The 57,043-nt window shown below is 64.9% G+C and carries 52 protein-coding genes and 1 pseudogene (1 of these 53 only partly in view); 31 read left to right on the plus strand and 22 right to left on the minus strand.

What is annotated here, in order from left to right:
- The first annotated feature begins 174 nt into the window (after positions 1–174).
- Complete coding sequence (locus tag NLM33_RS11335; RefSeq protein WP_254096128.1) at positions 175–600, plus strand: cupin domain-containing protein; 426 nt, start codon at positions 175–177, stop codon at positions 598–600.
- 352 nt (positions 601–952) lie between these two features.
- Positions 953–1,765: a Crp/Fnr family transcriptional regulator gene (locus NLM33_RS11340; protein ID WP_254096129.1), complete on the plus strand. Its 813-nt coding sequence runs from the start codon at positions 953–955 to the stop codon at positions 1,763–1,765.
- A gap of 143 nt (positions 1,766–1,908) precedes the next feature.
- Here the strand turns inward: NLM33_RS11340 and mmsB are convergent, their stop codons facing one another.
- From mmsB to NLM33_RS11400, 12 genes are all read right to left on the minus strand, one after another.
- Positions 1,909–3,099: a multiple monosaccharide ABC transporter permease gene (gene mmsB / locus NLM33_RS11345; protein WP_254096130.1), complete on the minus strand. Its 1,191-nt coding sequence runs from the start codon at positions 3,097–3,099 to the stop codon at positions 1,909–1,911.
- The gene (mmsA, locus tag NLM33_RS11350; RefSeq protein WP_254096131.1) at positions 3,096–4,673 is read right to left on the minus strand and encodes a multiple monosaccharide ABC transporter ATP-binding protein; all 1,578 of its coding nucleotides are present in this window, start codon (positions 4,671–4,673) and stop codon (positions 3,096–3,098) included. Before mmsA ends, mmsB begins: the two co-directional genes overlap by 4 nt.
- A gap of 173 nt (positions 4,674–4,846) precedes the next feature.
- Positions 4,847–5,920 (minus strand): multiple monosaccharide ABC transporter substrate-binding protein, encoded by a 1,074-nt coding sequence (gene chvE / locus NLM33_RS11355; protein ID WP_305880485.1) that lies wholly within the window; start codon positions 5,918–5,920, stop codon positions 4,847–4,849.
- 85 nt (positions 5,921–6,005) lie between these two features.
- Complete coding sequence (locus NLM33_RS11360) at positions 6,006–6,887, minus strand: SMP-30/gluconolactonase/LRE family protein (protein WP_254096132.1); 882 nt, start codon at positions 6,885–6,887, stop codon at positions 6,006–6,008.
- Complete coding sequence (locus NLM33_RS11365; protein ID WP_254096133.1) at positions 6,884–7,960, minus strand: aldose epimerase family protein; 1,077 nt, start codon at positions 7,958–7,960, stop codon at positions 6,884–6,886. Before NLM33_RS11365 ends, NLM33_RS11360 begins: the two co-directional genes overlap by 4 nt.
- A 2-nt stretch (positions 7,961–7,962) precedes the next feature.
- Positions 7,963–8,889 (minus strand): Gfo/Idh/MocA family protein, encoded by a 927-nt coding sequence (locus NLM33_RS11370; protein ID WP_254096134.1) that lies wholly within the window; start codon positions 8,887–8,889, stop codon positions 7,963–7,965.
- A 2-nt stretch (positions 8,890–8,891) separates the two neighbouring features.
- On the minus strand, positions 8,892–9,662 hold the full coding sequence (locus NLM33_RS11375; RefSeq protein ID WP_254096135.1) for a FadR/GntR family transcriptional regulator: 771 nt from the start codon (positions 9,660–9,662) through the stop codon (positions 8,892–8,894).
- The gene (gene yjfF / locus NLM33_RS11380) at positions 9,659–10,639 is read right to left on the minus strand and encodes a galactofuranose ABC transporter, permease protein YjfF (protein ID WP_254096136.1); all 981 of its coding nucleotides are present in this window, start codon (positions 10,637–10,639) and stop codon (positions 9,659–9,661) included. Before yjfF ends, NLM33_RS11375 begins: the two co-directional genes overlap by 4 nt.
- Complete coding sequence (locus NLM33_RS11385; RefSeq protein WP_254096137.1) at positions 10,636–11,628, minus strand: ABC transporter permease; 993 nt, start codon at positions 11,626–11,628, stop codon at positions 10,636–10,638. The genes yjfF and NLM33_RS11385 overlap by 4 nt, the downstream gene beginning before the upstream one ends.
- A complete protein-coding gene (locus NLM33_RS11390) occupies positions 11,625–13,169 on the minus strand; it encodes a sugar ABC transporter ATP-binding protein (RefSeq protein ID WP_254096138.1) in 1,545 nt (514 codons plus the stop codon). Before NLM33_RS11390 ends, NLM33_RS11385 begins: the two co-directional genes overlap by 4 nt.
- Before the next feature lie 127 nt (positions 13,170–13,296).
- Positions 13,297–14,262: a galactofuranose ABC transporter, galactofuranose-binding protein YtfQ gene (gene ytfQ, locus NLM33_RS11395; protein WP_254096139.1), complete on the minus strand. Its 966-nt coding sequence runs from the start codon at positions 14,260–14,262 to the stop codon at positions 13,297–13,299.
- A 276-nt stretch (positions 14,263–14,538) separates the two neighbouring features.
- Positions 14,539–15,729, minus strand: a complete 1,191-nt coding sequence (locus tag NLM33_RS11400) for a fumarylacetoacetate hydrolase family protein (protein ID WP_371929934.1) — start codon at positions 15,727–15,729, stop codon at positions 14,539–14,541.
- A 318-nt stretch (positions 15,730–16,047) separates the two neighbouring features.
- On the opposite strand from NLM33_RS11400, the gene NLM33_RS11405 reads away from it, so the two are divergent.
- The 20 genes from NLM33_RS11405 to NLM33_RS11500 all read left to right on the plus strand — a co-directional run bounded on the left by NLM33_RS11405 (position 16,048) and on the right by NLM33_RS11500 (position 38,112).
- Complete coding sequence (locus NLM33_RS11405) at positions 16,048–17,298, plus strand: ABC transporter substrate-binding protein (protein WP_254096140.1); 1,251 nt, start codon at positions 16,048–16,050, stop codon at positions 17,296–17,298.
- Positions 17,299–17,424: 126 nt separating this feature from the next.
- Positions 17,425–18,252: an AraC family transcriptional regulator gene (locus tag NLM33_RS11410; RefSeq protein ID WP_254096141.1), complete on the plus strand. Its 828-nt coding sequence runs from the start codon at positions 17,425–17,427 to the stop codon at positions 18,250–18,252.
- A 195-nt stretch (positions 18,253–18,447) separates the two neighbouring features.
- Entirely contained in the window at positions 18,448–19,458 is a 1,011-nt protein-coding gene (locus tag NLM33_RS11415; RefSeq protein WP_254096142.1) for a branched-chain amino acid ABC transporter permease, read from the plus strand.
- A 1-nt stretch (position 19,459) separates the two neighbouring features.
- A complete protein-coding gene (locus tag NLM33_RS11420; protein WP_254096143.1) occupies positions 19,460–20,539 on the plus strand; it encodes a branched-chain amino acid ABC transporter permease in 1,080 nt (359 codons plus the stop codon).
- Entirely contained in the window at positions 20,532–21,314 is a 783-nt protein-coding gene (locus tag NLM33_RS11425; RefSeq protein ID WP_254096144.1) for an ABC transporter ATP-binding protein, read from the plus strand. The genes NLM33_RS11420 and NLM33_RS11425 overlap by 8 nt, the downstream gene beginning before the upstream one ends.
- Complete coding sequence (locus tag NLM33_RS11430; protein WP_254096145.1) at positions 21,307–23,523, plus strand: ABC transporter permease; 2,217 nt, start codon at positions 21,307–21,309, stop codon at positions 23,521–23,523. The genes NLM33_RS11425 and NLM33_RS11430 overlap by 8 nt, the downstream gene beginning before the upstream one ends.
- A gap of 3 nt (positions 23,524–23,526) precedes the next feature.
- Positions 23,527–24,360, plus strand: coding sequence for a phosphoenolpyruvate hydrolase family protein (locus NLM33_RS11435; RefSeq protein WP_254096146.1), 834 nt, complete (start codon positions 23,527–23,529; stop codon positions 24,358–24,360).
- Positions 24,361–24,386: 26 nt separating this feature from the next.
- Positions 24,387–27,287, plus strand: a complete 2,901-nt coding sequence (locus NLM33_RS11440) for a flotillin family protein (RefSeq protein WP_254096147.1) — start codon at positions 24,387–24,389, stop codon at positions 27,285–27,287.
- 9 nt (positions 27,288–27,296) lie between these two features.
- Positions 27,297–27,734 carry an SRPBCC family protein gene (locus NLM33_RS11445; RefSeq protein ID WP_254096148.1) on the plus strand — a complete coding sequence of 146 codons (438 nt, stop codon included), beginning with the start codon at positions 27,297–27,299 and terminating at the stop codon, positions 27,732–27,734.
- Between the two features lie 5 nt (positions 27,735–27,739).
- Positions 27,740–28,183, plus strand: a complete 444-nt coding sequence (locus tag NLM33_RS11450) for an SRPBCC family protein (protein WP_254096149.1) — start codon at positions 27,740–27,742, stop codon at positions 28,181–28,183.
- Positions 28,184–28,185: 2 nt separating this feature from the next.
- The gene (locus NLM33_RS11455) at positions 28,186–29,004 is read left to right on the plus strand and encodes a xanthine dehydrogenase family protein subunit M (protein WP_254096150.1); all 819 of its coding nucleotides are present in this window, start codon (positions 28,186–28,188) and stop codon (positions 29,002–29,004) included.
- A 6-nt stretch (positions 29,005–29,010) separates the two neighbouring features.
- Positions 29,011–29,487 (plus strand): (2Fe-2S)-binding protein, encoded by a 477-nt coding sequence (locus NLM33_RS11460; RefSeq protein ID WP_254096151.1) that lies wholly within the window; start codon positions 29,011–29,013, stop codon positions 29,485–29,487.
- A gap of 11 nt (positions 29,488–29,498) precedes the next feature.
- On the plus strand, positions 29,499–31,091 hold the full coding sequence (locus NLM33_RS11465; RefSeq protein WP_254096152.1) for a xanthine dehydrogenase family protein molybdopterin-binding subunit: 1,593 nt from the start codon (positions 29,499–29,501) through the stop codon (positions 31,089–31,091).
- Positions 31,092–32,114 (plus strand): xanthine dehydrogenase family protein molybdopterin-binding subunit, encoded by a 1,023-nt coding sequence (locus tag NLM33_RS11470; RefSeq protein WP_254096153.1) that lies wholly within the window; start codon positions 31,092–31,094, stop codon positions 32,112–32,114. It abuts the gene before it with no gap.
- Positions 32,115–32,123: 9 nt separating this feature from the next.
- Positions 32,124–33,005: a MoxR family ATPase gene (locus NLM33_RS11475; protein WP_254096154.1), complete on the plus strand. Its 882-nt coding sequence runs from the start codon at positions 32,124–32,126 to the stop codon at positions 33,003–33,005.
- Positions 33,002–34,123 (plus strand): VWA domain-containing protein, encoded by a 1,122-nt coding sequence (locus tag NLM33_RS11480; protein ID WP_254096155.1) that lies wholly within the window; start codon positions 33,002–33,004, stop codon positions 34,121–34,123. Before NLM33_RS11475 ends, NLM33_RS11480 begins: the two co-directional genes overlap by 4 nt.
- A complete protein-coding gene (locus tag NLM33_RS11485; RefSeq protein ID WP_254096156.1) occupies positions 34,120–35,004 on the plus strand; it encodes an amidohydrolase in 885 nt (294 codons plus the stop codon). The genes NLM33_RS11480 and NLM33_RS11485 overlap by 4 nt, the downstream gene beginning before the upstream one ends.
- A gap of 42 nt (positions 35,005–35,046) precedes the next feature.
- Entirely contained in the window at positions 35,047–35,895 is an 849-nt protein-coding gene (locus NLM33_RS11490; protein WP_254096157.1) for an MBL fold metallo-hydrolase, read from the plus strand.
- An 18-nt stretch (positions 35,896–35,913) separates the two neighbouring features.
- Entirely contained in the window at positions 35,914–37,482 is a 1,569-nt protein-coding gene (locus NLM33_RS11495) for an isochorismatase family protein (protein WP_254096158.1), read from the plus strand.
- Positions 37,483–37,485: 3 nt separating this feature from the next.
- Positions 37,486–38,112: an FMN-dependent NADH-azoreductase gene (locus NLM33_RS11500; RefSeq protein ID WP_254096159.1), complete on the plus strand. Its 627-nt coding sequence runs from the start codon at positions 37,486–37,488 to the stop codon at positions 38,110–38,112.
- Between the two features lie 2 nt (positions 38,113–38,114).
- Here the strand turns inward: NLM33_RS11500 and NLM33_RS11505 are convergent, their stop codons facing one another.
- The 4 genes from NLM33_RS11505 to NLM33_RS11520 form a co-directional block, all read right to left on the minus strand.
- The gene (locus NLM33_RS11505) at positions 38,115–39,092 is read right to left on the minus strand and encodes a HEAT repeat domain-containing protein (protein WP_254096160.1); all 978 of its coding nucleotides are present in this window, start codon (positions 39,090–39,092) and stop codon (positions 38,115–38,117) included.
- Positions 39,093–39,094: 2 nt separating this feature from the next.
- A complete protein-coding gene (locus NLM33_RS11510) occupies positions 39,095–39,328 on the minus strand; it encodes a ferredoxin family protein (RefSeq protein WP_008141081.1) in 234 nt (77 codons plus the stop codon).
- Positions 39,329–39,362: 34 nt separating this feature from the next.
- Positions 39,363–41,105 carry a fumarate reductase/succinate dehydrogenase flavoprotein subunit gene (locus tag NLM33_RS11515; RefSeq protein WP_254096161.1) on the minus strand — a complete coding sequence of 581 codons (1,743 nt, stop codon included), beginning with the start codon at positions 41,103–41,105 and terminating at the stop codon, positions 39,363–39,365.
- Positions 41,106–41,207: 102 nt separating this feature from the next.
- On the minus strand, positions 41,208–41,981 hold the full coding sequence (locus NLM33_RS11520; RefSeq protein WP_254096162.1) for a ferredoxin--NADP reductase: 774 nt from the start codon (positions 41,979–41,981) through the stop codon (positions 41,208–41,210).
- A gap of 225 nt (positions 41,982–42,206) precedes the next feature.
- On the opposite strand from NLM33_RS11520, the gene NLM33_RS11525 reads away from it, so the two are divergent.
- The 5 genes from NLM33_RS11525 (at position 42,207) to NLM33_RS11545 (ending at position 46,841) form a co-directional block, all read left to right on the plus strand.
- Positions 42,207–42,521, plus strand: coding sequence for a gamma-butyrobetaine hydroxylase-like domain-containing protein (locus NLM33_RS11525; protein ID WP_254096163.1), 315 nt, complete (start codon positions 42,207–42,209; stop codon positions 42,519–42,521).
- Positions 42,522–42,700: 179 nt separating this feature from the next.
- Positions 42,701–43,474 carry a Crp/Fnr family transcriptional regulator gene (locus NLM33_RS11530; RefSeq protein ID WP_254096164.1) on the plus strand — a complete coding sequence of 258 codons (774 nt, stop codon included), beginning with the start codon at positions 42,701–42,703 and terminating at the stop codon, positions 43,472–43,474.
- Positions 43,475–43,639: 165 nt separating this feature from the next.
- Entirely contained in the window at positions 43,640–45,061 is a 1,422-nt protein-coding gene (locus NLM33_RS11535; protein ID WP_254096165.1) for an ABC transporter substrate-binding protein, read from the plus strand.
- A gap of 38 nt (positions 45,062–45,099) precedes the next feature.
- On the plus strand, positions 45,100–45,972 hold the full coding sequence (locus NLM33_RS11540; protein WP_254105752.1) for an ABC transporter permease: 873 nt from the start codon (positions 45,100–45,102) through the stop codon (positions 45,970–45,972).
- A complete protein-coding gene (locus NLM33_RS11545) occupies positions 45,969–46,841 on the plus strand; it encodes an ABC transporter ATP-binding protein (RefSeq protein WP_254096166.1) in 873 nt (290 codons plus the stop codon). Before NLM33_RS11540 ends, NLM33_RS11545 begins: the two co-directional genes overlap by 4 nt.
- Before the next feature lie 198 nt (positions 46,842–47,039).
- Here the strand turns inward: NLM33_RS11545 and NLM33_RS11550 are convergent, their stop codons facing one another.
- The gene (locus tag NLM33_RS11550) at positions 47,040–48,098 is read right to left on the minus strand and encodes a YeiH family protein (RefSeq protein ID WP_254096167.1); all 1,059 of its coding nucleotides are present in this window, start codon (positions 48,096–48,098) and stop codon (positions 47,040–47,042) included.
- 186 nt (positions 48,099–48,284) lie between these two features.
- Positions 48,285–48,659: a hypothetical protein gene (locus NLM33_RS11555; RefSeq protein WP_254096168.1), complete on the minus strand. Its 375-nt coding sequence runs from the start codon at positions 48,657–48,659 to the stop codon at positions 48,285–48,287.
- A gap of 70 nt (positions 48,660–48,729) precedes the next feature.
- Between NLM33_RS11555 and NLM33_RS11560 the strand changes: the two genes are divergently transcribed.
- Positions 48,730–50,640, plus strand: a complete 1,911-nt coding sequence (locus tag NLM33_RS11560; RefSeq protein ID WP_254096169.1) for an NAD(P)/FAD-dependent oxidoreductase — start codon at positions 48,730–48,732, stop codon at positions 50,638–50,640.
- Here the strand turns inward: NLM33_RS11560 and NLM33_RS11565 are convergent.
- Both NLM33_RS11565 and ald read right to left on the minus strand, forming a co-directional pair.
- A complete protein-coding gene (locus NLM33_RS11565; protein ID WP_254096170.1) occupies positions 50,619–50,933 on the minus strand; it encodes a hypothetical protein in 315 nt (104 codons plus the stop codon). The two genes, NLM33_RS11560 and NLM33_RS11565, sit on opposite strands and share 22 nt — an antisense overlap.
- A 244-nt stretch (positions 50,934–51,177) precedes the next feature.
- Positions 51,178–52,304, minus strand: a pseudogene (gene ald, locus NLM33_RS11570) (alanine dehydrogenase).
- 144 nt (positions 52,305–52,448) lie between these two features.
- Between ald and NLM33_RS11575 the strand changes: the two are divergent.
- The 3 genes from NLM33_RS11575 (at position 52,449) to NLM33_RS11585 (ending at position 55,936) form a co-directional block, all read left to right on the plus strand.
- Entirely contained in the window at positions 52,449–52,928 is a 480-nt protein-coding gene (locus tag NLM33_RS11575; protein ID WP_254096171.1) for an Lrp/AsnC family transcriptional regulator, read from the plus strand.
- A gap of 65 nt (positions 52,929–52,993) precedes the next feature.
- Complete coding sequence (locus tag NLM33_RS11580; RefSeq protein WP_254096172.1) at positions 52,994–55,351, plus strand: Orn/Lys/Arg decarboxylase N-terminal domain-containing protein; 2,358 nt, start codon at positions 52,994–52,996, stop codon at positions 55,349–55,351.
- 6 nt (positions 55,352–55,357) lie between these two features.
- A complete protein-coding gene (locus NLM33_RS11585) occupies positions 55,358–55,936 on the plus strand; it encodes a GNAT family N-acetyltransferase (protein WP_254096173.1) in 579 nt (192 codons plus the stop codon).
- A gap of 18 nt (positions 55,937–55,954) precedes the next feature.
- On the opposite strand, the gene NLM33_RS11590 is transcribed toward NLM33_RS11585, so the two are convergent.
- Both NLM33_RS11590 and NLM33_RS11595 read right to left on the minus strand, forming a co-directional pair.
- Positions 55,955–56,167 carry a hypothetical protein gene (locus tag NLM33_RS11590; protein WP_254096174.1) on the minus strand — a complete coding sequence of 71 codons (213 nt, stop codon included), beginning with the start codon at positions 56,165–56,167 and terminating at the stop codon, positions 55,955–55,957.
- A gap of 124 nt (positions 56,168–56,291) precedes the next feature.
- Positions 56,292–57,043, minus strand: the 3' portion of a protein-coding gene (locus NLM33_RS11595; RefSeq protein ID WP_254096175.1) for a hydroxyacid dehydrogenase. Its footprint extends 298 nt past the window's final position; only the last 752 of its 1,050 coding nucleotides appear in the window; its start codon lies off the right edge, out of view; the stop codon is at positions 56,292–56,294.

Below are 57,043 nucleotides of genomic sequence, written 5' to 3' on the forward strand. Positions count from 1 at the left end.
TTCAGCAAATCGGCCATGAACGGCCGAAGGAGATCCTGCGACGCTTTCTTCGCGCCGTCGGACAACAACATCAAGAGTTCCACCGCCACCTGCCGGACGGCGCCACTCATCCTCCTTGGCTTATCGCCGTAGCGCGCTAATATTCGCAGTCGCTCGCTACCCGATGGGTCCGCCATGCCTCAGATCATCAATCTTGGCGCACTGCAGCTGACGTTTCTGCAGAGCAAGGACGATACCGGCGGCAGTCTCGATCTGTTCGAGATGACGCTGCAGCCCAACGCGCGCATGCCGATCCCTCATTATCACGATCGCTGGGACGAAACGATCTATGGCCTCAGCGGCATCTCGACCTGGCGGATCGATGGAAAAGACACCGACGTGGCGCCGGGCGAGACCGTGTTCATCAGGCGCGGCGTGGTGCACGGCTTCGTCAATCGTTCGGCCCGACCGGCGACCTGCCTGTGCATGCTCAGCCCAGGCGTGCTTGGTCCGCAATACTTCAAGGAAATGGCCGCCCTGCTCTCGGCCGGCACGCCTGATCCGGCAAGAATGAAGGAAACGATGCTGCGCTACGGGTTGGTTCCAGTGCTGCAGTCCTGAAGCAAGAGCGCCGGCACTCGCCGAGCCGACGGTTAACGGTGGTGCTCAAGCGCGCTTTTGCTCGGCGCGGACGAGACATGTCCCCGCAATCGTCCGTGCTTGATCTCCTGCAATGGCTCTGTTTGGATGGATTCCATTCGGCGCTTCATTTTCGAATAGTCTGATTTTTTGGAATCGAAATGCTGCTTGCTGCGTTGTCGATTGCCTTTGTGTCGACCACTCCGTGTGTTCCGCGTCGGGGCCGCCGCACCCGTGAAAACGCCCACGCCGGCGCGCGCTGCGTTGACTCGAACTCACTTTCATGGATGCTAGCCAGCGTCGTTCCTGGGTTGCTCGTTCACCAAGAGGCATCGTGACCGTTCACCGCACCGGCATTGGGAATCGGCTTCTGGCGGCGTTGCCGCCCGAGGATTTGGGCTTGCTCACGCCTCACTTCCAGAAGGTCTCTTTCGAACCCGACGCCGTCCTGGTGCGGTCGGGCGACGAGCTCGACCCGGTATATTTTCCCCACAGCGGCGCGATCGCCTTCATGCTCGATATGCCCGACGGGCAAACGGTCGCAACCACGTTGATGGGACGGGAAGGCGCTTTGGCCTCGTTCTCCGTGCTCGGTCCGTCGCTTTCATCGGTGACAGCGACTGCTCGCTTGGCCGGCACGGCATCGCTGATATCAGCTGCGAAGTTCCGGGCGGCCTACGCGCGGAGCGCAGCCATCAGGCATGTCGTGCAGGTCCACGCTCGCGCGCTGTTGCTACAGCTCCAGCACGTCGCCGCCTGCAACGCGCTCCATCGGGTGGATGGCCGTATGGCACGGTGGCTACTGCAACTGCACGACCGCGTTCCCGATGATCACCTTCCCGTGACGCAGGAGGCGCTTGCGCAATTGCTCGGAGTGCGGCGGACGACCGTGACCCTGACGATGAGCAAGCTTCGCGCGGCGGGCGCCATCCCGTCCGACCGGCGTGGCTTCGTAGAGATCCACCGGGCGCGGCTGGAGATGGTCGCATGCGAGTGCTACGCGCTCATGCAGCGCAACATCGATCGGATGTATTGCCAGGAATTGTCGGCGCCGCAACCTGCCTTTGCGCCATTCCAGGACAGCTCCCTTGTCGCCTTCGACGAAGCGGGCACCGAACCCAGAGCCGCTTCGCGCGAGCGAAAATGACGCCTGTCCTCGATCCGATCAGCCTGACATAGCAAACAGGCCGCGCGCGCCGTTGGCGTGCCGGCGGCGTTGCGCAAAATAGGGGAAGCGGGTGGGCACCGCGCTGACGCGCCCGTGCCCACCCTACGCGCCGATCGCGCCCCTCACCGCCGCTGATTGTACACGTCGATGCAGACCGCACCGAGCAGCACCAGGCCCTTGATGACCTGCTGGTAGTCGATGCCGATGCCGAGAATGGACATGCCGTTGTTCATCACGCCCATGATCATGGCGCCGACCACGGCACCACCGACGCGCCCCACGCCGCCATAGGCCGAGGCGCCGCCGATGAAGCAGGCGGCGATGACGTCGAGCTCGAAGCCGAGGCCCGCCTTCGGCGTTGCGGTGTTGAGCCGAGCGGCGAAGACGAGGCCGGCGAGTGCTGCCAGAACGCCCATGTTGACGAAGGTGAAGAAGGTCAGCCGCTCGGTCTTGATGCCCGACAGGCTGGCCGCCTTGGCATTGCCGCCGACGGCATAGATCTGCCGGCCGACCACGGTACGGCGGGTGACGAAGCCGTAGAGCGCGATCAAGGCGCTCATGATGACCAGCACGTTCGGCAGGCCACGATAGGTCGCGATCAAATAGGTGAAATAGAGCACCGCACAGGCCAGCACGACGTTCTTTCCGAGGAAGAACGCGTAAGGCTCGACCTCGATGCCGTGCGACTGCTCGCGCGAGCGGTTCTTCGCGCCAGCATAGACCAGCCCGAGGGCCAGCACGGCGCCGATCAGCATCGAGGTCGGATGCATCGTGCCGGCCTCAGGCAAGAGCTCAGGGATGAAGCCCGAGGACAATTTCTGGAAGGTCGACGGGAACGGCCCGAGCGACTGGCCCTGCAACACCGCAAGCGCCAAGCCCTTGAACACGAGCATGCCGGCCAGCGTCACGATGAAGGACGGGATCTTGAAATAGGCGACCCAATAGCCCTGCGCGGCACCGATCGCCGCGCCCAGCAGCAGGCAGGCGATGAAGGCGACGGTGTAGTCGACCTTGTATGTCACCATCAGCAGCGCGGCCACGGCGCCGACGAACCCCGCGACCGAGCCGACCGAGAGATCGATATGCCCGGTGACGATCACGAGCAGCATGCCCAGCGCCATGATGACGATATAGCTGTTCTGCAGCACGAGATTGGTGAGATTGAGCGGCTGCAGCAGCGTGCCGCCGGTCATGACCTGGAAGAACAGCATGATCGCGAGCAGCGACATCAGCATGCCGTAGTTGCGCAGATTGTTCTTGATGAAGCCCGTGTGCCGGCGCTCTTCAGGCAGCGAAACCGTCTTGTCGGTCATGGCTGCATTCCTCCCATCTCCGCGGCCTCAGGCACGCCGTTTCCGTTGCTTCTCTCATTGCGCATGATGGCGCGCATGATCTTCTCCTGCGTGGCCTCATGGCCCGCGAACTCGCCGACGAATGCGCCGTCGTTCATGACGCAGATGCGGTCGCAGATGCCGAGCAGCTCCGGCATCTCCGACGAGATCACCACGACGCCCCGGCCGGCCTCCGCCAGCTCGTTGATGATACAGTAAATCTCATATTTCGCACCGACGTCGATACCCCTCGTCGGCTCGTCCAGGATCAAAACCTTGGGGTCGGTCATCAGCCATTTCGACAGCACGACCTTCTGCTGGTTGCCGCCCGAGAGCTGGCCGGTCTCCTGGTAGACGTCGGAGCAGCGGATGCGCATCCGGTTGCGGTAGTCGCTTGCCACCTTCAGCTCGGCAATGTCGTCGATCACCTTGCCGGGGGCGACCTGGTCAAGGCTGGCGAGCGTAATATTCTTGCGGACGTCGTCGGCCAGGATCAGCCCGAGCTGCTTGCGGTCCTCGGTGACATAGGCAAGGCCGGCATCGATTGCCGCCGCCACGCTCGGCAGAACGATCTCGTTACCCTCGAGGCTGATGCGGCCGGTGATATTGGTGCCCCAGGAGCGGCCGAACAGGCTCATGGCGAATTCGGTGCGCCCTGCCCCCATCAGCCCGGCAATCCCGACGACCTCGCCGCGCTTTACGCCGAAATTGACGTTCTTGATGACCTGCCGCTCCGGATGGATCGGGTGATAAACCGACCAGTTCTCGATCTTGAGGACGGCCTCCCCGATCTTGGCGCTGCGCTCGGGGAAGCGGTGGGCGAGATCGCGGTTGACCATGCTACGGATGATCCGGTCCTCCTGGACCTGCTCGGTCCGGCAGTCGATGCCGTCCACGGTGCGGCCGTCGCGCAGCACCGTGATGTGGTCCGCGACCTTGGCGACCTCGTTCAGCTTGTGGGAGATCAGGATCGAGCCGATGCCCTGCTCGCGAAATTTCATCAGGCGCTCGAGCAGCGCGGCGCTGTCGGCCTCGTTCAGGCTGGCGGTCGGCTCGTCCAGGATCAGCATGCGCACGCGCTTGGAGAGCGCCTTGGCGATCTCGACCAGCTGCTGCTTGCCGACGCCGAGATCGGTGATCAGCGTGTCCGGCGACTCCTTCAGCCCGACCTGGGCCAGGAGGTCCCGCGTCCGACGGTAGACCTGGTCGCGGTCGATGACGCCGAGCCGTGACGGCGGGTGCGAGAGAAAGATATTCTCCGCGATCGACATCAACGGGATCAGCGCCAGCTCCTGGTGGATGATGATGATGCCGAGCGCCTCGGAATCGTTGATGTCGCGGAAGTGGCGCTCCTCGCCGTCGAATACGATGGTTCCCTCGTAGCTGCCGTGGGGATAGACCCCGCTCAACACCTTCATCAGGGTGGATTTTCCGGCGCCGTTCTCGCCGACCAGGGCATGGATCTCCCCGGCCTGGACCGAGAAATTGACGTCGCGCAGCGCTTGCACGCCTGCAAAGCTCTTGCTGACGCCGCGCATTTCCAACATTGCCGTCATGGCTTCGTGTCCCTTACTTCGCCTCTCCCCGCGCGCGGGGAGAGGTCGAAATGCGCGCGGAGCGCGGATTTCGGGTGAGGGGGAGTCTCCGCGAGTCCCTTTGCCACCTCCCTTGCGGAGGCTCCCCCTCACCCCAACCCTCTCCCCGCAAGCGGGGAGAGGGAGAGCAACTCTTACTGGAATTGCGACTTCTTGTAGTAGCCGCTTTCAACCAGGGTTTTCTCCCAATTGTCCTTGTAGACCACGACCGGCTTGAGCAGGTAGGAGGGCACGGTCTTGGCGCCGTTCTCATAGGTCTTGGTGTCGTTCACCGTGACCTGCTTGCCGGCCAGCGCCGCGTCGACCATATCGGCGGTCACCTTGGCGAGGTCGCGGGTGTCCTTGAAGATGGTCGAGTACTGGTCGCCGCGCAGCATCGCCTTGATCGAGGGCACCTCGGCATCCTGGCCGCTGATGATCGGCATCGGCTGGTCGGCACTGCCGTAGCCCACGCCCTTCAGCGACGAGATGATGCCGATCGAGAGGCCGTCATAGGGCGACAACACGGCGTTGACCTTCTTGTTGCCGTAGTAGGCGCTGAGCAGGTTGTCCATGCGGGCCTGCGCGGTGGCGCCGTCCCAGCGCAAGGTCGCGACCTTGTCCATGCCCATCTGGCCGGACACGACGACGAGCTTCTTGCTGTCGATGTAAGGCTGCAGCACCGACATCGCGCCGTTGTAGAAGAAGTAGGCGTTGTTGTCGTCGGGCGAGCCGCCGAACAGCTCGATGTTGAACGGACCCTTGCCATCCTTCAGGCCGAGACCCTGCACGATCGATTCCGCCTGGAGCACGCCGACCTGGAAGTTGTCGAAGGTCGCGTAGTAGTCGACGTTCGGCGTACCGCGGATCAGGCGGTCATAGGCGATCACGGTGATGCCCTTGGCCTTGGCCTGCTTGAGCACATCCGACAGCGTGGTGCCGTCGATCGCCGCGATCACCAGCGCCTTGGCGCCCTTCGTCACCATGTTCTCGACCTGCGAGAGCTGGTTCGGAATATCGTCCTCGGCATATTGCAGGTCGGTGTTGTAGCCGCGCTCCTTCAGCACCTTGACCATGTTGTTGCCGTCATCGATCCAGCGCGCCGATGATTTCGTCGGCATCGAGATACCGACGGTCGGCTTGTCCTGGGCCAATGCCGGGGCCGATGAGGCCATCGCGGCGGCGCCCGCGAATGCGAGCGCGAGTACGGTCGTCTTCAGTTTCAGCATGCTTCACTCCCTTGGGTGTAAGAACGTTTGTAGTTACAGCAAGAACTTCGGTGTGTTGTGCCTTTAAATTGCTCCTTGGATTCTCCTATTCGAGCGTGACGTCGGGCTCCGCGCGACCGCGCGCGGCAGCCTCGAGGATGAAGGTGTAGCCGGCCTGCGGATCGGCGGCGCGTGCCGCCGCATCCATATCCTGCCACGCCGAGGTGACAAGAAGGCGTGACAGATCGGGCCCGATGAAGGCGGGACAACTCGACTGCCGTGCCGGCACCGCCAGCGAGCGCAAGCGCTCGCCTTCGGGACTATAGACGTCGACGCAGGCGCCGCCCCAGCGCGCGTTCCAGATCAATCCGTCGGCATCGACCACCGAGCCGTCGAGACCGCCGACGCCGGTGTGGCGCACCAGCACCTCCGGCTCGCCGCGCGGCAATCCCGTCGCCGGATTGAGCGGAACGCGATAAAGCACGTGGCGCGCGGTGTCGGCGAAGTATCCGATCGCGCCGTCGGGCGAAAAGCAGATCGAGTTCGGAATGCTGATGCCGGGAAACAGCGTCGAGATCTTGCCGCGATGGAGCGCATAGATCGCGCCGGCCCCTGCTTCCGCCTTGCGGCCCATGGTGCCGATCCAGAACGTGCCGGATTGATGCACGCGCGCGTCGTTCGACCGCGTGCCCGGGTTGTCGGCCTCCAGCGTGCGATAGAGCGTCATCGCGCCATCGGCGCGCTTGCGGATGTAGAGGCCGTCCTCGGCCACGATCAACTGCCGCTCTGCATCGATACGGCCGAGCGCGCTCGCCATCCGGCCGAGTGCATGGACGCGGATATTGCGGCTAGCGAGCTGGGCCTCGTAAAGGCGGCCTTCACGGATGTCGAACCACCAGGCGGTGTCGGTGGTGACGTCATAGGTCGGGCCCTCGCCGAGATGGCAATGCTCGGCGCACAGGACAGAGGTCGGCACCTGCTCGGTCATGGCGAGCTCACCCCAAAACGATACACGGAGTGGTGCTTGTAAACGCTGCCGGGCGCAAGGCGCGGGCTCGGGAAGTCCGGCCGGTTCGGCGCATCCGGCCAGATGTGCGGCTCGAGGCACAGCGCGTCGGACTGCCGGTACAGTCGGCCGCCCTTGCCCGCCACCGAGCCGTCGAGGTAGTTGCCGGAATAGACCTGCAAGCCCGGCTGATCCGTGAACAGCTCCATGACGCGCCCCGAGCGCGGCGCCTTCACGCGCGCGGCAAGACGCAAGCTGCCGTCACGCGGAAGGCAGAACGTGTGGTCGTAGCCCTTGCCGTTGCGCAATTGCTGATCGTTCTGCCGGATCCGTGCGCCGATCGCAGTGGCCTCACGGAAGTCGAAGGGCGTGCCGGCAACCGCGTGCGGCGGCCCGGCCAGCGGGATCGCGGTCGGATCGATCGCCAGGAAATGATCAGCCGCGACCATGAGCTTGTGATCGAGGATCGGCATCCCCGAGGTCGCCCCTTCCAGATTGAAGAAGCTGTGATTGGTGAGATTGACGATCGTCGGACGGTCGCTCCTCGCCTCCATGCTGACCGACAGTTCGGCAGGACCCGTCACCCGATAGGTGAGACGGACGTCGAGCCGGCCCGGGTAACCTTCCTCACCGTGCTCGCTTGTATAAGTGAGCGTGACCGCAGGCTCCACACCATCAGCGAGGTCGGCGATCTGCCAGAGCTTGCGGTCAAAGCCGTCCAGGCCGCCGTGCAGCGCATTCGGGCCGTTGTTGGCGGCGAGTTGCACCGTCTCGCCATCGAGCACGAAGCGCGCGTCCGCGATGCGGTTGGCATAGCGCCCGATGGTCGCGCCGAAAAACTTCCGCTCGGCGAGATAGCCTGCGAAATCGTCATAGCCGAGCACGACGTCGTCGGTAGCGCCCTTGGCATCTGGGGCGATGAGCGCCTGAATCACCGCACCATGGGTGATGATGCGCGCTTCGAAACCGCTCTGCCCGCACAGCACCACGCGTTCGACGGCGCGGCCATCCGGCAGCGTTCCGAAGACGTCCCTTGCGATGCTGCTCCCTGCCATGATCATTCCACGAACGGTTCGACGACGTTGCGCTTGCCGAGCATGAAGGCGTCGGCGACGAGACGGAACGGTGTCAGGTCGACGTCGCTCTCCCCCGTCGCCGCAAGCTCGCCGAAACGCCGGTAGAGCCCGCGATATTCGGCTTCCGGCTCTTCCGCAAGCACTTTGCCATCGACGGCCATGCGGGCACCGCCGCCCGACAGCGTCATCCGGCCCTGATCGGTCTCGGCCACGATGTCCCAGCTCTGCGGGCCGGTCTGTCGGAAGTCGAATTCGGCCGTGATCGGCAGGCCGCCGGCATTGGTGAGCACCAAATTCGCCGCAATCGGCGCCTCGCGATTGGCTGGGAAAGACAAGTCCGCCGCCGTCACGAACACCGGACGGGGCAGGATGCGGGTCAGGATCGAGAGCGCGTTGATGCCGGGATCGAACACGCCGAGCCCGCCCGGCTCCCAGATCCAGCCCTGCCCCGGATGCCAGACGCGGACGTCTTCCTTCCAGCTTATGTGCACGGACTCGATCCGGCGCGCGGCGAGCCATTGCCGCGCCGGCTCGACGGCGGGCGCAAAGCGCGAATGCCAGGTCGCAAACAGCGTCCGCTTCGCATCCTTCGCCATCGCAACCAGCGGATCGAGTTCGCCGAGGCTGAGGCCCGGCGGCTTCTCCAGCATCACATGCTTGCCGGCGGCAAGCGCCGCGAAGGCTTGCGCGCGCCGCACCTGCGGCGGCGTGCACAGCGACACCGCATCGATCGGCGGCCCCTTTGCGAGCAGCTCCTCGATGCTGGCGAAATGCGGCAGGTCCGGCAGCGAGGCATTGCGGCTCGCGATGGCGGCAAGTGTTGCGCCCGGTGTCGCCGCGATCGCCGCGACGTGCTGGTCGCGTGCGATCTTGCCGAAGCCGACGATGGCGATGCGAAGTTCAGTCACGCTTATTCTCCAGATTGAGCCGATGGCGCCACCTCGGCCGGCGCCGTCTCGATCACCGTGCCTTCATGGCGGCTCATGCCATTGTGAATGACAAAGACCATGGCCGCCGAGGCGGCCTCGACGTCGCCCGCCGCGATCGAATCGACGATCTTCTGGTGCCAGAGCAGCACCGTGTCGCGATCCTCGACCTCGACCGGCGCGCTTAGCAGGAAGGACGCCCGCAAGGCGGCTTCGATGACATGGCCGATCGAGCGCATGAACAGATTGCCCGATGCCCGCGCCACGGCAACGTGCAAGGCGAGGTCTGCGTCAGCGAAGGCGGCGGAATCGGATGCCTCGCGCCGCATGCGGTCCATGCTGCGCTTCAGCTCGGCAAGATCCTCCTCCGAGCGCCGCGCGGCCGCGAGCATCGCCGCGCGCGGCTCGACCGCGAGGCGGATCTCGGCGAGGTCGTTGAGGAAGCGCTTGTCGATGCCTGCGTCGAGATGCCAGGCCAGCACGTCGGCGTCGAACATGTTCCAGGCGCCGCGCTCGCGCACGACGGTGCCGACCCGCGCCTTGGTGGTGAGCAGACCTTTTGCCACGAGGGTCTTGACGCTCTCGCGCAGCACCGGCCGCGAGACGCCGAACATCGAGGTCAGCTCGGCATCACCAGGCAGCCGCGTACCTTCGGCATAGCGGCCGGCAATGATGTCGACGCCGATCGAGCGGGACACTTCCGCATGATTGGAATGGGCCCGCCGCGTCGGGATGACGACGATGCGCGAGGTCATGGCGTGGCTCCCGCGGGTCTCACGGCCGGCCGGCGCGCGATCGCGATCATGACCTGCTGGAGAGCGATGAAGGCGAACAGCAGAACGCCGGTCGCGATCTTGGTCCACCAGCTCGACAGTGTCCCGTCGAAATTGATGTAGGTCTGGATCATCCCCTGAATGAGGACGCCCAGGAACGTTCCGACCACCGAGCCCTGCCCGCCCGTGAGCAGCGTGCCGCCGATCACCACCGCCGCGATGGTGTCGAGCTCGACGCCGACGGCCGAGAGCGAATAGCCTGCGCCGGTATAGAAGGAGAAGACGATGCCGGCGATACCTGCGAGCAGGCTCGACAGCATGTAGATGCGGATCGTCATTTTGCCGACGGCGACGCCCATCAGGCTCGCCGTGACCCGGCTGCCGCCGAGCGCATAGACATTGGCGCCGAAGCGGGTGAGCTGCAGCAGCAGCGCTCCGCCGATCACGATGACCAGCATGATGATCGCAACCGCCGTCAGTCGTCCGCCACCCGGTAGTCGCAGCGCAAAGTCCGAGACCGTCGAATAGATCGGCGCGGTGATCGGCACCGATTCCGTCGAAAGCAGGAAGCTCGCGCCGCGCGCGAGGAACATGCCGGCCAGCGTGACGATGAACGGCGGCAGGTCGAACAGATGGATGACGGCGCCCATCGCCGCGCCGAAGGCCGCGGACAGCGCCAGGATTGCCACGAAGGCGACCAGCGGCGGCATGCCCCAGCGCTCGATCGCGAGCGCGACGAACACGGTGGTAAAGCCGATCACCGAGCCGACCGACAGGTCGATGCCGCCCGAGATGATCACGAAGGTCATGCCGGTCGCGACGATGCCGAGGAAGGCGTTGTCAGTCAGGAGATTGCAGACCACGCGGGTCGAGGCAATGTTGGGAAATTGCAGCGCGCAGAGCACAAAGCCGGCGACGAGCACGATGGCCGTGATGAGGACGGGCGGCAGGCCTTTCATGCTTTCGTCCCCCGGATACGCGCCACGATGCCGGCCATACCGGTCAGTTTCGGCGATTGCAACAACAGCACCGCCAGCACCACCACGGCCTTGACCAGGAGGTTGAATTCCGGCGGATAGCCCGACAGGAGAATACCCGTGTTCATCGTCTGGATGATGAGCGCGCCGAGCACCGCGAGCAAGAGGCTGAAGCGGCCGCCAAACAACGAGGTTCCGCCGATCACGACGGCCAGGATCGCGTCGAGCTCGAGCCAAAGGCCGGCATTGTTGGCATCAGCCCCCATGATGTCGGCCGCGGCGATCACGCCCGCAAGCGCTGCGCAGACGCCGCACCAGACATAGACGGCCAAAATCATGGCGCGCGTGCCGACGCCGGCGAGCTCGCTTGCCCGCGCATTGCCGCCGGTAGCCTCGATCAAAAGCCCGAGCGCCGAGCCGCGCACCACGGCGCCGGTCAGGATCAGCATCCCCAAGGCAATCGCGACCGGCACGGGAACGCCAAGGATGGCGCCGTTGCCGAGCCAGACCAGATCGGGCGAGGTGAAGGTCACGATGCGCCCCTCGGTGATGAGTTGGGCGATGCCGCGGCCGGCGACCATCAGGATCAGAGTAGCAACGATCGGCTGCATGCCGAGGATGCTGACCAGAAAACCGTTCCAGAGGCCGCAGACGAGTCCCGCACCGAGCGCCGCCACCAGCACCACCGGCAGGCCGTGGCTGTCGGCGAGGCTCGCCGCGATCGCGCCCGAGATCGCCATGACCGCGCCGACCGAGAGATCGATGCCGCGCGTGGCGATCACCAGCACCATGCCGAGCGAGAGCAGCGCCACCGGCGTGCCGCGGTTGAGCACGTCGATCATGCTGCCGAACAGCCGTCCGTCCTGAAGGCGTAGATCGAAAAATTGTGGCGAGACGGCACGGTCGACCGCCAGGATGACGATCAGCGCAAATATCTGGGCAAGGCCGCGGCGCGGCAGAAGAGCGGTCATGGCCTGCCCTCCTGCGCGACAGTGCTGCCGTCGGCGGCGATCGCCGCCAAGATATTGGAGACGTCGATCGCCTCGCCCTGCAACTCCTCGACATGGGCGCGATCGCGCAGCACGACCACGCGATCCGAATAGGTGACGATCTCGTCGAGCTCGGAGGAGATCACGAGCAGCGCCAGCCCATCGTCGCAGAGCTCGCGGATCAGGCGGATGATCTCGGCATGCGCGCCGACGTCGATGCCGCGGGTCGGCTCGTCCAGCACGAGGAGCCGCGGCGAGGTTGCGAGCCAGCGCGCCAGCAGCACCTTTTGCTGATTGCCGCCAGACAACAGGCCGACCGGACGTTCCGGATCGGGCGGGCGGATGTCGAGGAGCTTGACGAAACGCGATGCGATCTCGTCCTGCTCGCGGCGCGACAGCGGCAAATAGAGGCCGCGCTTGGCCTGGAGTGCCAAGACGATGTTCTCGCGCACCGTGAGTTCGGCCACGATGCCTTCGGTCTTGCGCTCCTCCGGGCAATAGCCAAAACCGTGGCGGACGCCGTCGCGCGGTGTTTGCAGCCGCACGGCCGCGCCCTCCACTTTCGCCTGGCCCTGATCGGAACGCTCGGCGCCGAACACCAGCCGCGCCGTCTCGGTCCGGCCCGAGCCCAGCAGGCCGGCGAGACCCACGACCTCGCCGTGGCGCAATTCGAGATTGAACGGTGCGATGTAGCCAGCCTTGCCGTAGCCCTCGAAGCTCGCGCAGACCTCGCGCGCCTTGTGCTCGCTCGCGGCCGCGCGCGCGCTGGTGGTCTCGGCAAGCTCGCGGCCGAGCATCATCCGGATCAATTCGAGCCGCGGCAGCGATGCGGTTTCCCGTTCACCAACGAGGCGCCCGTTGCGCAAGACGGTGATGCGGTCGGAGATTTCGTAGACCTGGTCGAGGAAGTGGCTGACGAAGACGATGCCGATGCCGCGGCCGGCAAGCTGGCGCATGATCTTGAAGAGAATCTCGACCTCATGACGGTCGAGGCTCGCGGTCGGCTCGTCGAGAATGAGAACGCGCGCCGACAGGTCGACGGCGCGGGCGATCGCGGTGACGTGCTGGATCGCGACGGAGTAGCTGCCGAGCGGCGCCGCCACGTCGATGTCGAGGCCGAACTCGGCAAGCAACGCCTTCGCCCGCCGGCGCATCTCGCCTTCGCGGACGATGCCGAAGCGCATCGGCTGCCGGTCGAGAAAAAGATTCTGCGCCACCGACAGATTGGGCAACAGATTTACTTCCTGGTAGACGGTGGCAATGCCAGCTTCCAGCGCCGCCTTCGACGATCGCGGCGCGACCTCGGCGCCGCCGAGCCGAACGATTCCGGCATCGCGCGGGAATACGCCGGTGACCACCTTGATCAGCGTGGACTTGCCGGCACCGTTCTCGCCGAGCAGGGCATGGATCTCGCCGGCACGAAGCGTGAAATCAACGTCCTGCAACGCACGCACAGCGCCAAAACTCTTGCTGATCCCACGCACCTCCAGCAGACAAGGGGCAGAATCCGGGCCGGTCTCCATTGCGACGTCACTCCCGCCGGCGTCCGCTTGTGGGGGTTGCGGACGTCCGGCCAATTCACCACGCTTAGCAGTTTCGATGGGGGGTGCGCCACCGGAGCACATCAGCCGCGGTGGCGCACGGGAGGGCTCAGTAACCGAGACCCTTCTTGCTGTCGTAGACCTTCTGCGGATCGTCGGAGGCGGTGTAGAGCTTCGATTCCGTCTGGATCCACTTCGGCGGAACGGTGCCCTTGTCCTTGAAGGCGGCGATGACATCGAGCGCGGGCCCGGCCATGTTCGGGGTCAGCTCCACCGTGGCATTGGCTTCGCCTGCGGCAATCGCCTTGAAGATGTCGGGAACCGCGTCGATCGAGACGGTCAGAACGTCCTTGCCGGGCTTGAGGCCGGCTTCCTTCATGGCCTGGATCGCGCCGACCATCATGTCGTCATTATGCGCATAGACCGCGCAGATCGACTTGCCGCCGCCTTCGGCCTTGATGAAGCTCTCCATCACTTCCTTACCCTTGGCGCGGGTGAAGTCGCCGGTCTGGCTGCGCACCACCTTCAGGTTCGGATGCTTGGCGACGACGGAGTCAAAGCCCTTCTTGCGGTTGGTGGCGACGCTGGCGCCGACCGTGCCCTGCAATTCGACGACGTTGCAGGCCTTCTCGCCAACCGTCTTGGCGAGCCACTCGCCGGCAACCGCACCTTCGTGCACGCTGTCCGAGGTGACCGCGGTCAGATAGAGTTCCTTGCCCGACGGATCGATGTCGCGGTCGAGCAGCACGACCGGTATCTTGGCTTCCTTGGCCTCCTTCAGCACCGCGTCCCATCCGGTCGAGACGACCGGCGCGAGGAAGATCGCGTCGACGTTCTGCGCAATGAATGACCGGATCGCCTTGATCTGGTTCTCCTGCTTTTGCTGGGCGTCGGCGATCTTCAGGTTGACCTGGCGCTTGGCCGCTTCCTGCTTGGAGACCGAGGTCTCAGCGGCGCGCCATCCGGATTCCGATCCGATCTGCGAAAAACCGATGGTGAGCTGGCCGGCGTTGGCTGGCAGCGCGAGCAGCAGCGCGGCGGTGGCGCTGGCCGCAAAGAGGGCTTTGAGGGTCATCAGGCGAGTCTCCCAAAAAATGTTTATCTCGGATGCCAATTGGTATCATGGCACCTGCTAGACCGCCCCTCTGGGCGGCGGGAGGCACCATTTCACGGAAGCTCTGCCCTGTATAGTCATATTATTTTACTATATGACTGATCCCAAGATTTTGTCGCCAACACGCGCCACGAACCCGCGGCCCTACTTTGCATGGGGTTGTTTTCGATAGTTTTGCGGAGGCAAGGCCAGCACCGGCGTTGAACGCGGTCTACGCCGGTGCTGGCACCCCGGGCGCTACAGCAGCTTCCGCTGCGCTAGATTCTTCATCAGCGCGCCGATGCCAAAGCTCCAGGGCTCGCACTCGTCGCTTGTGCGCATGCGGTTGGTGAGCTTGCCGAGCTCGGGCGCTGCGATCGTGACGATGTCGTCGTGCTTGTGGGTGAACCCCTGCCCCGGCGCATCGCGATCCTCGACCGGCGCGAACATCGTGCCGAGGAACAGCACGAAGCCGTCAGGATATTGATGGACGGTGCCGATCGTCTGCGCGACGAGATCGGTGGGATCGCGGCTGATCTTGCTGATCGAGGAATGGCCGTTGAGCACAAATCCGTCCTGCCCCTTCACGTTGAGGCTGATGTCCAGCTTGCGTGCGTCATCGAGGGAGAAGGTGTCGTCGAACAGCCGCAGCAGCGGGCCGATGGCGCAGGAGGCGTTGTTGTCCTTGGCCTTCGACAACAGCAGCGCCGAGCGCCCCTCGAAGTCGCGCAGGTTCACGTCGTTGCCGAGCGCGCCGCCGACGATCTTGCCGCGGCTCGAGACGAACAGCACCAGCTCCGGCTCCGGATTGTTCCAGGTCGATTTCGGATGCAGCCCGGCATCCATGCCGGCGCCGACCGACGACAGCACCGGCGCCTTGGTGAAGACCTCCGCATCGGGACCGATGCCGACTTCGAGATACTGGCTCCACGCGTTCTGCTCGATCAGCACCTGCTTCAGCCGCATCGCCTGGTCCGAGCCCGGCTTGAGCCGTGACAGATCGTCGCCGATGAGCCGCGTTACCTCCTTGCGGATGGCTTCGGCCGATGCCGGGTTGCCCTTCGCCCGCTCCTCGATCACGCGCTCGAGCATGGAAACGGCAAAGGTCACGCCGGCGGCCTTCAGGGTTTGAAGGTCGACCGGCGCGAGCAGCCAGGGCTTTTGCCGATCGCGCTGGTCGGGCGGCGTGTTGGCCGCAATCGCATCGAGATCGCCGATCCGCTCGCCCTTGGTCTCGCGCACCGCCTTTGCCGGATCCGCCTCCTCGCACAGCGCGCTGATGGTCGGAAACCGCGCGGTGACGTCGAACACGCCGTCGCTACGTACCGCAACCACGGCAGGACCATCGACCTGCGGCAGCCAGACGCGGCCGACCAGCGTGCCGCGCGTCCCGTCCTCCGGCAAAACATCCCTCGCCGTCAGTGTCATCCTGGCCGTTTCCGACTTCATTGCATCGGTCCTTTTCTCTTTCGTTGTCACCCGAATGGCACGACAGGCGCGCCGCTCGCCAGCACCAAAACACCATTTGCGGGCGCTCCGCCACTGGGCAGCACGCGATTCAATCTCACCGCGCGCCGCCGCCTATTGCACCGCGGAACCATTTGCGACGCAACATTCAAAATGAGACTGCCCGTTAAGCCACGCATGGCTCCGACGCGTGCGCTGCATCCGAGTTCGGTTAGCCTTCATTCAAGAACCGTGAGCCTCGCGCCAACGAGCTACCGGCAAATAATGACGACAAAAATGACGACTAAAGGGAGGAGAGCAATGTTGAAAGGCAGTGTGGGACTTATCGCGCTGAGCAGCCTGTTGCTTTCGGGCGCAGCCATGGCTCAGGAGAAGATCAAGGTCGGCGTCACCGCAACCCTCGAAGGTACCTACACGGTGCTCGGCGAGGACGGCATCCGCGGCCATCAGACCGCGCTCAACGTGCTCGGCAAGAAGGTCGGCGACAAGGAGCTCGAATTCATCATCGCCTCGACCGATGCAACGCCCGACTCTGCCGTGCGCGCCGTGCGCAAGCTGATCGAGCAGGACAAGGTGCAGATCCTGCTCTCGCCGCTGTCCGGCGACGAAGGCATCGCGGTGAAGAATTTTGCCAAAACCCATCCCGAGCTGACCTTCATCAACGCCGCCTCCGGCGCCCAGGAAACGACCTATGTCGATCCCGCGCCGAACTTCTTCCGCTACAACATGGACGGCGCGCAGTGGCAGGTTGGCCTCGGCAAATACGCCTATGAGACCAAGGGCTATCGCAAGATCGCCACGGTCGGCGAGGATTACTCCTTCATCTACACGCAGGTGTTCGGCCTGGTGCTCGAATTCTGTGGCATGGGCGGACAGGTCACCAACCGGCAATGGGTGCCACTCGGCACCAAGGACTTTGCCTCCGTCATCGCCGCGCTGCCTGACGATGTCGATGCGATCTATCTGGGCTTGGGCGGCGCCGACGCCGTCAACTTCCTCAACCAGTATCAGCAGGCCGGCGGCAAGGCGCATCTGATGGGCGGCTCGATCATGATCGACCAGACCATCCTGTCCTCCAAGGGCAACGCCAAGAACGCGCTGATCGGCACGCTGGCGGCGAGCGGCCAGGCCGACACCTGGGAGGATCCGGGCTGGCAGAAGTTCGTGAAGGACTATCAGGACGCCTTCCCGCCGAACAAGCGCTTCCCGAGCCCGTCGCTGCTCGCGACCAATTATTACGGATCGACCATGGCGCTGATCCTCGGATTGCGCGCGGTGAACGGCGATCTCTCCAACAACCAGGAGAAGTTCAAGGTGGCGCTGGCCAAGCTCGAGATCGACGCGCCGAACGGCAAGATCAAGCTCGACTCCAACCGCCAGGCGATCGGCACCAACTTCGTGACCGAGGTCGTCGATGACGGAAAGGGTGCGCTGTTCTCGAAGGTCGTGAAGGTGATTCCGAACGTGAACCAGACCCTCGGCTACGATCCGGCGGTGTTCGCCAAGATCGGGCTGCCGAGCCGTACAGTACCGGAATGTAAGAAGTACTGACGCAATCACGTTCGCAACTGCGGCGACCGGGGAGCGATTTGCGAGGCGCGGATCTCACCGCCCTTGCAATCTCTCCCCGGTTGTTGAACGCTAACGGCAAAACAAGAGAGCATCGGGAGGGATGGCATGAGCCGGGCGCTCGCCGTCTTCCACGGCCGGTTCGGTCGGGCGACGGTCTATCAGTTGAACCGCCCTTTCAACATCCACGCGCATCGCGAGGGTCATCTGATCTTCCATGTCGGCGGCATGCCTGCGTGCATTGACGTTTGCGACGGGCGCTTCCAGCTCAACGAAACCTCCGTCGTCGCCGTCAACCCCTGGGAACCGCACAATTTCCTGCCCTCCGATCTCGACGCCGGCGCGATCTTCTTCGTGCTCTACGTCAACGCCGAGTGGTTCGCGCCCGACGCACCCGGCGCTGACCGGCTGCGCTTCGGCCGCACCCAATTCAAGCGCACGCCGGCGCTCGACAAGCACATCCGAAGGACCGCGGCGCTGGTGTGCGGCGCCCCCTCGCTCTCGACCCTCGACTCCGAGCTCAGGCGGCTGATCGACATCTGCTACGACGAAAGCTGGCAGCAGGCCGAGATCGCCCGCGATGCCCGCGCGGCCGGCGCCGTTACCGACTTTCGCGTGCGCAAATGCATCAAGCTGATGTCGGAAAGTCCGGGCGCCGAGATGGAGCTCGACACCATCGCACGTGAATCCGGCCTGTCGCGGCCGCATTTCTACCGGCTGTTCCGCACCCAGACCGGCGTCACCCCGCATCTCTATCTCAACACGCTGATCATGGAGCAGGCGCTGGAGGCGCTGGTGGCGAGCGAAGCGCCGATCGCCGATATCGGCTTTGATCTTGGCTTCTCCTCGCAGAGTGGGTTCACCCGCTTCTTCGCCGCCAATGTCGGCATGGCTCCGACCGATTATCGCCGCGCCGCCAAGGTTTTGCGCGCATAGAGCCGCGCGCGAAAAGATACTCTCGATCAAACACCCTCCTCGTCTCCTCGCTAGGATGCGCGGAACGCGATCCCAAAAGAGGATCGCGAGCCCAGGGAGATGCACGTCCATGGCGCGGTACGCAGCCTGCTCGGGGCTGTCTGACCTGCATCGGGATGGTTGTCGGCGCGGCGCCTCCGCGGTCGAGCAATCGCCATGACCCGCTTTGTCGAACGCCATCCTGCCTGGGCGCTGATCGTCATCATCGCGATTGCGCTCGCGCTCTGGCTGATCTTCGCGGTCTGGCCGCCGGGGCTGGAAGAGGCGATCGGCCGCAAGCGGGTGTTCCTCAACGCCGTCTTCAACGGCATCACGCTCGGCGGCCTCTACTTCCTGGTCGCGAGCGGCTTCACCCTGATCTTCGGCCTGATGCGCAACGTCAATCTCGCGCACGGCTCGCTCTATCTGTTCGGCGGTTATATCGGCTATGCCATCAGTGCCTCGACCGGCTCGTGGATCCTCAGCTTCATCGTCGCCTTCATCCTGACGGCGCTGGTCGGCATCCTGCTCCAGGTCATCGTCTTCCGCCGCATGGAAGGCCAGGACCTCCGGCAGACCATGGTGACGATCGGACTCTCGATCGTGTTCGCCGACCTGATGCTGTGGGCCGCCGGCGGCGACTTCTACCAGATCCAGACCCCGAGCTGGCTGATCGGCCCCGTCGAGCTGCCGCTGATCACGGCGCTCAAATCCTCGGGCGAGCCGGTCTATCTGCGCTATCCCCTGGTGCGGCTCGTGATCTTCGCCGCATCCTTGGTGATCGGCGTCGCGATGTGGCTCGCGCTCAACCGCACGCGCATCGGCATGATCATCCGCGCCGGCGTCGACGATCGCGACATCCTGGCGGCGACCGGCGTGCGCATCCAAATCGTGTTCGTTCTCGTCTTTGCGCTCGGCGCCGGACTTGCCGGCATCGCCGGCGTTGTCGGCGGCACGTTTCAATCGCTGTCGCCCGGCGAAGACATCCGCTTCCTGCTCGCCTCGCTCGTGGTCGTGATCGTCGGCGGCATGGGCTCGATCCCCGGCGCCGCCCTCGGCGCGCTGATCATCGGCCTCGCCGAGCAACTCGGCTCGGTCTACATCCCGACCTATGCGATCGTCGTGACCTTCCTGATCATGGTGCTGGTGCTGGCGCTCCGGCCGCAAGGCCTGCTCGCGAGGCGCTGACATGTCCGTCACCCACGACGCACGCGTTCCCGTTCGCACCGCTTCTAGCGTGCAGCGGCCTGCGTTGCGTGGCTGGCCGGAGATCGACAATCCCGCCGCCTGGATCGTCGCGATCATCCTTTTGATCATGCCGCTGATCGCCAACGGCTTCTTCCTGATCGAGATCTTTGCCACGACGCTGATTCTCGGCACCATCGCGCTCAGCCTGATGTTCCTCGCCGGCTATGGCGGCATGGTCAGCCTGATGCAGCTCACCGTCGCGGGCTTTGCCGCCTACATGGTCGCTGTGTTCGGAACCAGCGACAACGCCAATATCAGCCTGGGCTGGCCGTGGTGGCTTGCGGTGCCGATGGCGCTCGCGCTCGCCACCGCCTTCGGCACGCTCGGCGGCGCGCTCGCGGTGCGGACCGAGGGCATCTACACCATCATGATCACGCTCGCGATCGGCGCGGCGTTCTACTACTTCACCAACCAGAACTGGGCGATCTTCAACGGCCACACCGGCATCAACAACGTCGGCACGCCGCGCTTCTGGGGCGTCAACTGGCGCGCCGATATTCCCTTCTACTACATCGTGCTCGGCGTCGCCGCGCTCTGCTACTTCGCCGTCGAATACATCTCGCGCGCGCCGTTCGGCCTTGCCTTGCAGGGCGTGCGCGACAATCCGCGCCGCATGGCCGCGCTCGGTTTCAACGTCAATGCCCATCGCGTTGCAGCCTACGCGTTTGCGTCCTTCGTCGCGGCGCTCGCGGGCGTATTGCAGGTCTGGAACTACCGGCAGATCTCGCCCGGCTCGGTCAGCGTCGGCGCCTGCATCGACATTCTCATCATTGCGATCGTCGGCGGCATCACGCGGCCGATCGGCCCTTTCATCGGTGCGCTGATCTTCGTGCTGCTCCGCACCTTCGCGCTCGACTTCCTGGTCAAGATCGGGCTCGACGGCAACCGTTTCCGGCTGCTGATCGGGCTGGGCTTCCTCGCCATCGTGTTCTGGTCGTCGGATGGCGTTATCGGCCTGTGGCAGCGCTGGCGCCAGCGACTGAGCTCGCCTCGCTCAAGCGGAGGTCGAGGTCATGGATAGCGTCGCCCATCGCCTCTCGGCCGTCGGCGCCGGCGCAGCGCTCGAGCTGCGCGGCGTAACGCGGCTGTTCGGCGCGCTCGCTGCGCTGACCGACGTCACCATCACCGTCCGGCCGGGCGAGCGGCGCGCGGTGCTCGGCTCCAACGGCGCCGGCAAGACCACGCTCTTCAACTGCATCACCGGCGACTTCCCGCCTTCCTCCGGCACCATCCGTTTCTTCGGCGAGGACATCACGCACTTCCCGCCCTATGAGCGCATCCGCCGCGGCCTGCGCCGGACCTACCAGATCTCCGCGCTGTTCCCCGGCCTCACCGTTCAGGACAACGTCTACCTCGCCTGCCGCGGCGTCTCGCGCGGGCGCTTTTCGTTGCTACGATCGGGCCAGAATGATGCGCTGGTGCATGCGGCCGACAACCTCGTGCAGGCGGTGCATCTGACGAACGTCAGGGATCAACGCGTCGCCGAGCTCGCGCACGGCCAGCAGCGCCAGCTCGAGATCGCACTGGCGTTGGCCGGTGCGCCGCGCTTCGTGCTGTTCGACGAGCCGGCCGCGGGCCTGTCGCCAGCCGAGCGGCTGGAGCTGATCGAGATCCTGACCTCCCTACCCGCTCATATCGGCTACATCATCATCGAGCACGACATGGACGTGGCCCTTCGCGTCGTCGAGAGCGTCACGATGATGCACAACGGGCGTATCTTCAAGGAGGGCCTGCCGCAGGAGATCCAGTCCGACCCCGAGGTCCAGGAGCTTTATCTCGGAGGCGGCCATGAATGAGGTCCGTCGCTCAGCGCCCGCGCTCGACGTGAAAGGCCTCGACGTCTACTACGGCCATTCGCATGCCCTGCAAGGCGTCGACCTCTCGCTCGATGCGGGCGTGTTCTCCGTTGTGGGGCGCAACGGCATGGGCAAGACCACGCTGTGCAAGGCGATCATGGGCCTGGTGCCGGTGAGTGGCGGCTCGATCCGCATTCGCGGCGAAGACATCACGCGGCGACCACCGGCGCATATCGCGCGGCTCGGCGTCGGCTATGTGCCGCAGGGTCGCCGCCTCTGGCGGTCGCTCAGCGTGGACGAGCATTTGCAGCTTGCCGGCGGCATCCGCAGCGGCGCCTGGACCGTCGAGCGCATCTACGACACGTTTCCGCGCCTCGCCGAGCGCAAGGACCATGGCGGCGGCCAGCTTTCCGGCGGCGAGCAGCAGATGCTCGCGATCTCGCGCGCTCTCCTGACCAATCCGCAGCTCCTGATCATGGACGAGCCGACCGAGGGACTTGCGCCCGTCATCGTCGCCCAGGTCGAGGACATGCTGCAGCGGCTCGGCGAGGACGGCGACATGTCGGTGCTCGTGATCGAGCAGAACATCGGCGTTGCCACCGCGATCTCGCGCAATGTCGCGATCATGGTCAACGGCCGAATCAATCGCATTATCGATTCGGTTCGCCTTGCCGCAGACCGCGATTTGCAGCAGCGCCTGCTCGGGGTCGGGCTTCATGCCGGGCTCGAGCCGGACCTCGATGTTCCCGCGGCCGGTTCCGAGGCAAAAGCTGCACCGCAGCCCACGCGTCCGAGCGGGCCGATCCGCATCTATATCTCCAACCCGACGCCGCCGACGCGCTGGTCGCAGCCGGTGCCGATCACGCGTATCGAGGCCGCAGCGCGCACACTCTCCACTCAGATCGCGCGCCTCGACGAAACAGCGCGGCGCAAGCGCGAGCCGGTCGCGGCGCAAACCTCCGGCCCACCCGTCGTGCTGGTCGTCGGCACGCTCGACACCAAGAGCATCGAGCTGCGCTTCATCCGCGACATCGTTGCAGAAAGCGGCTTGCGCACGCGGCTGGTCGACGTCTCCACAAGCGGCAAGCACACGAGCTGCGATGTCTCCGCGCAGGAGATCGCACTGAACCATGGTCGCGGCGGATCAGCCGTATTCGGCCCCGACCGCGGCGTTGCCGTGACCGCGATGGCCGATGCCTTCGCCAACTGGCTCCGCCGCCAGGGCAACGTCGCCGGCGTCATCTCGGCCGGCGGCTCGGGCGCGGCCTCGCTCGTTGCGCCCGGCATGCGGGCCCTCCCCGTCGGCGTGCCGAAGCTGATCATCTCCTCGGTCGCCTCCGGCGATGTCGGTCCGTATGTCGGGCCGGCCGACATCACCATGATGTATTCGGTCACCGACGTGCAGGGCCTCAACTCGATCTCGCGCGCGGTGCTCGCCAACGGCGCCAACGCGCTCGCCGGCATGGTGAAGGCACGTCTCGACCAGCGCGAGGCGAAAGAGCGCGCCGCGGGCACAAGCCTGCCCGCGATCGGCATCACCATGTTCGGCGTGACCACACCGGCGGTGCAGAAGATCGCGGCCGACCTGCGCGACGGTTTCGAATGCCTCGTCTTCCACGCCACCGGCGTCGGCGGACGCTCGATGGAGAAGCTGGTCGAGTCCGGCCAGCTCGCAGGCGTCATCGATCTCACGACCACGGAGGTCTGCGATCTCCTGATGGGCGGCGTGTTTCCGGCGACTGAAGATCGCTTTGGCGCGATCATCCGAAGTCGCGTGCCCTATCTCGGCTCCGTGGGCGCGCTCGACATGGTCAATTTCGGCGCACCCGACACCGTCCCCGAGCGCTATCGCGGCCGCAAATTCCACGTCCACAATCCGCAGGTCACCTTGATGCGAACCACGGTGGACGAGAACGAGCGCATGGGACGATGGATCGGCGAGCGGCTCAACCGGATGGACGGGCCGGTGCGCTTCTTCATCCCCGAGGGCGGCGTCTCCGCGCTCGATGCGCAGGGACGGCCGTTCTGGGATCCTGAGGCCGATGCCGCGCTGTTCCGTACGCTCGAACGCACGGTGCGGCAGACGAGCAATCGCCAGCTCATCCGCGTCAAGAACAACATCAACGATCCCGAGTTCGCCTCCACGATTGTCAATGCGTTCAAAACCCTGTTCGGACGCACCGGGGCGCGCCGGAGAATGGTGAGGTGACCGATGGCCAGGTTTGAACGGGCTGCACTTCTGAAGCGATTTCGCGAGATGGCAAAGCGCGGCGAGCCGATCGTCGGCGGCGGCGCCGGCACGGGTCTCTCCGCCAAGTGCGAAGAGGCCGGCGGCGTCGATCTCATCGTCATCTACAATTCCGGCCGCTATCGCATGGCCGGGCGCGGCTCGCTCGCCGGCCTCATGGCTTACGGCGATGCCAACGCCATCGTGTTGGAAATGGCGAGCGAAGTGTTGCCCGTGGTCAGCAAGACGCCGGTGCTCGCCGGCGTCAACGGCACCGATCCGTTCCGCGACATGGACGCGTTCCTCGACCAGCTCAAGGCCCTCGGCTTTGCCGGCGTGCAAAACTTTCCGACGGTCGGGCTGATCGACGGGGTCTTCCGCGCCAATCTGGAGGAGACCGGCATGTCCTACGCGCTGGAGATCGACATGATCGCCAAGGCGCGCGAGAAGGACATGCTGACGACGCCTTACGTCTTCAGCGAGAAGGAAGCCGCCGCGATGGCGATCGCCGGCGCCGACATCATCGTCTGTCACCTGGGCCTCACGACCGGCGGCACGATCGGCGCGCAGACCGCGCCGAAGCTTGCCGATTGCCCGGCGCACATCGACACCTGGGCCTCTGCCGCGCTCAGTGTCAATCAGGACATTCTGGTGCTCGCCCATGGCGGTCCGATCGCGGACCCCGCGGACGCCGATTTCATCATGAAGAACACCCGCCACTGCCACGGCTTCTACGGAGCCTCCTCGATGGAGCGCCTGCCCGTGGAGCGGGCACTGACGGACCAGGTACGCAAATTCAAGGCGATCGGCGCGCGCTAACGCCGAAACGTTCGAGGGAGGGAAAGATGTCGGGGATTTTGGTCGGTGAATTGATCCTCTGGCTGATCGTCGCGGTCATCGTGATCGTGGTTGGCGTCTACATCGTGAACTGGCTGTACCATCGCTCGTCCAAGGAGGTCTCGTTCGTCCGGACCGGCTTCCTCGGTGAACGCGTGGTCATCAATGGCGGCGCCTTCGTGCTGCCTTTCATCCACGACTACACGCCGGTCAACATGAACGTGCTGCCGATGGGCATCCTACGTTCCAGGCAGGACGCCGTGATCACCCGTGACCGCATGCGCGTCGACATCGAGGCCGACTTCTACGTCCGCGTGCAGCCGACCCGCGAGGCCGTCTCGATCGCGGCCGCCACACTCGGCCGCCGAACCATGGAGCCGGAACAGCTCCACGCGCTGCTGGCCGGCAAGTTCATCTCCGCGATCCGTTCGGTTGCTTCCGAGATGACCATGGAGGAGATGCACGAGCGGCGCGGCGACTACGTCGCACGCGTCAAGACCAATGCCGCCGAAGCCCTTGCCCAGAACGGCCTCGAACTCGAGTCGGTCGCGATCACCGATCTCGACCAGACTGACCTCGAATTCTTCAATCCCTCGAACCGCTTCGACGCCGAGGGCTTGACGCGGCTGATGGAGGACATCGAGGCCAAGCGCAAGCTGCGCAACGACATCGAGCAGGATTCGATGATCAAGATCCGCTCCCGCAATTTGGAAGCCGAGCGGCAGGCACTTGAGATTGAGCGCGAGAGTGAAACGGCCCGCCTCGAGCAGGAGCGCGACATCGAGATGCGCCGCGCGCTTCAGCGCACCGAGGTCGCCCGCGAGCGCGCGCTGCGCGAGACCGAGGCCGAGCAGGCCCAGATCTCAGCGCGCGAAGCTATCGAGAAGGCCCGCATCGCCAACGACCAGGCGATTGCCGAGGCCCGCATCGCCTCCGAGCGCGAGACGCGCCAGAAGGAGATCGAGCGGACCCGGACCATCGAAGAGAAGGAGCTGCTCGCCCGCGAGGAGGTCGAAAGGACCCGGATCGCCAACCAGCGCTCGATCGATACGACGCGCATCGCCTCCGAACGCGAGGTTCGCCAGCGCGAGATCGAACGGATGCGTACCGTCGAGGAAGCCGAGATCGCCGCACGCGAGGCGATCGAGAAGGCCCGCATCCAGCAGGATCGGGTGGTGACCGACGCCCGCATCGCCAACGAGGAAGAGACGCGGCGCCGCGAGATCGAGCGTACCCGCGCCGTCGATGAGGCCGAGATCGCGGCACGCGAGGCCACTGAAAAGGCCCGCATCGCCCAGACCATGATCGTCAATGTCGAGCGCATTTCCTCCGACGAGCGCACCCGCGCGCTGGAAATCCAGCAGGTGCGCACCATCCAAGAGGCCGAGATCGAGGCGCAGCGCGCGGTCGAAGCCGCTCGCATCGCCCGCGAACGGACGCTCGCCGCCGAGCGCATCGCCGCCGAGCAGAACACGCGGCAATTGGAGATCGATCGCAACCAGACCTTGGATATCGCCGGCGTCACCGCGCGCGAGGCGACAGAAGCGGCGCGCATCGCCCAGGAGGAACGCGTCCGGTCGCTCGAGATCTCCCGCAACCGCGCTGTCGAGGAGGCCGACATCGCCTCGCGCGAGGCGATCGAGGCCGCACGCATCGCGCAGGAGAAGACGGTCGCCGCCGAGCGCATCCAGGCCGAGCGTGAGACTCGCGCGCTCGAAATCGAGCGGACCGGCATTTTGGAGGCCGCCGAGCTGAAGCGGCGCGACGCCATCGAGCGCCAGCGCATCGGTGTCGACCTTGCGCTCGAAGCCGAGCGGATCAACTCCTCGAAGAAGCGCGAGGTGCTCAACATCGAGCAAAAGAAGGCGGTCGAGATCGCCGACGAGGACCGCGTCATAGCGCTATCGACCAAGAAGTCCGAACGCATCGATGCCGACCGCCAGGTCAGGCAGGCCGAGATCGTGGCACGCAAGGAGGTCGAGACCACGGACGTCTCGCGCGAGCAGGCGCTTGAAGCCGCCCGTATCGAGCGGCGCCGCGCGATCGAGCAACTCGAGGTCGCTCGCGTGCAGTCCTTGCAGGAGGCCGAGATCGCCTCCCGCGAGGAAGTCGAGCGTGCCCGCATTGCCTCCGACCGTGGCCTGGACGAAGCCCGCATCGGTCGCGAGCGTGAGCTGCGCAAGCTGGAAGTGAACCGCGAGAAGGAAGTCGAGACCGTCCTGATGGAAAAGGCCATCGCCATCCATCAGAAGTCGCTGGAGGAGTCGGCTGCGCGCGCCGCCGCCGAGGAGGCCCGCATCCGGGCGACGGAAGCGGCGGAACGCGTCGTCACGGCGCGGGAGAGCGAAATCGCAAGACGCCGCAAGACCGTGGAAGTGCTGCTCGCCGAGAAGCAGGCCGAGGAGACTCGCATTGCCGCCGAGGCCGAGCGTGTCCGTGCGGCTGTCGAGGCCGAGGCGCAGCGGATGCTGAACGAGGCCGAGAACGTGCTAACCGATCAGGCCCGCTACTCGCTGTTCCGCCGTAAGCTGCTCGACCGCATCGAGGGCATCGTGCGCGAGAGCGTCAAGCCGATGGAGAAGATCGAGGGCATCCGCATCCTCCAGGTCGACGGCCTCAACGGCAACGGCGGCAATGGTGGCCGCAGCGCCACCGACGAGGTGATCGACTCGGCGCTGCGCTACCGCGTCCAGGCACCGCTGATCGACTCGATCCTATCGGACATCGGCGTCGAAGGCGGCAGCCTCGCAAAGATGCCGGGCCTGATCCGCGAGGCCCGTGACATGCAGGGCATCAAGGATTCCGCACGCAAGAGCGGCGGAGGTGGAGGCGACAAGCCGGCCGCCTCGTCTGCGCCTTCCGCCGAAGGCCAACCGCCGGCCGAGCGCGGTCCGCGGAAGAAGGGCTGAGGTCGCACCATGGCCCGTGTTTATGTTTCGACCGTCGTCAATGCGCGCAACGACCGCGTCTGGGCACGGGTGCGCGATTTCAACGGCATGCCGAACTGGCACCCGGCAATCGCCGAGAGCCGCATCGAGGGCGGCGAGCCCTCGGACAAGATCGGCTGCGTCAGGGATTTCCGCCTGCGCAACGGCGACCGCATCCGCGAGAAGCTGCTCGGCCTCTCCGACTACGACATGTTCTGCACCTATTCGATCCTGGAATCTTCGATGGGCGTCGAGAACTATGTCGCGACGCTGCGGCTCACGCCGGTCACCGACGGCGACCAGACCTTTATGGAGTGGACCGCCGAGTTCGACTGCGCGCCGGAGCGGGAGAGCGAGCTCGTCAACAATATCGGCGGCGGCGTGTTCCAGGGCGGTTTCGATGCGCTCAAGCGCGTGTTCGGAGGATGAGAGCCGTGCCGCATGTCGTGAAGAGCACGATCCTGGACGCGCCGACCGACGCGGCATGGGCCGTGCTGCGCGATTTCAATGGCCATGATCGCTGGCATCCGGCGGTCGCGACCTCCGCGATCGAGCGCGCACACCCCTCCGACAAGATCGGCTGCATCAGGCGCTTCAAGCTGCAGGACGGCTCGGAACTGCGCGAGCAATTGCTGGCGCTCTCCGATCTCGAACAGACTTTTAGTTACTGCCTGCTCGACACCCCCATTCCCATGTTCAACTATGTCGCCCATGTCCGCCTGCTGCCGGTCACCGATGGCGACCGCACGTTCTGGCACTGGGAATCGCGCTTCACGACGAAGCCCGAGGACGCAGCCCGCATCACCCACATGGTCGCCGAAGACATCTACCAGGCCGGCTTCGAGGCCATCCGCCGGCATCTGAAGGAGGCCGCGTAGTCATGTCCGTGACGGTGAAGAATTTTACCAGCTCCGGCGAAGCGGCCGCGGCGCTGTCGTCGGACCGCAGCGCGCGCTACTTTGGCGGCGGCACGCTGGTGATGCGCGCCCTGAACGAGGGCGATGTTTCGATCTCCACCGTCGTGCGCGCCAGCGACCAGGCGCTGTCCCGGATCGACGCATCCGGCCCGCGCGTCACGCTCGGCGCCGGCGTGACCTTTGCGAGGATTCTGGCGGAGCGCGATCTTGCCTTCCTGCACGTCCCTGCCCGCTCGATCGGCGGGCCTGCGGTACGCAACATGGGAACGGTCGGCGGCAATCTGTTCGCACCCAATCCCTACGGCGACTTCACGGTCGCCCTGCTTGCGCTCGATGCCACCATCGCCGTGCAAGGCGGTTTTGGCGCACGCGATATCGCAATCGAAGAATTCCTGCAATCGCGTGAACGGCAGGCTGGCACGCTGGTGCTGTCCGTTTCCTGCACCCGGCCGGCGAGCGCCGACGCGTTCCGCTATCGTAAGGTCGCCCGTATCAAGCCCAAGGGCGGCTCCGTCATCACGCTCGCGGCACATTTGCCGATCAGCGGTGGCCGCATTGCCGGCGCCAGAATCGCGCTCGGTTCGATGGCACCGACGCAGATCCGCGCGCGCGCCGCCGAGCGCGCGCTGGAGGGCCGTTCGCTCGACGCCGCCTCGATCGCGGCCGCAGCGTCCGCCGCGAGCGAAGGGACATCACCATCCGACAATGCGCTCGGCAGCGCCTGGTATCGCCGCGAGATCGTCGGCGTGCATCTGCGCCGCCTTCTCTCGGGTCAGGAATAGACCGCCATGTCCAAGACTCCGCTGCAATTTCGTCACAACGGCCGCGATGTCGCTGTGTTCGTCGATGGCGGCACCAATCTTCTGGTCGCGCTGCGCGAGCTGATCGGCGACATGACGCCGAAATTCGGTTGCGGCCAGGGCGGCTGCGGCACCTGCAGCGTGCTGGTGGACGGCGAGCTTTATCTCTCCTGCCTCACGCTGGCGGAGACCGTCGCCGGCCGTTCCGTCGAGACGCTCGACAGCTTGAAGCAAGGCCCGAACCTGCATCCGCTCCAGCGCGCCTTCGCCGACAATTTCGCGGCCCAATGCGGCTATTGCACACCGGGTATGCTGATGGCCGCAAAGGCCCTGCTCGACCGCAATCCGCAGCCGAGCCGCGCCGAGATCGTGGAAGCCATCTCCGGCAACATCTGCCGTTGCACCGGCTACGAGCCGATCATCAACGCCATCCTCGCCGCCTCGGGCGGCCGGGCCAGCGCCTGAGGACGTTTGCCATGCTGGAATTGCGCAAGGACATCTTCGCCGACGAGCGCGACGACAATCTCAAGGAGATCGGCAAGGGCACGCAGCGCCAGGACATGCTCGGCCACGTCACGGGCACCTCGACCTACTTTGGCGATCACAAGCTGCAGGGCATGCTGCACCTTAAGGTCGTCCGCTCGCCCCATCCCCATGCGCGGCTGCGCCGTATCGATACGACCGATGCCGAGCGTTCGCAGGGCGTGCGCAAGATCATCCGCGGCGCCGACGTGCCGCGCAATCTCAACACGCTGCTCAGCCTGATCAATTTCGGCAAGGACGACGAGCCGTCGCTTGCGGTCGACAAGGTCCGCTACAAGGGCGAGCCGATCGTCGCCATCGTTGCCGACAGCGAGCGTGAGGCCTTTGAGGCGATCGCCAAGGTGCGCATCGACTACGAGCCGCTGCCAACCGTGTTCGACGTCGAGGAGGCGCTGAAGCCCGGCGCGCCGGTGGTCAACGAGACCTATCCCAAGAACACTTTCACTTATCACGACGTCTATGATCACCAGAAGCTCCGCTTTGGCGACGCGGACGCGGCGCTCGCCACCGCCGATCACGTTCTGGAACAGCGCTACCAGATGTCGCCGATCGAGCACGCACCGACCGAGACCAACGGCGCGATCGCGGCGCCCGACACCAACGGCCGCTACGTCGTCTACACCTCGACCCAGGCGCTGTTCTTCTCGGTCGATACCTGCGCCAAGATCCTGGACGTGCCTTCCAACACCTTCCACTTCATCGGCGGCACGGTGGGTGGCGGCTTCGGCGGCAAGGTGGACACGCTGACCGAACCGCTCGCCATCCTCGGCGCGATGCTGACCGGGCGTCCCGTGCGCTACGTGTTCGGACGCGAGGAGGAAATGCAGTACGGCCCGCCGCGCGGCGCCGAGCGCATCTACATCAAGGACGGCGTGATGCGCGATGGCCGCATCGTCGCGCGCAAAATCCGCGCCTATTTCGATAGCGGCGCCTATACGCGGCTGTCCAGCTACGCCGCAGTGAAATGCGCCGCGCATCTGCCGGGCCCCTACACCATCCCGAACGTCTATGGCGACGTCTATTGCGTCTTCACCAACAGGACGCCAGCGACAGCGATGCGCGGCTTCGGCGTTACTGCGATGGATTTTGCCATCGAATGCCAGATGGACAAGCTGGCGCATCTCGTCGGCATGGATCCGATGGAGTTCCGCATCCTCAACGCCTATCGCGACGGCGACATGAAGGCGCATCGGCGCGAGGCAAAGAACACGGCGCTGATCGAATGTGTCCAGGTGGCCGCCGAAAAGGCCAAATGGCCGATCCGCGACGAGTTCAGGCGGGCGTCCTCGCGCAAGGAGGGCGGCGGCAGTCGCGCCGTCATCCCGCCGACTCCGGCGGACTCGCGCGCGCGACCGGCCGCGCCGGCTCAGCAGCGCACGACCTATGACCGGCTTCCGCCCACCGTCACCCGCGAGCCGCCGCGTGAGCCGCCGCCACCTGCACCGCCGCCGCCCTCGCCGCGGCCGACGGCACCATCGCATGGGGCAACCCGTTTCTCCTCCGTCTTCGGCACCAGGAGGCGCTAGATGACCCGGCATCGCGGACGCGGCATGGCCTCGATCAACTATCCCATCGGCATGAATCTCGGCGGCGATCCCAGCCAGGCGTTGGTGCATTCCAATCCCAGCGGCAAGTTCACGGTGGCGCTGTCCTCGATCGATCTCGGCCAGGGGATGAAGTCGGTTACAAGGCAGATCTGCGCGGAGACGCTCGGCGTCCCCGTCGAGGACGTCTATGTCGACACGGCGGACTCCGACACCGGCCCGCACTGCATGGGCTCGTTCGCCTCGCGCGGCACGCATCGCGTCGGCAATGCCGTGATGGCCGCGGCGCGCGAAGCTCGCGGCGTGATGATGGAGGCCGCCGCCGAGGAGCTGGAAGTCAATGCCGCCGATCTCGAGACCGACGGGCGCGGCAACATCCACGTCAAGGGGGCGCCACACCGCTCGATCTCGACCAAGGACGTCGCCATCGCCGCGCAGTTCAAGCAGGGCAAGACCATCTCGGGCCGTGGCATCTTCCTGGTGCCGCTCTCCGGTGTCGATCCCGAGACCGGCGAGATGTCGCCGGCGACCTGTTATGCGCATGCCTGCCTCGTTGCGGAGGTCGAGGTCGACGACGAGACCGGCGAGGTCGCGATGGTGCGCATGGATTCCGCCTATGAGCTCGGCCGCGCGCTCAACCCGCGCCTGGTCGAGCAGCAGCTCGTTGGTGGCGCCTGGATGGGCGTCAGCCACGCGCTCTACGAGACGCCGGAGCCTTATTATCCCGATCCCGTGCACGGACCGCGCGACTTCGTCGAATATCTGATGCCCGGTCCCGGCGACATCTGCCCGCACGACATCGCCGTGCTGGAGCGCCCCGCGCCCGATGGCCCGTTCGGCGCCAAAGGTCCCGGCGAGATGTGCGCCAATCCGGTGTTGCCCGCCGTTGCCAATGCGATCTTCAACGCCGTCGGCGTGCGCATCGACGATCTGCCGATCACGCCGGAAAAAGTGCTGCGCGCGATCAAGGCGCAGGGCGGCGCGCGGCCGCAAGCGCGGCGCTGAGGTTTCGCCGTGGCGGTCCGCAGCAACATCGTCGGCATCGACAGCCCCGAAGCGCTGGAGAAAGCGCTGCGCGCGGCCTATTACCTCGCCGACGAAGGGCTCGCGACCGCGGCCTATCTGGGTCTCGCCCTCGGCAAGCCGCTGCTGCTCGAAGGCGCGCCGGGGGTCGGCAAGACCGAGGCAGCGAAAGCGATTGCGGCCGTGCTCGGCCGCAGGCTGATCCGCCTGCAATGCTACGAGGGCATCGACGCGTCCGCGGCACTCTATGAATGGAATTATCCGCGCCAGATGCTCGCGATCCGCCAGGCCGGCGACGAGAGCATCGACATCTATGGCGAGACGTTCTTGATCGAGCGTCCGATGCTCGCTGCGCTTCGCGCGCCTGATTCCACCGTGCTGCTGATCGACGAAATCGATCGCGCCGACCAGGAGTTCGAGGCCTTCCTGCTCGAATTCCTGTCCGACTTCCAGATCTCCATTCCCGAGCGCGGCACCGTGCGCGCGGCCGAGCGGCCCGTCGTGGTGCTGACCTCCAACCGCACACGCGACCTGCATGAAGCCTTGCGCCGCCGCTGCGTCTATCACTGGATCGATTATCCGACCGCCGAGCGCGAGGCGCGCATCGTGATGATGCGGGCCTCCAGCGTCGCCGAGGCGACGGCTCGCGCAGTCGTTGCCGCTGTCGGCAAGCTGCGTCGTGAACCGTTGAGCAAGGCCCCCGGCATTGCCGAAGCCGTCGACTGGGCCGAGGCCGCGACGTTGCTGCACAAGGGCGGCGCGCGCTGGCCGGACGCGCTCAAGCGGTCAATCGGCGTTGCGCTCAAGGACGAGGAAGACCTGCACTTCATCTCGCCGCGGCTCGACGCCCTGCTTGCGGAGGCCTCCGCATGAGCACCGAGCCGCAGTTGCCGCGCGCAGCACGCGTCTTCATCTCCTTCGTGGCGCTTTTGCGGGCCAACGGTTTTGCCGTCGCGCCGGAACAGACCACCTCCTTCCTCGCGGCGATCGAGCTGCTCGGCCCGCGCGGCCTCGACGACATCCGGCAGGCTGCCCTCGCAACACTGGCCCCGCCGCCGGAACGCCGCGCCACCTTCGACCGGCTGTTCGATCTGCACTTCCGCGGCAGCGAGGCCGTCGAGCAGACCGACGAGGGCGAAGATGACGAGACTGTCCGGTTGCAAGAAGAAGGCCGCGGCGACGAGGAGCCGCTGCTGTCTGATGAAGTCAGCGAGTCCGGGCTGACGGCCACACGCGCCGAGGCCCTGGTCGAGCGGCGATTCGCGGTCACCTCACCCAGCGATGCACTGCGCCGCCTGGCACGCGAGGCGCCGCGGCGCCTGCCGAAACGGCGCGGCCATCGCCGCATGCGTGCGCGCCGCGGCCCCTTTGCCGATCTGCGCCGGACCCTGCGCGACACCGTCCGCAGCGACGGCGAGATTTTGCGGCTCGGACATCTCAGACGACGACAGCGACCACGCAAATTCCTGCTTCTGATCGACGTCTCCGGCTCGATGAAGGCGCGTACCGAGGAGAACATGAAGCTCGCGCATGCGCTGGTACAGGCTGCGCCCACTATCGAGGTCTTCACCTTCGGCACGCGGCTGACCCGCGTCACCCGCGCATTGCGCATCAAGCGCCGCGAGCAGGCCCTCAATGCCGCCGCGCATCTCGTCAGCGACTGGGACGGCGGCACGCGGATCGGCGATGCGCTGCAAGCCTTCCTCGCCGTGCCGCGCTTCGGCGGCTATGCGCGCGGCGCGGCGGTGGTCATTGTGTCGGATGGCCTCGAGCGCGGCGAGCCCGATGCCTTGCGCGACGCCGTCGCGAAATTGTCGCGGCGCGCCTGGCGGCTGAGCTGGTTGACGCCGCTCGCAACGGGTACGGGTTTCCGTCCGCAAACCGAAGCGCTGGTCGCCATCGAACGCTTCGTCGACGATCTCGTCGACGGTGGTTCGAGCGCGTCGATCGTCGCGCATGTGCTGGCGCTGGGACGAAGGAGAGCGGCATGACCGGTATCGTCGACGGCCATCACCACATCTGGCGCCAGGCCGATCTGCCCTGGCTGATCGGCCCGATGCAGCCGCGCATCTTCGGCCCGTACGAGCCGATCCGGCGCGACTATCCGATTGAGGAATATCTCGACGATCTCAAAGACACCGGCGTCACCCGCTCCGTCTACGTCCAGACCAACTGGGCCAACGATCGTTTCGAGGACGAGGCCGCCTGGGTGCAGCGGACCGCCGATGAGCACGGCTGGCCGCATGCCATCGTCGCCTACGCCAATTTCGCCGCCGCGGACGTCCGTCCGCAGCTCGATCGTCTGGAGCGCTATCCGCTCTTGCGCGGCGTGCGCATGCAGCTCCACTGGCACGAGAACCCGCTCTATCGCTTTGCGGCGCGGCCAGATCTCTGCCGCAATCTCATGATCCGCCGCAACATCGGATACCTCGCCGACTATGGCTGGAGTTTTGACCTGCAGGTCTTCACGCCGCAAATGCCGGATGCGGCAGATCTCGCCGACTCCTGCCCCGACGTGACCTTCATCCTGCAACATGCGGGCATGCCCGAGGATTTGTCGCCCGCAGGTCGCGCCGCCTGGCGCGTCGGCATGGGCCGCCTTGCAGCATCCCCGAACGTCTACGCCAAGCTTTCAGGGCTCGGCACGTTTATCCACCGCAACGATGCTGCGCATATTGCCACCATCGTCGCCGACACCGTCATGATGTTCGGCGCCGAGCGCTGCCTGTTCGGATCGAATTTCCCGATCGAGAAATTGTGGACCAGCTATCGCGAGCTGATCGACGCCTTCCGCACTGCCGCGGCACCGCTGAGCGCCAGGCAGCGCGAGGCAATCTTCGGAACAACCGCCATGCGCGTCTATCGGCTCTGAGCGCAGAGGCAACGGAACGAACAGAGACAGGGAGGGGAAAGAATGCCGCTGGAGATCAAGATCCTGGACTATGGCGATATCGAGCTGGAATCGAGCTTTCTGGTTCTGGGTCGCGACTGCGGCCGCACCCGGCGCGTCCTCACCCTCGGCTTCCTGATCCTCGGCGGCCCCTATCCGGTCGTCGTCGACACCGGCTACCGCTCCAACCAGATCATGGAAACGCTGGGCATGCGGGGCTTGCAGTACCACGAGAACATGATCGAGAACCAGCTCGCGCGCCACGGCGTACGCATGGGCGACGTCCGCTTCGTCTGCCACACCCATCTGCACATCGACCACGCTGGCAAGGACGATCTGTTCCCGATGAACACGACGGTCGTCGTCAACCGCCGCGAGCTCGAATATTCGGTCTCCGGCCTGATGCACCCGCAATATCCGGCGCCCGACATCAAGCATCTGATCGACCGCCTGCACACCAAGAGCGCGCTGCGCTTCCTCGACCTCGAGATCACCGGTCCCATCGAGCTGATGCCCGGCGTCTATTGCGACGCTGCGAATGCGCACACCGAAGGCTCGATGAACATCATCGTCCATACCGCCGACGGCATCGCGACCATCTGCGGCGACGTGATCTACGATTTCAACGACCAGATCGTCACGCCCTTCCACGAAATCCATGACTGGGAGCCGCGCACGACCGGCAATCACGGCACCACCAAGCGCGCCGAGAAGGCGGCCATCAAGAAGCTGCTCAGCAATTCGCGCTATCTGCTGCCGGTGCACGACCGGCCCGCCAAGATCGAAGGCGGCAATGTCGTGGGGCGGTTGCATGACCAGGTGCCCGGACCGATCGTGCAATCGCTGCCAGAGCGCAACTGGTTCCCTGCCTGACGAAACGAGGATCGAGCGATGACGCACGTCACCCTGCGTTCGGAATTCGAAACCCTGATCGATCCCTACGCGCCGGTCGGCCAGGTCGGCACCGGCTTTGAATTCACGGAGGGGCCGATTTGGCATCCGATTGATCAATACCTTTTGTTCTCTGACATGCCGGGCGATGTGCGCCGACGCTGGGATGCGCGGCGCGGCGTCGTCGAGGTCAAGCGCCCCGCGAACAAGTGCAACGGCATGACCTATGATGCCGAGCTGAACCTGATCGTCTGCGAGCACGCAACCTCCTCGCTCATTCGCGAGCGGCCCGACGGGCGGCGCGAGGTGCTCGCTTCGCATTTCCAAGGTCAGGAGCTCAACAGTCCCAACGATGTCTGCGTGCACTCCTCCGGTGCGATCTATTTCAGCGACCCCTGGTATGGGCGCATGCCCGTCTATGGCGTCGAACGGCCGCGGCAACTCGGCTTCCAGGGGGTCTATCGCGTCGTGCCCGGCGGCGAGCCGCAGCTCGTGGTGGAGCGCAACCTGTTCGACCAGCCCAACGGGCTCTGCTTCTCGCCGGACGAGAAGCTGCTTTATGTCAACGACACCGTGCAGGCTCTGATCCGCGTGTTCGACGTTAGCGCCGACGGATCGCTCGGCAACGCCCGCGTGTTTGCGAGCGGCATCAAGTCGGAGCTCGAGCCCGGGCTGCCCGACGGCATGAAGTGCGACCAGCACGGCAACGTCTGGGTCACCGCGCCCGGCGGTGTCTGGGTCTATTCGCCACGGGGCGAACTGCTCGGCAAGGTCCGCCTGCCGGAGCTTGTCGCCAACCTCGCCTGGGGCGGGCCGGATTTCCGCACTCTCTATCTGACCGCGACGCATTCGGTCTATGCGATCCCGACCAAAACGGGCCCGCGCCATGATCCTTACATGAGCGGCAAGCGCGGCGGCACCGGCGCCAGCCCTTCGGCAGCAGCACCGATCCTCACCGACGGCGAGCTGCGGCTCGATCCACGGCGCTGCGCCATGATCATCCAGGATCTGCAAAACGACGTCGTCATGGACGGCGGGGCCTTTGCCGAGTCCGGCGCCCCCGGGCATGCGCGCCAGCAGAATGTGATCGAGAATGTGCGTCGACTGGCCGAGGCAGCGCGCGGGCGCGGCGTCGCCATCATCCATGTCTGGTTCGTCGTCGAGCCGGGCGCGCCCGGCGTGACGTTGAACGCACCGTTGTTCGAGGGGCTGGTCGACAGCAAGGCGATGGTACGCGGGAGCTGGGGTGCCGCGCCCGTGCCCGGCCTTGAGCCGCGGCCCGGCGATTTCGTGGTCGAGAAGATGCGCATGAGCGCATGGGAGGGCACCAAGCTCGAGACGATCCTCAAGGCGACGGGACGCGACATGATCATCAATACCGGCGCCTGGACCAACATGTCCGTCGAACACACCGCGCGAACGGGTGCCGACAAGGGCTATTTCATGATCGTTCCGGAGGATTGCTGCTCGACCATGAATGCCGACTGGCACAATGCTTCAGTCAACTTCGCCATGCAGAACGTCGCCGTCGTCACAAAGGCCGAGACCGTCATCAGAGCGCTGGGATGAGCGGTGGCAAAGCTCCTGCACCTGTGCTGCTCGCCGCGCGCCGACTCCGAGTCGAGCGCCGGCGCGCGCGTGTTTCTTGACGGCTTCCGTCAGGCGCACCCGGACTGGGACGTCGACGTGATGGATCTGTGGCGTGAGCGCATGCCCGAGTTCGTCGGCCCGATCGTCGAGGCGAAGTACGCGCGCATGAAGGCGCAGGCCTTCAACGACGCGCAGCGGGACAGCTTTGCCGAAGCCGAGCGGATGGCGCTACGCTTCTCGCTCGCCGACCGCGTGCTGATCTCGACGCCGATGTGGAATTTCGGCATCCCCTACAAGCTCAAGCAGTGGTTCGACGTCATCATCCAGCCGGGGCTGACGTTCCGCTTCGATCCGCTGCAGGGCTATTTTCCTCTGCTCAAGGACCGCCCCACGCTGGTGATCCTGGCAAGCGGCAGCGATTATGCGACCGGGATGAACCGCGGCCGCATCGACATGGCGACGCCCTATTTGCGCGAAGCGCTGCGCTTCATCGGCGTAAGCGACGTGCGCTTCGTGCCGATCGGCCCGACGGCCGGACCGGCCGGGCCGATCCGCGCCGCGCGCGACAGCGCCCACCGCCGCCTCGCTGAGATGGCGATTCGGTTCTGAGGTTACGAACCGGCTCTCGCCTTCTTCGCGGCAATCTGCTGGAGCGCCCAGCGCGCGTTCTTGCGCACGTCGGGATCGGGGTCGTTGGCGACAACGGCGAGATACGCCTCGCCCTCGGGATCGGCGATCTCGCCGAGCGCGGCGGCCGCTTCCTTGCGGAGATTGGCCTGCTCGTGGTTGATGCCATTGCCGATCGGGCGCACCGCGCGCTCGATCTTCATCTTGCCGAGGCTACGGATCGCCTTGAGCCGCACCTGCCAGAAATCGTCGGCAAGCGAGGCGATGAGCTGGTCGGCGGCAAGCGAACCGTTGACGTTGAGCCCCAGCGTTTCGGCAGCCATCTCCCGGACCATCCAGTCGGCGTCCTTCAGCGCACGGGTGATCGTCTCGGCCGCCGGCTTCATCTGCGAGAAGGCGAGCGCACTCACCGCGGCGCGGCGCACATGGGCATCGGGATCGTGGATCAGCGCGGTCAGCGCCGGAATCGACTCTTCGAGCTTCAGGAAGCCGATGACGCCGATCGCCTGCACGCGCACCGCCGCATCGCCATCCTGGAGCGCTTCCAGCGCGGGCTTCAGCGTATCCTTGCGGCGCAGCTCCTTCAGTGCGCGGAGCGCGCCCATGCGGACGAAGGCGTGGGCATGTCTGACCAGCGGCAGGATGACATCGGCGCAGGCCGGGTCCTTGAACTCGGCCATGCTGTCGGCCGCAGCCACGGCCACGATCCGCTCGGGGTCGACGAGCAGCTTGACGAGCGCATTCGCTGCCTCCGGCCCGTCGAACTCGCCGAGTGCCATCGCGACCTGCTGGCGCACGCCGGCGTCGGGATCGGACACCATGTTGGCGAGATGGCCGACCGCGGCGGGATCGCCGGAATGGCCGAGCGCGATGATGGCGACGCGGCGTTCCGCGGGGTCCGCGGCCTGGAGCCGCTCGTCGGCGTCATCGAGATCATCGTAGGATTCGAACGGGCTCGACATGCTCACCTCAACAGATAGGGGATGTTGACGGTGACGGCACCGGTCGGGCAATCCGCCTCGCAGGGCATGCAGTACCAGCATTCGTCGTAGGCCATGTAGGCCTTTCCGGTCATGTCGCTGATACGGAGCACGTCGAGCGGGCAGACATCGACGCACACCGTGCAGCCCTTGTCCGCGATGCATTTGGCGTCGTCGACCACCACCGGGACCGAGGTCTGATAGGAAGCGAGAGGCATCGTCAAATCTCCTGTTGCGTTGCTGTTCGGCGGCTCAGGCGCTCGCCCGGATGCGCTGCTTGTCGTAGAGGTCCTTCTCGTCGTCGGCGATCGGCACGACATAAGGTTCGACCGCGCGCTTCTCGCTGGTCATCCTGCCGTCTCGCTTGGAAAGCAGCGTGTGGCAGAACCAATTCTCGTTGTCCTTCTCCGGGAAATCCGTGCGCCAGTGGTAGAGACCCCAGCGGCTTTCCTCGCGGTACAACGAGGCGTGGGCCGCCATATCCGCGCAATCCATGATCGACTGCACCTCCAGCGCGCGGAGCAGCTCGTGCGCGTTGCGGGCAATCATGCGCTCCTGCATGTCCTCGCGCACCTCGGCGAGGCGCCGCATGCCGAGCTCGTATTTGCGGGTCACCTTCGGCGGCTGGAGATAGTCGTTCACCAGGCGCCGGGTCTTGTACTCGATCTGGTTCGGCGGAATGCCGTCCTCGCGCGTGGTCGGCGCCATTACGCGCTCGCGCTCCATCGCTACTTCGCTCGCATCGAACTCCGCAAAATCGTGACTGTCGGCGAACTCCATCGCGTCGATGCCGGCGACCGAGCCGTTGGTGAAGGCGCCCAGCATGTAGTTGTGCGGCACGCTCGCCATGTCGCCGGCAGCATAGAGGCCCGGCACGGTGGTGCGCGCATTGTCGTCGACGAACACGCCGGAGGCGCTGTGGCCGGAGCAGAAGCCGATCTCCGAGATGTGCATCTCGATCGACTCGCTGCGGTAATCGACGCCGCGTCCCTGCTGAAACAGCCCGCGCGTCGGCCGCTCCACCTTGTGCAGCGTCGATTCGATCTCCGAAATGGTGTCGGGATGGAGATGCTTGAGCTGGAGGAACACCGGCCCCTTGCCGGACAACAGCTCGTTGTAGAACTCGAGCATCATCTGGCCGGACCAGTAGTCGCATTCGATGAAGCGCGAGCCTTCGTTGTTGGCGGTGTAGGCGCCGAAGGGGCCGGCGACATAGGCGCAGGCCGGGCCGTTATAGTCCTTGATCAGCGGATTGATCTGGAAGCATTCGAGGTTCGCCAGCGCCGCACCCGCATGATAGGCCATGGCATAGCCGTCGCCGGAATTGGCGGCGTTCTCGTAGGTGCCGAACATGTAGCCTGACGTCGGAAGGCCGAGCCGGCCGGCGGCGCCCATGCACAGGATGACGGCCTTCGCCTTGATGACGAGCATTTCGGCGGTGCGCGTGTTGACGCTGATCGCGCCGGCGATGCGACCGTCGGCGGACTTCAGCAATCGCGTCGCCATGTAGCGGTTCGAGATCAGGATGCGGGCACGGCGGAGCTGACGGTACAGCGCCTTCTTCACGGTCTCCCCGTTCGGCATCGGCAGGACATAGGTGCCGATGTGGTGCACCTTCTTGACAGCATAGTCGCCGTTCTCGTTCTTCAGGAAGCGGATGCCGAAACTGTCGAGCTCCTCGATGATCCCAAAGCAGTTTTGAGCGTATTTGTAGACCGCCTTCTGATCGACGATGCCGTCGTTCGCGATGGTGATCTCCTTGGTGTACTGCTCGGGCGTCGCATAGCCGGGAATGACGGCGTTGTTGAGCCCGTCCATACCCATCGAGATCGCGCCGGAGCGTTTGACGTTGGCTTTCTCGAGCAGGACGACGTTGGCCTTCGGGTTCTTCAGTTTCGCCTTCAGCGCCGCCATCGGTCCGGCCGTGCCGCCGCCGATGACCAGCACATCGCAGGAAACCTCGGAAAGTCCGTCGACGATCTGATCTAGTGCCATCGCTTGCTCCTGGTTCGCCGGCGTCCGGCGCCTTTGCATCAGATTTGTTCAGGTGGCTTTCCGGCGATAGCAATTAGTTGTCGCCGGAGAGAGATTTGCCCTTCACCGCTCCACGAACGCTTTCTCGATCACGAAGTGGCCGGGCTGGCTGTGATTGCCTTCGGCAAAGCCGCGGTCCCTGAACATCACGTGGAGCTCCTCGAGCATCGCCGGGCTGCCACAGAGCATGATGCGATCCGTATCGCGGTCGAGGCCGGGCTGGCCGATGTCCTCGAAGAGCTGGTTCGACGCGATCAGGTCGGTGATGCGGCCGCGATTGCGGAACGGCTCGCGCGTGACGGTCGGGTAATAGATCAGCTTGTCCGTGATCAGGGGACCGAAGAATTCGTGGGCCCGCATGCTCTCGACCAGGTGCTCGCCATAGGCGAGCTCGGAAACCTGGCGGCAGCCATGGGCGAGCACGATGGTCTCGTAATTCTCGTAGACGTCGGGGTCCTTGATCAGGCTTGCGAACGGCGCAAGCCCGGTACCGGTGGACAGCAGCAGCAACCGCTTTCCCGGAATGAGATTGCCGGTGATCAGCGTGCCCGTGGGCTTGCGCCCGACCAGGATGATGTCGCCTTCCCTGATCTTCTGGAGCCGCGAAGTAAGCGGACCGTCGGGCACCTTGATGCTGAAGAACTCGAGATTCTCCTCGTGATTGGCGCTCGCCATGCTGTAGGCGCGCATCAAGGGCCGGCCGTCGACCTCGAGCCCGATCATGGCGAACTGGCCGTTCTGGAAGCGGAAGCCGGGATCGCGCGTCGCGGTGAAGCTGAACAGGGATTCGGTCCAGTGTTTCACCGAGAGGACCGTCTCCTTCTGAAAAGCGCTCATCGTTCGTCTCTCCTTGCTTGCCCGATGCCGGGGAAAGTTTCGGAGAGGAGCTATTCCCGCAACGGCGAACTGCCATTCCCGGTCGATTAGTTTCACATTTCGCCAGCGATGACCGAAGAGGAGGCAGCCGCGCTTTCCTCGCGACTGTCGCCTCCGCTCAAGTCCGGCAATTAGTTGCTATCCCGCCGGCTGTTCTGCTCGCTAGAAAGAGACCGGAGGCTCGCCATGACTATGACTGCACTGGTCGCACCAACGGTGACTGACTACGCGACAAGCGCCGATCTCGCGACTCTCGTCGTGCGCACCACGCACGATGGCGAGGTCATGCTCGGCGCCGAGCGGCTCCGCCTCTCCTGCAAATGCGCGCACTGCACCCGCGCCCGCTTCGACGGCCGCTTCCCCCAGGGGTTTCCGGGCATCGCCATCACCGAGATCGGCGACCTCGGCTACGGGCTGAACATCTCGTTCTCGGACGGCCACAACCGCGGGATCTACCCGAAGCCGTATTTGCTGAATTTGGCTGAGCGTCAGGGCGGTTAGACGGTCCCACCTCGCTCCGTTCCCCACCAAAGCGTACGCCCCCGGGACCGCGCCCCCTGGCTGCCACCCTACTTTGCATGGGGTTGTTTTCGACATTTTGTGCGAACGCCTAACTCCTCACCCATCTGGCACGGACATTGCTCCTCTTTAGAACGGTTTGAACAATCCGGAGGCAGGTGATGTTGCAGGCGGCCAATGCGGTTCGCGGGACTGTTCCCGCAACGGTCCGGCCTGCCGGAAGCTCATCGCTGCTGCTCACCGAGAACCAGCAGTGGATCGGCGGACCTCCGTCGCTGATGGACAAGCTCACGCCGCGCGAGCGCGAATTGGTGCTGAAGCAGGGACGCCGCAAGGTGCTCAACCGCGGCCAGACGCTGTTCAGCCAGGGCGGCAAGCATGACGGCATCTGGCTGATCGAGAGCGGCCGCATCCGTGTCTTCTACACCTCGCCGCTCGGTCGCGAGATCACACTCGCCTATTGGCATGTCGGCAATTTCGTCGGCGGGCCCGAAGTATTCGAAGGCACCGTGCATCAATGGTCAGGCGTTGCATCCAGCAATTGCAGCGTCGTGCACCTTCCCGGAAAGGAGCTGCGAACGCTCGCGGCCGAAATCCCCAACCTCGCCATCGGCCTTATCGAAGGCCTGACCTTCAAGGGCAAGTGCTATTCGGCGCTGGCGCAGATGCTGGGAACGCGCTCGATCACCCAGCGCCTTGCGCATCTGATGCTCCACCTCGTCGAGCTCTATGGCGTGGAGGATGCCGATGGCAGGGTGATCGCGGCCGCGTTCACCCATGCTGACATCGCCCACATGGTCGGCGCCACGCGGCAATGGGTCACGATCAGCCTGAAGCGCATGCAGGAGAAGGGAATCGTTCAGACAAAGCGCTCCCAGATCGTGGTCTGCCGCCCCGACATCCTGGAGGAGATGCGCGGGCAGGCAGCCGATTAGGACCGCTGCACATGCAATTGGCTTCCAACTGCAAAACTGCCCAAGGAGTATGCAACCGGTCTTTCCCGGCAACTAATCGACTGCGGCGGTAAATCCGGATTTGCCCTGCCCGTCCCGTCACCCAATCATGGCAACCACAGCACATCCAACCGAATGAGGATGAGAATGGTCCGCCATCTTCCCACGCTCTCGATCGCGATGTCGGTGACGTCGCTGGCGCTCTTGCTGGCGCAGCCCGCGGCGGCGGAGACAGTCACCCTCGGTATCGGCACGCAGGACACCACGACCAACACGGTCACCGCCGGCGTCGTCATCCGGCAGCTTCATCTCCTCGAAAAATATCTGCCGACCGATGGCAAATACGCCAACATCAAGTTCGAGCTGGAATGGCAGAATTTTACGTCCGGCCCGCCCGTCACCAATGCGATGATGGCGAACAAGCTTCAGATCGGCATGATGGGCGACTATCCGCTGATCGTGAACGGCTTCACCTTCGAGAGCAATCCCGAGAGCAAGAGCCGGCTGATCGGCGTCGCCGCCTACAGCCTCTCCGGCTCGGGCAACGGCATCGTCGTTCACAAGGATTCGCCCTACTACGATCTCGCCGATCTCAAGGGCAAGCTCGTCAGCGTGCCCTTCGGCTCCGCCGCGCACGGCATGGTGCTGAAGGCGATGCAGGATCGCGGCTATGCGTCCGACTTCTTCCAGCTCGTGAGCCAAAGCCCCGAGGTCGGCTCGACCAATCTCCAGGAAAAGAAGATCGACGCCCACGCCGACTTCGTTCCCTTCGCCGAGCTGCTGCCGTTCCGCGGCTTCGCGCGCAAGATTTTTGACGGCGTCGAGACCAATTTACCGACCTTTCACGGCATCGTCGCGCGCACCGACTTCGCGGAAAAATATCCGGAGGTCGTCGTCGCCTACATGAAGGCGATCATCGCCGCCAACCAGTGGCTGCGCGACAATCCCAAGCTTGCGGCCGAGAAGATCCAGGAGTGGACCGGCATCAGCAAGGAGGTCGTCTACATCTTCTTGGGCCCCAGCGGCAACATGACCACCGATCCCACGATCAAGCCAGCGCTGATCGAGGCGGCCACCACCGACGTCAAGGTGCTGCAAAATCTCGGCCGCATGAAGGAGTTCGATCCGAAGAAGTGGGTCGACGACAGCTATATCCGCAAGGCCTATGCCGAGATGAAGCTCGATTACGACGCGCAGCTTGCGAGCGCCAAGAACTACGAGATCTCCGGCGAGGACAGCTTCTGCAAGAAGCCGATCGCCGATCCGCACAAGGCCGGCGAGGTCTGGGTCGACGAAACCGGCATCCTGCCGTTCGCGAGCGCGGCCTGCACGCTCGGCGCCTATGCGGACTTCAAGGCCAAGGGCAAGAAGATCAACGTCGCCTATGTCTTCGACACCACCCGCGGCATCAAGCTGTTCGCCGACCAGGCCTTCTATGCGGTCGGCGCCGGTGACGTCGCGCCGTTCCTCCTGAAGAAGGACGCGGAAGCCTACGCGGCCAAGATCAACGGCAAGGTTCTCGGCTTCGATGAAGCCGTGAAATCGGCGGTCGCCGGAGGCAAGACGTGAGTAGCAGTCCCGCGATCCTGCGCCATCAGGAGGACGCCATGCCGGCAGTTGCAGCCGTCACCGAGCCCACGCCTGCTCCCGTCGCGACGCCGACCCCCGCGCCACCCTCATTCGGCGCCTTGGCAGGGCGCTGGTACCGGCTCAACCAGGACAGGTTGCGTGCGATCGCGATAGGCGTGATCTCGCTCGCCGCCTTCCTGCTCGTCTGGCATCTGCTCACGACCTACCGCGTCGTGTTCTTCGTGCGCTTCACCAACGTGCCCTCGCCGGTGGCGGTCTATGCGAGCTTCACCAAGGCGATCCATGATCCCAAATTCCTGCTGCACATCCTCTTGAGCTGCCGGCGCATCTTCTTCGGCTTCTCACTGGCGGCCATCGTCGGCGTGCCGCTCGGGCTGATCATGGGCCGCTTCAAGCTGGTGCATGAGGTGGTGTTCCCGGTTGCGGAAGTGCTGCGGCCGATCCCAGCGATCGCCTGGGTGCCGATGGCGATCATGCTGTGGCCGACCAACGAGCAGAGCATCGTCTTCATCACTTTCCTCGGCTCGTTCTTCCCGATCCTGGTCAACACGTTGCACGGCATGTCGCTGGTCGACCCAGTGCTGGTGCGCGCGGCGCAATGCCTGGGGGCGCGCGAGCGCTCGATCTTCCGCGAGGTGTACTTTCCGGCCTCGCTTCCGCACATCTTCACCGGCCTCACCATCGGCATGGGGGTCGCCTGGGTGTCGCTGATCGCGGCCGAGATGATCTCCGGGCAATACGGCATCGGCTATTTCACCTGGGAGGCCTATTCGCTGGTCCAATATGCCGACATTGCGCTCGGCATGATCGCGATCGGCGTGCTTGGCCTCGGATCGAGCCTCTTGATCCGCGGCGCCGGACAACTGGTGATGCCATGGAGGGCGAAATGAGCGAGATCGCGACCGCCGCCCCGCAGGGGCACATCGAGGTCAAGAATTTTTCGCTGAGCTACGAGACCATTGACGGATCGGTCGAAGCCGTCACCAACACGCACATCCATGTCAGGCCGGGCGAGTTCGTCTCGATCGTCGGGCCATCGGGGTGCGGCAAGTCGACCTTCCTGAATGCAGTGGCCGGGTTTCTCAAACCCACCACCGGCACCATCACGGTCGACGGCGAACGCGTGAGCGGGCCGAGCGCCGAGCGCGGCATGGTGTTCCAGCAATATTCGCTGTTTCCCTGGAAGACAGTGCGCGAGAACGTCGAGTTCGGCCTGAAGATGCGCGGCATGCCCCGCTCGCAGCGCGAGCGCGCGGCGCGCACGTTGCTTGGGCTAGCGGGCCTCGAGGCCTTCGAGAAGCATTATCCGGAAAAGCTCTCCGGCGGCATGAAGCAACGCGTCGGCATCGTGCGTGCGCTCGCGACGGGGCCGAAGGTGCTGCTGCTGGATGAACCCTTCGGCGCGCTCGACGCGCAGACCCGCGTGATCATGCAGCAGATCCTCACCAACATGTGGCAGCGGCTCAAGATCTCGGTCTTGTTCGTCACCCACGACATCGACGAGGCGATCTTCCTCTCCGACCGCGTCTACTGCATGACTGCCCGCCCCGGCTCGATCAAGGCGGAGATCCCGATTCCGCTCGAACGCCCGCGGCAGCAATCGATGATGATGTCCTCGGAGTTCCTAGCGCTGCGCCGCGGCCTGATGTCCCTGATCCGCGAGGAGAGCCTGAAGGCGATGGGCGGCGAGATCAACGATTTGGGCATGCAAGGACTCAACATCGAGTTGCACGGCCACTCGCTGGCGGACGTGATTTAAGGCAGAACTCGCACCTTGCGAACTCTCCTCCCTTCTCCCCTTGTGGGAGAAGGTGGCGCACAGCGCGCCGGATGAGGGGTCTGCCTCAGCGAGCCACCCTCTCGCGATCTAAATTCGCGGATAGAACCCCTCATCCGGCGCTCCGCACCACCTTCTCCCACAAGGGGAGAAGGAAGAGGAGTCCGTGGCCTCGCGACCTCACTTGAACCAGTGCACCAGTCCTATGCTGATCCCGAGCAGCAGCATCAGCGACAGCGTCACCGCCGCCGTCACGCGTCCCCCGACATTGGCGAGCACGCGCACGTCGACGCCGAGGCCGAGCGCGGCCATGGAGACGACGGTGAGGAAGGTGGTGATCTTCGTCACCGGACCGACAACGGTTGAGGGAACGATCTCGAGCGAACGGAGCGTGGCGAGCGCGAGGAAGCCGAGGATGAACCAGGGCACGAGCCGGAAGAAGCCGACGCTGGTCTTCTTCGCGCCGCCCTGCCGGCGCGAGGCAATGAGCGAGAGGCCGACGACGACCGGCCCCAGCATCAACACGCGCATCAGCTTCACGAGCGTTCCGATCTGCGTGCTGACGAGGCCAGCCGGCACGGTGGCCGCGAGCACCTGCGGCACGGCGTAGACGGTCAGTCCTGCGAGGATGCCATATTGCGTCGCCGTCAGTTGCAGGAGCGGGATGAGCAGCGGCAGGCCCAGCACCATCATCACGCCGAGGATCGCGGTGAAGGAGATCGAGGATGCGATCTCGTCATTGTTGGCCCCGATGATCGGCGCCACGGCGGCGATCGCCGAGTTGCCGCAGATGGAATTGCCGCAGGCAATCAGGATCGACAGCCGCGTGGACAGGCCGAGCATGCGGCTCAAGCCGAATGACACGCAGAGCGCGACCACGACCACGGCGGCGATCGAAGCCAGCAGTGTCACGCCGGATGCGGCGATCGCGGCAAAGCTGATGGAGGCCCCGAGCAGCATCACCGCGACTTCGAGGAGTTGCTTGGCGCTGAAGGCGACGCCGGCCTGCCAGCGCTCGGACGGTTTCCAGAAGCTGCGCACGGCCATGCCGAGCAGGATCGCCATCACCAGCGCCTCCACATAGGGATGTGCGAAGGCGTGCCGTTCCGTGGCTTCAAGAGCAGCCGAGACGCCGGCAATGCCGATGCATAGGAGAACGCCTGGAATCAGCGCCACAATGCGGCCGGCGGTGGTCACCGGTCTTGCGCCGGCTGAAGAGGATGCTTCGTTCTGGGCCACTCAAATCTCCCGAAGGAGAAGATTTTATGCGCGACAGGGCGCGAGAGGGCAATATATTTTCGATTCCGGCCAACGGAAGCAAGTAATGTCCTTAAAGACAATTCTCCTGGGCGCGCAGACGCGCCGCGGCCCAAAGGACAGTGTTGGAGCAAATTACAGGCAGAGCGGAGCGGCTGCTCGGACGGCCTAGAAGATCAGGCCCTTGGCGAGGGAGGCGACGCGGCTAAAGCCGTCGAAAACGCCCGGTTCGAAGAAGGCGGCACGGGCGAGCACGATGGCCCCGACCAGCGACCAGAACAGGCCGGTGCCCGTCCACAGCAGATATTTGGAGGCGCGCGACTGCGGCCGGTCGTCCCTTCCCGGGGCCAGTCGCTCGCCAAAAGGCTCGAAATTTGCGCGTTCCATCGCGAGGCCAATCCACTGAATTCTGGACGGAATGTCGTCGTTTCCACCTCTCTCGGCAATGGAACTGATTGGCTTTTTTCGGCCCCGCGCGGCAAATTTCTTCCGCCGGGACGGACCGCGGCGATAGCTTTCTTCTTTGGCGGCGTCTGCGCCCAAGCCCCCTGCCCGGTTCGGCGGTAAAGTGCGACGATCGCATTGCTCGCTTTCGCCGGATCTGAGACCATTCATGAACATCGAACTGCCGCGCCAGCACCTCGACCTCGCCTCGGCGATCGCCGAGGGCGACATCCGCTGCCTCCTGATGGTGCTCGTACACATGACCGGCGACGAGCGCTGGCTCGCCCCGCCCTATTTGCCGAAGCGCGACATCCGCCTCATCCCGGATCCCGAGGCCGGCGTGCCGAGGGACGTGCAGGACGAAATCCGCGACGCCGTGGTCGAGCTCTTTGCCGATGGCCATCCAACACCGGTGATCACCGATCCCGGCGAGGAGCTGCTTCTGAGGATGATGCGTGCCTGCCTCGGCGAGAACGTCGCGCCAGAATATGCGCCGCTGATGCGCGAGGAGATGGGCTTTGTGCCGCGCGAGGCGCGCTGGAGCAGACGTCCGTCCGACGCGCAATTGTCGGAGCAGCACGTGCTGATCGTCGGCGCCGGCGTCTGCGCCATTGCGCTTGGCGTGGCGCTCGGCCATCTCGGCATCCCCTACACCATCGTCGAGAAGAACGCCGAACTCGGCGGCACCTGGTGGATCAACCGCTATCCTGGCTGCGGCGTCGATACGCCGAACCATTCCTATTCCTACTCCTTCGGCGCGCGCAACGAGTGGACGCGTTATTTCTGCCAGCGCGAGGAGTTGCTCGATTACCTCAAGAAGGTCGCCGACGAATTCGGCCTGCGCAGGCATCTGCGGCTGAACACGCAACTGACCTCGTCGCGATGGGACGAAAGCAGGCGCCGCTGGATCTCGACACTGAGAACAAGCAGCGGCGAGGAAAAGTTCGAGTCCACGGCACTCGTCAGCGCGATAGGCCAGCTCAACGATCCCTCCCGCGCCCGCTTCAAGGGCGAGGAGGATTTCAAGGGCCGGATCCTCCATTCGGCGCTGTGGTCGAACGACATCACGATCGACGGCAAGCGCGTCGCGATCATCGGCACCGGCGCGACCGCGATGCAGCTCGTGCCGTCGATCGCGCCCCGCGTCGCTTCCGTCACCGTCTACCAGCGCTCCGCGCAATGGGCGCGACCGGTGAAGGGCTATTCCGATCCAATTACAGGGGGCGCGCGCTGGCTGCTCGCGCACCTGCCGTTCTATGTGCAGTGGTACCGCTTCAACATGTTCTGGCGCTATGGCGACGGGCTGTTGCCGTTCCTGCGCAAGGATCCCGCCTGGCCGCATCCGGAGCGCGCCGTCAACAAGGGCAATGACCGGCATCGCCAGGAGTTGACGGACTTCATCCTCTCCGAGCTGAAGGACCGCCCTGACCTGATCGCCAAATGCGTGCCGACCTACCCGCCTTACGGCAAGCGTATCCTGCTCGACAACGACTGGTTCAAGACGCTGACGCGCGACAATGTCGAGCTGGTCACCGACGCGATCGATCATGTCGATCGCGATGGCATCGTGACATCCGACGGCGAGCACCGCCCGGCCGACATCATCGTGGTCGCGACCGGCTTCAAGGTCACGGAGATGGCGGCTCGCCTCGATATCACCGGCCGCGACGGCAGGAATCTCCGCAACGCCTGGGTGGGCGACAATCCGACCGCGTTTCTCGGCCTCACGGTCCCGGGCTTCCCGAACTTCTTCTGCATGCTGGGCCCGAACTCCGGCCCGGCGCATGGCGGCAGCGTGATCTTCCAGTCGGAATGCCAGAGCCGCTACATCTCGGCCTGTCTCGTCGAGATGATGGAAAACAGTGTCGCCGCCATCGACGTCCGCCAGGATGCGCACGACGATTACATCCGGAAGGTCGATGCCGAGCACGAGGCGATGATCTGGACCCATCCGGGCATGACCACCTACTACCGCAACACGAGCGGCCGGGTGTTCTCAGCGATGCCGTGGCGGTTCGTGGACTACTGGCGGATGACGCACGATCCCGATCTCGGCGACTACCGCCTGACGAAGGCGTGAACCTGGCGGCGCTCGGCGTCGGCCGACGGCTGCGCAACGGGCGCTTGCGAGACGGGAGGTTGCGCAAGAGGCCGCGCCGCACCGGCGCCATCGACCGCGCTGATGCGTGGCGCCTGAGTCTTCGGCGTGCGAACCAGAAACGCCGGCGGCTGCGCCGGCCGTTTGCTCGATCGAACGTACGGTTCCCATTTCAGATATCTGGCGCGGCGCTTTCGCGAAATGCGATCGCGCGTGACATACCCCGCCGCAAACGAGATCGCGGCGACCAGGATGAGGATGAGAACGCCAAGCATTCGGACTGTTCCGTACGAGGAGTCGGATAGTGCCTATCAATGCCAGCAACCTAACCCGGATGTGACCATTTCGAGGAAATTTGGAGACGACGTGAACTGATCCGTGATCGCATGTTTCTCGCGCGCGTAGGAACTTTTGCGCGAGATGCGAAAACAGCGCATGATGAGGTTTACAACTATGGAGCGATCGCGCGGATCGCGTATTGCCTAATCCGCGATCATCAAGCCCGATGCGGCGGCACCGTTACGCCGCCAGGCTGCTCTCCACCGGCGAGAATGGCAGACCGAGACTCTCCGCCACCGCCTTGTTGGTGATGCGGCCGCGATAGACGTTGAGGCCGTTACGCAGATGCGGATTCTCGAGCACGGCTCGAGCACGGCGGCAAAGCCCTTGGCCGCGAGCATCAGCCCGAACGGCAGCGTGGCATTGTTCAGCGCCTGGCTCGATGTCACCGGAACCGCGCCCGGCATGTTCGCGACACAGTAATGCACGACGCCGTCGACCTCGTAGGTCGGCTCGGCATGGGTCGTCGGTCGCGAGGTTTCGAAACAGCCGCCCTGGTCGATCGCAACGTCGACCAGCACGGCGCCCGGCCGCATCGACTTGAGCATCGCGCGCGTAACCAGTTTCGGAGCGCTCGCACCGGGCACCAGCACCGCGCCGATCACGACATCGGCGGAAAACACCTCGTCCTCGACGGACTCGATCGTGGAGAAGCGCGTGCGCACGCGTCCAAGGAACATGTCGTCCAACTCACGCAGGCGCGGAATGGAACGATCGATGACGGTGACCTCCGCGCCGAGGCCCGCGGCCATGCGTGCCGCCTGGGTTCCTACGACCCCGCCGCCGAGCACGACGAGCCGCGCTGGCTGCACGCCGGGCACGCCGCCGAGCAGCACGCCTCGTCCGCCTGCCGAACGCTTGAGCGCGGCACCGGCCGCCTCGATCGCGAGACGGCCGGCAACTTCGCTCATCGGCGCGAGCAGAGGGAGGTGGCCGCCCGCGTCAGTGACGGTCTCATAGGCAATGGCAGTGCAACCGGAGGCGAGCAGCCCCCTGGTCTGCGCGGGATCCGGCGCGAGATGAAGATATGTGAAGAGGATCTGGTTCTCGCGAAGCTGCGTCCACTCGCTCTGCTGCGGTTCTTTCACCTTCACGATCATCTCGGACTTGGCAAAGATCTCGCGCGCGTTGTCCGCAATCGCGGCGCCCGCCTTGCGGTAAATCTCGTCGGAAGAGCCGATACCCTCGCCCGCACCGGTCTCGACCCAGACCTCATGCCCGGCCGCGACGTACTCGCGAACGGCGCCCGGGGTGAGCCCGACGCGATATTCCTGCACCTTGATCTCCTTGGGAACACCAACGCGCATAGCGAGCTCCTTGCCTTAACATCTTGATTCTCCTCTTCATGTTAGCGGCCACGCCGGTTTGGTTTCGTGCAAATATCAGCTAGTTTCGGCACCTGGACGCCGGTTTCCGGCGCCGATTGCCCCTTCCACGCTGGAAACGAAACCTTGGCCCTCGACCGAAAAGATCTCGCCATCCTCGCGGAACTCACCACCAATGCGCGAGCCAGTCACACCGAGCTTGCCAACAAGGTCGGCCTGTCGAGCACAGCGCTGGCAAGGCGGCAGAAGGCGCTGGAGGATGACGGCTATATCCACGGCTACCAGGCTGCCCTCGATCTCGGGCAATTCGGCCTCACCACGACGGTGTTGGTGCGGATCGCGCTGGAGAGCCAGAGCGAGGAGGCGCTGAAGGCCTTCGAGGCCGAGGTGGTGAAATGCCCCTCCGTCGTGCGCTGCTTCCTGATGTCCGGCACCGACGACTACATCCTGATCGTGCTCGCGCGCGACATCCAGGATTTCGAGCGCATCCACCGCACCGAGCTGTCGCGCCTGCCTCGCGTCGCCCGGGTGCAGTCCAGCTTCGCACTGCGCGAAGTCGTCAACCGCGCCGTACCGACGGTGGTGTTCGGCGAGATGAAGCGCTGAGCACTGTCATCTAACTGTCATCGAATGTGCCGAGAGCTGTTGGCTTCGCATCTTCGGGACCCACCATGGACTATTTCAAGCGCTTCAACTTCCTGTTCGCTGCCCCTGTGTTCGATGCCGACGACCTCGAGGGCATCCGCTTCAACCAGATCATCGAGGAGATCCAGCGCTCCGGCTTCGAGGTCGTGAGAGCCCGCAAGCTCGAGGACGCCGAGATCGCGGTACAGACGGACGCCGCCATCGGCTGCATGGTGGTCGACTGGGGCAAGAAGGGGCTGGAGGGCAAAACCGCCGCCCTGATCAATCTGATGCGGCGCCGCGGCCTCGACTTCCCGATCATCCTGCTGATTCGGCGCAAGCGCTTCGAGGATCTGCCGGTCGAGGTGCTCGACTTCATCGATGGCTACGTCTTCCTTTCTGAGGAGACGCCGCCCTTCATCGCAAAAAACCTGATCAGCCGGCTCAAGCAATATGCCGAGACGCTGAAGACGCCGTTTTTCGGCGCATTGGTCGACTATGCCGAGGAAGGCAATCAGCTCTGGACCTGCCCCGGCCACAATGGCGGCATGTTCTATAGCCGCAGCCCGATCGGCCGTGTCTTCGTCGAGCATCTCGGCGAGTCCGTGTTCCGCGACGATCTCGACAATTCCGTGCTCGATCTGGGCGACCTTCTCACCCATGAAGGACCGGCGCTGAAAGCGCAGAAGGAAGCGGCCCAAATCTTCGGCGCGGAAAAGACCTATTTCGTGCTCAACGGCACCTCGACCTCCAATAAGGTCGCGCTCGGCGCACTCGTCACCGACGGCGACCTCGTGCTGTTCGACCGCAACAACCACAAGGCCGCGCATCACGGCGCACTGATGATCAATGGCGGCATCCCGGTTTACATCCCGACGATCCGCAACGCCTGGGGCCTGATCGGACCGATGCGCTGGGAGGCGCTCGACGAGAAGTCGCTACGCGAGGCGATCCGCAACCACCCGCTGGTTACGGATCGCGACGCCTGGCGCAAGGAGCGGCCGTTCCGCGTCGCCGTCGTCGAGCAATGCACCTATGATGGCACCATCCACAGTGCCGAGATGATTTTGAAGCGCATCGGCCATCTCTGCGACTACATCCTGTTCGACGAGGCTTGGGCCGGCTTCATGAAATTCCATCCGCTCTATGCCGGGCGCTTCGCCATGGGCTTGTCGGGGCTGACGCCGGACGCACCCGGCATCATCGCGACGCAGTCGACCCACAAGCAGCTCGCGAGCTTCTCGCAGGCGTCCCAGATCCACATCAGGGACCGCCATATCCGCGGCCAGAAGCGGCGCGTCGAGCACCGCCGCTTCAACGAAAGCTTTATGCAGCACGCCTCGACCTCGCCGTTCTATCCGCTGTTTGCTTCCCTCGATGTCGGCGCGCAGATGATGAAGGGCCGCTCGGGCGAAGTGCTGTGGGACGACACGATCCGCCTCGGCATCGAGCTGCGCAAGAAGATCCGCGCCATGCGCCGCGAGTTCGAGGAGAAGGAGCAGAACGCCGAACGGCGCTGGTTCTTCGAGCCGTTCGTTCCCGACCGCGTCGCCATTGCCGACGTGAGCCGGCCGGGCGCGGCGCATAACGTCGCCTGGGAGACGCTCTCGACCGACGAGCTTGCCACCAACCCCGCGCTTTGGCAGCTCGGTCCGGACAGCACCTGGCACGGCTTCCCCGGCATGACCGAGGGCTTTGCCATCACCGATCCGAACAAGCTGACGCTTCTGACGCCAGGGTTCGATCGCACGACCGGTGCCTATGCCGAACACGGCATCCCTGCCCCCGTCGTCGCGCAATATTTGCGCGAGAATCGCATCGTTGCCGAGAAGAACGACCTCAACTCCCTGCTCTTCCTGCTGACGCCGGGCGTCGAGGCGAGCAAGGCCGGCACGCTGATCTCCGGCCTCGTCGCGTTCAAGAGGCTGCACGACGACAATGCGCTGCTGGCGGACGCCATCCCCGAATTCTATCAGCGACGGCAGGCCCGCTATGCCGGCGTGCGGCTGCGCGACCTCTGCGCCGAGATGCACCGCTTCTTCCGCAAGGCCGACGTCAGTGCACTCCAGGCGCGTCAGTTCTTGCCTGATCACCTCCCGGAGATCGCGCTGTCGCCGCTGGACGCCGCACGCTGCCTGATCCGCAACGACGTCGACTACCTGCCGATCGAGGCCATCGCCGGCCGCATCGCGACGACGCCTTTCGTGGTCTATCCTCCCGGCATCGCCACCATCGTGCCCGGAGAGCGGCTCACGGAACGCGCGAAACCCATGATCGATTATCTCAAGATGTTCGAGACCTGCTTCAACACATTTCCCGGCTTCGACGTCGAGATCCAGGGCGTCTACAAGGAGGTCGACGCCGCCGGCCGGATCGGGCTCTACACTTACGTCGTCGCCGAGTAGCGGTCGATGAACGGAACAGGCCTCATGCGCGAGGATGACGATCCGGTCCTGGTCCGGCCCTCGCGCGACAGCGACGTCGAGGCGATGCTGGCGATCTACCGCCATCACGTCCGCCACGGCGTGGCGAAGGACGTTGAGGGCACCGGCGCACCCGAGCCCGACGACCTGCGCGACCGGCGCAAGAACCTGCGGCAGACGCGCCTGCCCCACCTGGTCGCGACCTGGCACGGCGAAGTGATCGGCTATGCCTATGCCGTGCTGTTTCGCAAGCGCCCGGCCTATCGCTACACCGCCAAGCACTCGATCTACGTGCATCACGACCATCTCGGTCGCGGTGTCGGACGCCTGCTGCTTCAGGAGCTGGTCGACGCCTGCGCGGCGGCCGGCTTCCGCCAGATGATCGGCTATATCGACGCCGACAATGCGCCTTCGCTGGCGCTGCACGAAAAATTCGGCTTTGCCCGGGTCGGGTTGTTGTGCGGAGTCGCCTACCGCTACGGCCGCTGGTCCGATACCGTCATGGTGCAGCGATCGCTCGGCGCCGGCGCGACCGCACCGCCGCCCGCGTCCATCCTCAGCCGCTGAACGCGCCAAACCTCCGCCTCAGGACGGAAAATCGGCCGCCTTCACATGAATACGATCCGCATGAAGAGACCAGTGATGCAAGGCCTGGTCCTTGCAGAATCTCAGCTTGGCCTGCTCGGTCGCCTCGCTTTCACAGGTGGCGTCGATTTCCAGGGTTCCCTGGCAGACCTCACTCTGCCGGCCGTACTCGCCGAGCACGTCCTTCATGAACCTGACGACATAGCGTGACATGGGACCTCCTGCTGCCCCGGCAGCACTCTAATCCCATTTTGCATTTTCATGGGAAGGAGAATTTGAGCGGGATCAAACTGAGCGCCGTCTCCCGGACTCCACCCGATCCGTCAGCCGCCCCGCCCTATCCTGGCGTGATCCCAAACGTCTTCCGGAAGCGCTCGGCATAATGCGGCCAGACCTCGGGATTGATGATGCGCGGCGGCCGCCTGCCGTCGAGCGCATCGAGGACCTGCTCGGCGGCGATGCGTCCCATGTTCTGGCGGGCCTCCCGGGTCACGCCCGCGGTATGCGGGCTCGCCAGCACGTTGTCGAACTGAAGGAGCGGATGCTCCGGCGGCGGCGGCTCCTTGGACCAGACGTCGAGACCGGCGCCGGCGATGCGCTGGTCGCGCAGGGCCTGGAGCAGCGCGTCCTCGTCATGGATGAAGCCGCGCGCGGTAGTGACGAAATAGGCGTGCGGCTGCATCAGCGAAAATTCGCGGACGCCGATCATGCCGCGGCTCTCCTTGGTCAGCGGACAGGAGATCGAGACGAAGTCGGACCGGCGCAGAAGTTCGTCGAGCTCGACCTTCTCGCCGCCCCGCGCCGCCATCACGTCGGCCGAAAGATAGGGATCGTAAGCCAGGACTTTCATGCCCAAGAGGGTGTTGCAGAGCGCGGCGATGCGGCGGCCGACATTGCCGAGCCCGACGATGCCGACGGTCTTGCCCCCGACTTCGTTGCCGATGAGATCGTTGCGGTTGACATCGCGCTCGCGCCGCAGACGGCGGTCCGACTGGATGATGCGCTTCGACAGCGTGAGCATCATCGCGAGCGCGTGCTCGGCGACCGAATGGGCATTGCCGCCGGACTGGTTGACGACGAGCACGCCCG

Origin of the sequence: Bradyrhizobium sp. CCGUVB1N3 (assembly GCF_024199925.1) — a bacterium.
GTDB lineage: Bacteria > Pseudomonadota > Alphaproteobacteria > Rhizobiales > Xanthobacteraceae > Bradyrhizobium.

Excerpts from the sequence above, each read along its gene's own strand:
- NLM33_RS11335 (WP_254096128.1), top strand. The coding sequence starts at position 175 with ATGCCTCAGATCATCAATCTTGGCGCACTGCAGCTGACGTTTCTGCAG.
- yjfF (WP_254096136.1), bottom strand. The coding sequence starts at position 10,639 with ATGAAAGGCCTGCCGCCCGTCCTCATCACGGCCATCGTGCTCGTCGCC.
- ytfQ (WP_254096139.1), bottom strand. The coding sequence starts at position 14,262 with ATGACCCTCAAAGCCCTCTTTGCGGCCAGCGCCACCGCCGCGCTGCTG.
- NLM33_RS11425 (WP_254096144.1), top strand. The coding sequence starts at position 20,532 with ATGGATAGCGTCGCCCATCGCCTCTCGGCCGTCGGCGCCGGCGCAGCG.
- chvE (WP_305880485.1), bottom strand. The coding sequence starts at position 5,920 with ATGCTGAAACTGAAGACGACCGTACTCGCGCTCGCATTCGCGGGCGCC.
- NLM33_RS11545 (WP_254096166.1), top strand. The coding sequence starts at position 45,969 with ATGAGCGAGATCGCGACCGCCGCCCCGCAGGGGCACATCGAGGTCAAG.
- NLM33_RS11420 (WP_254096143.1), top strand. The coding sequence starts at position 19,460 with ATGTCCGTCACCCACGACGCACGCGTTCCCGTTCGCACCGCTTCTAGC.
- NLM33_RS11460 (WP_254096151.1), top strand. The coding sequence starts at position 29,011 with ATGTCCAAGACTCCGCTGCAATTTCGTCACAACGGCCGCGATGTCGCT.
- NLM33_RS11455 (WP_254096150.1), top strand. The coding sequence starts at position 28,186 with ATGTCCGTGACGGTGAAGAATTTTACCAGCTCCGGCGAAGCGGCCGCG.
- NLM33_RS11360 (WP_254096132.1), bottom strand. The coding sequence starts at position 6,887 with ATGACCGAGCAGGTGCCGACCTCTGTCCTGTGCGCCGAGCATTGCCAT.
- NLM33_RS11520 (WP_254096162.1), bottom strand. The coding sequence starts at position 41,981 with ATGAGCGCTTTTCAGAAGGAGACGGTCCTCTCGGTGAAACACTGGACC.
- NLM33_RS11445 (WP_254096148.1), top strand. The coding sequence starts at position 27,297 with ATGGCCCGTGTTTATGTTTCGACCGTCGTCAATGCGCGCAACGACCGC.
- NLM33_RS11540 (WP_254105752.1), top strand. The coding sequence starts at position 45,100 with ATGCCGGCAGTTGCAGCCGTCACCGAGCCCACGCCTGCTCCCGTCGCG.
- NLM33_RS11440 (WP_254096147.1), top strand. The coding sequence starts at position 24,387 with ATGTCGGGGATTTTGGTCGGTGAATTGATCCTCTGGCTGATCGTCGCG.
- NLM33_RS11485 (WP_254096156.1), top strand. The coding sequence starts at position 34,120 with ATGACCGGTATCGTCGACGGCCATCACCACATCTGGCGCCAGGCCGAT.
- NLM33_RS11505 (WP_254096160.1), bottom strand. The coding sequence starts at position 39,092 with ATGTCGAGCCCGTTCGAATCCTACGATGATCTCGATGACGCCGACGAG.
- NLM33_RS11560 (WP_254096169.1), top strand. The coding sequence starts at position 48,730 with ATGAACATCGAACTGCCGCGCCAGCACCTCGACCTCGCCTCGGCGATC.
- NLM33_RS11375 (WP_254096135.1), bottom strand. The coding sequence starts at position 9,662 with ATGACCTCGCGCATCGTCGTCATCCCGACGCGGCGGGCCCATTCCAAT.
- NLM33_RS11430 (WP_254096145.1), top strand. The coding sequence starts at position 21,307 with ATGAATGAGGTCCGTCGCTCAGCGCCCGCGCTCGACGTGAAAGGCCTC.
- NLM33_RS11410 (WP_254096141.1), top strand. The coding sequence starts at position 17,425 with ATGAGCCGGGCGCTCGCCGTCTTCCACGGCCGGTTCGGTCGGGCGACG.
- NLM33_RS11565 (WP_254096170.1), bottom strand. The coding sequence starts at position 50,933 with ATGCTTGGCGTTCTCATCCTCATCCTGGTCGCCGCGATCTCGTTTGCG.
- NLM33_RS11480 (WP_254096155.1), top strand. The coding sequence starts at position 33,002 with ATGAGCACCGAGCCGCAGTTGCCGCGCGCAGCACGCGTCTTCATCTCC.
- NLM33_RS11435 (WP_254096146.1), top strand. The coding sequence starts at position 23,527 with ATGGCCAGGTTTGAACGGGCTGCACTTCTGAAGCGATTTCGCGAGATG.
- NLM33_RS11580 (WP_254096172.1), top strand. The coding sequence starts at position 52,994 with ATGGACTATTTCAAGCGCTTCAACTTCCTGTTCGCTGCCCCTGTGTTC.
- NLM33_RS11365 (WP_254096133.1), bottom strand. The coding sequence starts at position 7,960 with ATGGCAGGGAGCAGCATCGCAAGGGACGTCTTCGGAACGCTGCCGGAT.
- NLM33_RS11535 (WP_254096165.1), top strand. The coding sequence starts at position 43,640 with ATGGTCCGCCATCTTCCCACGCTCTCGATCGCGATGTCGGTGACGTCG.
- NLM33_RS11465 (WP_254096152.1), top strand. The coding sequence starts at position 29,499 with ATGCTGGAATTGCGCAAGGACATCTTCGCCGACGAGCGCGACGACAAT.
- mmsA (WP_254096131.1), bottom strand. The coding sequence starts at position 4,673 with ATGACGGCAATGTTGGAAATGCGCGGCGTCAGCAAGAGCTTTGCAGGC.
- NLM33_RS11400 (WP_371929934.1), bottom strand. The coding sequence starts at position 15,729 with ATGAAGTCGGAAACGGCCAGGATGACACTGACGGCGAGGGATGTTTTG.
- NLM33_RS11390 (WP_254096138.1), bottom strand. The coding sequence starts at position 13,169 with ATGGAGACCGGCCCGGATTCTGCCCCTTGTCTGCTGGAGGTGCGTGGG.
- NLM33_RS11415 (WP_254096142.1), top strand. The coding sequence starts at position 18,448 with ATGACCCGCTTTGTCGAACGCCATCCTGCCTGGGCGCTGATCGTCATC.
- NLM33_RS11525 (WP_254096163.1), top strand. The coding sequence starts at position 42,207 with ATGACTATGACTGCACTGGTCGCACCAACGGTGACTGACTACGCGACA.
- NLM33_RS11515 (WP_254096161.1), bottom strand. The coding sequence starts at position 41,105 with ATGGCACTAGATCAGATCGTCGACGGACTTTCCGAGGTTTCCTGCGAT.
- NLM33_RS11530 (WP_254096164.1), top strand. The coding sequence starts at position 42,701 with ATGTTGCAGGCGGCCAATGCGGTTCGCGGGACTGTTCCCGCAACGGTC.
- NLM33_RS11385 (WP_254096137.1), bottom strand. The coding sequence starts at position 11,628 with ATGACCGCTCTTCTGCCGCGCCGCGGCCTTGCCCAGATATTTGCGCTG.
- NLM33_RS11405 (WP_254096140.1), top strand. The coding sequence starts at position 16,048 with ATGTTGAAAGGCAGTGTGGGACTTATCGCGCTGAGCAGCCTGTTGCTT.
- mmsB (WP_254096130.1), bottom strand. The coding sequence starts at position 3,099 with ATGACCGACAAGACGGTTTCGCTGCCTGAAGAGCGCCGGCACACGGGC.
- NLM33_RS11495 (WP_254096158.1), top strand. The coding sequence starts at position 35,914 with ATGACGCACGTCACCCTGCGTTCGGAATTCGAAACCCTGATCGATCCC.
- NLM33_RS11590 (WP_254096174.1), bottom strand. The coding sequence starts at position 56,167 with ATGTCACGCTATGTCGTCAGGTTCATGAAGGACGTGCTCGGCGAGTAC.
- NLM33_RS11490 (WP_254096157.1), top strand. The coding sequence starts at position 35,047 with ATGCCGCTGGAGATCAAGATCCTGGACTATGGCGATATCGAGCTGGAA.
- NLM33_RS11470 (WP_254096153.1), top strand. The coding sequence starts at position 31,092 with ATGACCCGGCATCGCGGACGCGGCATGGCCTCGATCAACTATCCCATC.
- NLM33_RS11585 (WP_254096173.1), top strand. The coding sequence starts at position 55,358 with ATGAACGGAACAGGCCTCATGCGCGAGGATGACGATCCGGTCCTGGTC.
- NLM33_RS11510 (WP_008141081.1), bottom strand. The coding sequence starts at position 39,328 with ATGCCTCTCGCTTCCTATCAGACCTCGGTCCCGGTGGTGGTCGACGAC.